The organism is Bartonella clarridgeiae ATCC 51734, assembly GCF_000518185.1.
GTDB lineage: Bacteria > Pseudomonadota > Alphaproteobacteria > Rhizobiales > Rhizobiaceae > Bartonella > Bartonella clarridgeiae.
Window position 1 is genome coordinate 230,687 of record NZ_JADC01000010.1, and the last position, 56,268, is coordinate 286,954.

The 56,268-nt window shown below is 35.9% G+C and carries 44 protein-coding genes, 1 tRNA gene and 1 pseudogene (1 of these 46 running past the window's edge); 13 read left to right on the forward strand and 33 right to left on the reverse strand.

Annotated elements, in window-relative coordinates; translation table 11 throughout:
* Both T420_RS0103335 and T420_RS0103340 read left to right on the forward strand, forming a co-directional pair.
* Positions 1-462: the 3' portion of an NAD kinase gene (locus tag T420_RS0103335; protein WP_013545170.1), read on the forward strand. It extends 312 nt beyond the left edge of the window; the window shows 462 of its 774 coding nt (coding positions 313-774); the start codon falls outside the window, past its left edge; its stop codon occupies positions 460-462.
* 152 nt (positions 463-614) lie between these two features.
* A complete protein-coding gene (locus tag T420_RS0103340) occupies positions 615-1,979 on the forward strand; it encodes a DEAD/DEAH box helicase (protein ID WP_013545171.1) in 1,365 nt (454 codons plus the stop codon).
* Between the two features lie 59 nt (positions 1,980-2,038).
* Here T420_RS0103340 and gltX (T420_RS0103345) read toward each other — a convergent pair whose 3' ends face one another.
* From gltX (T420_RS0103345) to rpiA, 6 genes and pseudogenes are all read right to left on the reverse strand, one after another.
* A complete protein-coding gene (gene gltX, locus T420_RS0103345) occupies positions 2,039-3,427 on the reverse strand; it encodes a glutamate--tRNA ligase (protein WP_013545172.1) in 1,389 nt (462 codons plus the stop codon).
* A gap of 10 nt (positions 3,428-3,437) precedes the next feature.
* A complete protein-coding gene (locus T420_RS0103350) occupies positions 3,438-5,114 on the reverse strand; it encodes an NAD+ synthase (protein ID WP_013545173.1) in 1,677 nt (558 codons plus the stop codon).
* A 137-nt stretch (positions 5,115-5,251) separates the two neighbouring features.
* Positions 5,252-6,599, reverse strand: a pseudogene (locus T420_RS06910) (class II 3-deoxy-7-phosphoheptulonate synthase).
* A gap of 72 nt (positions 6,600-6,671) precedes the next feature.
* A complete protein-coding gene (gor, locus tag T420_RS0103360; RefSeq protein WP_013545174.1) occupies positions 6,672-8,054 on the reverse strand; it encodes a glutathione-disulfide reductase in 1,383 nt (460 codons plus the stop codon).
* A 199-nt stretch (positions 8,055-8,253) separates the two neighbouring features.
* Positions 8,254-8,811: a DUF2059 domain-containing protein gene (locus T420_RS0103365; RefSeq protein WP_013545175.1), complete on the reverse strand. Its 558-nt coding sequence runs from the start codon at positions 8,809-8,811 to the stop codon at positions 8,254-8,256.
* A 67-nt stretch (positions 8,812-8,878) separates the two neighbouring features.
* Positions 8,879-9,583 carry a ribose-5-phosphate isomerase RpiA gene (gene rpiA, locus T420_RS0103370; RefSeq protein WP_026501140.1) on the reverse strand — a complete coding sequence of 235 codons (705 nt, stop codon included), beginning with the start codon at positions 9,581-9,583 and terminating at the stop codon, positions 8,879-8,881.
* A gap of 497 nt (positions 9,584-10,080) precedes the next feature.
* Here rpiA and bfr point away from each other — a divergent pair, with 497 nt between their 5' ends.
* Positions 10,081-10,566, forward strand: a complete 486-nt coding sequence (bfr, locus tag T420_RS0103375) for a bacterioferritin (RefSeq protein ID WP_013545177.1) — start codon at positions 10,081-10,083, stop codon at positions 10,564-10,566.
* Between the two features lie 62 nt (positions 10,567-10,628).
* Here bfr and T420_RS0103380 read toward each other — a convergent pair whose 3' ends face one another.
* Positions 10,629-12,902 carry a ComEC/Rec2 family competence protein gene (locus T420_RS0103380; RefSeq protein WP_013545178.1) on the reverse strand — a complete coding sequence of 758 codons (2,274 nt, stop codon included), beginning with the start codon at positions 12,900-12,902 and terminating at the stop codon, positions 10,629-10,631.
* Positions 12,903-13,015: 113 nt separating this feature from the next.
* Between T420_RS0103380 and gltX (T420_RS0103385) the strand changes: the two genes are divergently transcribed.
* From gltX (T420_RS0103385) to T420_RS0103410, 6 genes are all read left to right on the forward strand, one after another.
* Positions 13,016-14,446 carry a glutamate--tRNA ligase gene (gene gltX / locus T420_RS0103385; protein WP_013545179.1) on the forward strand — a complete coding sequence of 477 codons (1,431 nt, stop codon included), beginning with the start codon at positions 13,016-13,018 and terminating at the stop codon, positions 14,444-14,446.
* 219 nt (positions 14,447-14,665) lie between these two features.
* Positions 14,666-15,970 (forward strand): citrate synthase, encoded by a 1,305-nt coding sequence (gltA, locus tag T420_RS0103390; RefSeq protein ID WP_013545180.1) that lies wholly within the window; start codon positions 14,666-14,668, stop codon positions 15,968-15,970.
* Positions 15,971-16,726: 756 nt separating this feature from the next.
* Positions 16,727-17,479 carry a transporter substrate-binding domain-containing protein gene (locus T420_RS0103395; protein ID WP_013545181.1) on the forward strand — a complete coding sequence of 251 codons (753 nt, stop codon included), beginning with the start codon at positions 16,727-16,729 and terminating at the stop codon, positions 17,477-17,479.
* A gap of 80 nt (positions 17,480-17,559) precedes the next feature.
* Positions 17,560-18,261 (forward strand): ABC transporter permease, encoded by a 702-nt coding sequence (locus tag T420_RS0103400; protein ID WP_013545182.1) that lies wholly within the window; start codon positions 17,560-17,562, stop codon positions 18,259-18,261.
* Positions 18,262-18,277: 16 nt separating this feature from the next.
* Complete coding sequence (locus T420_RS0103405; RefSeq protein WP_013545183.1) at positions 18,278-18,985, forward strand: ABC transporter permease; 708 nt, start codon at positions 18,278-18,280, stop codon at positions 18,983-18,985.
* A 78-nt stretch (positions 18,986-19,063) separates the two neighbouring features.
* On the forward strand, positions 19,064-19,843 hold the full coding sequence (locus tag T420_RS0103410; protein WP_013545184.1) for an amino acid ABC transporter ATP-binding protein: 780 nt from the start codon (positions 19,064-19,066) through the stop codon (positions 19,841-19,843).
* A 9-nt stretch (positions 19,844-19,852) separates the two neighbouring features.
* Here the strand turns inward: T420_RS0103410 and lpxB are convergent, their stop codons facing one another.
* The 13 genes from lpxB to T420_RS0103475 all read right to left on the reverse strand — a co-directional run bounded on the left by lpxB (position 19,853) and on the right by T420_RS0103475 (position 33,647).
* Positions 19,853-21,046 (reverse strand): lipid-A-disaccharide synthase, encoded by a 1,194-nt coding sequence (lpxB, locus tag T420_RS0103415; RefSeq protein WP_013545185.1) that lies wholly within the window; start codon positions 21,044-21,046, stop codon positions 19,853-19,855.
* The gene (locus T420_RS0103420; RefSeq protein ID WP_013545186.1) at positions 21,039-21,896 is read right to left on the reverse strand and encodes an LpxI family protein; all 858 of its coding nucleotides are present in this window, start codon (positions 21,894-21,896) and stop codon (positions 21,039-21,041) included. Before T420_RS0103420 ends, lpxB begins: the two co-directional genes overlap by 8 nt.
* Positions 21,897-21,898: 2 nt before the next feature.
* Positions 21,899-22,723 (reverse strand): acyl-ACP--UDP-N-acetylglucosamine O-acyltransferase, encoded by an 825-nt coding sequence (lpxA, locus tag T420_RS0103425; RefSeq protein WP_013545187.1) that lies wholly within the window; start codon positions 22,721-22,723, stop codon positions 21,899-21,901.
* A 13-nt stretch (positions 22,724-22,736) separates the two neighbouring features.
* Complete coding sequence (gene fabZ / locus T420_RS0103430; RefSeq protein WP_013545188.1) at positions 22,737-23,213, reverse strand: 3-hydroxyacyl-ACP dehydratase FabZ; 477 nt, start codon at positions 23,211-23,213, stop codon at positions 22,737-22,739.
* Between the two features lies 1 nt (position 23,214).
* Positions 23,215-24,261 carry a UDP-3-O-(3-hydroxymyristoyl)glucosamine N-acyltransferase gene (gene lpxD, locus T420_RS0103435; RefSeq protein WP_013545189.1) on the reverse strand — a complete coding sequence of 349 codons (1,047 nt, stop codon included), beginning with the start codon at positions 24,259-24,261 and terminating at the stop codon, positions 23,215-23,217.
* 67 nt (positions 24,262-24,328) lie between these two features.
* Complete coding sequence (bamA, locus tag T420_RS0103440) at positions 24,329-26,725, reverse strand: outer membrane protein assembly factor BamA (protein WP_013545190.1); 2,397 nt, start codon at positions 26,723-26,725, stop codon at positions 24,329-24,331.
* Between the two features lie 191 nt (positions 26,726-26,916).
* Positions 26,917-28,065, reverse strand: a complete 1,149-nt coding sequence (locus tag T420_RS0103445; RefSeq protein ID WP_026501141.1) for a M50 family metallopeptidase — start codon at positions 28,063-28,065, stop codon at positions 26,917-26,919.
* Between the two features lie 11 nt (positions 28,066-28,076).
* Positions 28,077-28,895, reverse strand: a complete 819-nt coding sequence (locus T420_RS0103450; protein WP_013545192.1) for a phosphatidate cytidylyltransferase — start codon at positions 28,893-28,895, stop codon at positions 28,077-28,079.
* 456 nt (positions 28,896-29,351) lie between these two features.
* Positions 29,352-29,912 carry a ribosome recycling factor gene (gene frr, locus T420_RS0103455; protein ID WP_013545193.1) on the reverse strand — a complete coding sequence of 187 codons (561 nt, stop codon included), beginning with the start codon at positions 29,910-29,912 and terminating at the stop codon, positions 29,352-29,354.
* Between the two features lie 40 nt (positions 29,913-29,952).
* Entirely contained in the window at positions 29,953-30,669 is a 717-nt protein-coding gene (gene pyrH, locus T420_RS0103460; protein ID WP_013545194.1) for a UMP kinase, read from the reverse strand.
* A gap of 184 nt (positions 30,670-30,853) precedes the next feature.
* Positions 30,854-31,777: a translation elongation factor Ts gene (gene tsf / locus T420_RS0103465; protein ID WP_013545195.1), complete on the reverse strand. Its 924-nt coding sequence runs from the start codon at positions 31,775-31,777 to the stop codon at positions 30,854-30,856.
* A gap of 107 nt (positions 31,778-31,884) precedes the next feature.
* Complete coding sequence (gene rpsB, locus T420_RS0103470) at positions 31,885-32,661, reverse strand: 30S ribosomal protein S2 (RefSeq protein WP_026501142.1); 777 nt, start codon at positions 32,659-32,661, stop codon at positions 31,885-31,887.
* A gap of 161 nt (positions 32,662-32,822) precedes the next feature.
* Entirely contained in the window at positions 32,823-33,647 is an 825-nt protein-coding gene (locus tag T420_RS0103475; protein ID WP_026501143.1) for an EipB family protein, read from the reverse strand.
* A gap of 131 nt (positions 33,648-33,778) precedes the next feature.
* Between T420_RS0103475 and T420_RS0103480 the strand changes: the two genes are divergently transcribed.
* The 4 genes from T420_RS0103480 (at position 33,779) to T420_RS0103500 (ending at position 37,470) form a co-directional block, all read left to right on the forward strand.
* On the forward strand, positions 33,779-34,240 hold the full coding sequence (locus T420_RS0103480) for a RidA family protein (protein ID WP_013545198.1): 462 nt from the start codon (positions 33,779-33,781) through the stop codon (positions 34,238-34,240).
* Between the two features lie 132 nt (positions 34,241-34,372).
* A complete protein-coding gene (locus T420_RS0103485; protein WP_013545199.1) occupies positions 34,373-34,795 on the forward strand; it encodes an HIT family protein in 423 nt (140 codons plus the stop codon).
* Between the two features lie 1,016 nt (positions 34,796-35,811).
* The gene (locus T420_RS0103495) at positions 35,812-37,161 is read left to right on the forward strand and encodes a D-alanyl-D-alanine carboxypeptidase (RefSeq protein ID WP_013545202.1); all 1,350 of its coding nucleotides are present in this window, start codon (positions 35,812-35,814) and stop codon (positions 37,159-37,161) included.
* A gap of 33 nt (positions 37,162-37,194) precedes the next feature.
* On the forward strand, positions 37,195-37,470 hold the full coding sequence (locus T420_RS0103500) for a hypothetical protein (RefSeq protein WP_013545203.1): 276 nt from the start codon (positions 37,195-37,197) through the stop codon (positions 37,468-37,470).
* A 413-nt stretch (positions 37,471-37,883) separates the two neighbouring features.
* Here the strand turns inward: T420_RS0103500 and T420_RS0103505 are convergent, their stop codons facing one another.
* The 13 genes from T420_RS0103505 to tuf all read right to left on the reverse strand — a co-directional run bounded on the left by T420_RS0103505 (position 37,884) and on the right by tuf (position 56,267).
* The gene (locus T420_RS0103505) at positions 37,884-39,281 is read right to left on the reverse strand and encodes an L-serine ammonia-lyase (RefSeq protein WP_013545204.1); all 1,398 of its coding nucleotides are present in this window, start codon (positions 39,279-39,281) and stop codon (positions 37,884-37,886) included.
* 348 nt (positions 39,282-39,629) lie between these two features.
* Positions 39,630-40,316 carry a nitroreductase gene (locus tag T420_RS0103515; RefSeq protein WP_013545205.1) on the reverse strand — a complete coding sequence of 229 codons (687 nt, stop codon included), beginning with the start codon at positions 40,314-40,316 and terminating at the stop codon, positions 39,630-39,632.
* A gap of 1,263 nt (positions 40,317-41,579) precedes the next feature.
* Positions 41,580-41,966 (reverse strand): MerR family transcriptional regulator, encoded by a 387-nt coding sequence (locus tag T420_RS0103520; RefSeq protein WP_013545207.1) that lies wholly within the window; start codon positions 41,964-41,966, stop codon positions 41,580-41,582.
* Between the two features lie 570 nt (positions 41,967-42,536).
* The gene (gene rpoC, locus T420_RS0103525) at positions 42,537-46,745 is read right to left on the reverse strand and encodes a DNA-directed RNA polymerase subunit beta' (protein ID WP_013545208.1); all 4,209 of its coding nucleotides are present in this window, start codon (positions 46,743-46,745) and stop codon (positions 42,537-42,539) included.
* A gap of 173 nt (positions 46,746-46,918) precedes the next feature.
* Positions 46,919-51,067, reverse strand: coding sequence for a DNA-directed RNA polymerase subunit beta (gene rpoB, locus T420_RS0103530; RefSeq protein WP_013545209.1), 4,149 nt, complete (start codon positions 51,065-51,067; stop codon positions 46,919-46,921).
* 283 nt (positions 51,068-51,350) lie between these two features.
* Positions 51,351-51,719: a 50S ribosomal protein L7/L12 gene (rplL, locus tag T420_RS0103535; protein WP_013545210.1), complete on the reverse strand. Its 369-nt coding sequence runs from the start codon at positions 51,717-51,719 to the stop codon at positions 51,351-51,353.
* Positions 51,720-51,834: 115 nt separating this feature from the next.
* A complete protein-coding gene (gene rplJ / locus T420_RS0103540; protein WP_026501144.1) occupies positions 51,835-52,344 on the reverse strand; it encodes a 50S ribosomal protein L10 in 510 nt (169 codons plus the stop codon).
* Positions 52,345-52,701: 357 nt separating this feature from the next.
* Positions 52,702-53,406: a 50S ribosomal protein L1 gene (gene rplA, locus T420_RS0103545; RefSeq protein WP_013545212.1), complete on the reverse strand. Its 705-nt coding sequence runs from the start codon at positions 53,404-53,406 to the stop codon at positions 52,702-52,704.
* Positions 53,407-53,410: 4 nt separating this feature from the next.
* Complete coding sequence (gene rplK, locus T420_RS0103550) at positions 53,411-53,839, reverse strand: 50S ribosomal protein L11 (RefSeq protein ID WP_013545213.1); 429 nt, start codon at positions 53,837-53,839, stop codon at positions 53,411-53,413.
* A gap of 156 nt (positions 53,840-53,995) precedes the next feature.
* Positions 53,996-54,526, reverse strand: a complete 531-nt coding sequence (nusG, locus tag T420_RS0103555; protein ID WP_026501145.1) for a transcription termination/antitermination protein NusG — start codon at positions 54,524-54,526, stop codon at positions 53,996-53,998.
* 20 nt (positions 54,527-54,546) lie between these two features.
* Positions 54,547-54,759, reverse strand: coding sequence for a preprotein translocase subunit SecE (gene secE / locus T420_RS0103560; protein ID WP_013545215.1), 213 nt, complete (start codon positions 54,757-54,759; stop codon positions 54,547-54,549).
* Between the two features lie 208 nt (positions 54,760-54,967).
* Positions 54,968-55,043, reverse strand: a tRNA-Trp gene (locus tag T420_RS0103565).
* A 48-nt stretch (positions 55,044-55,091) separates the two neighbouring features.
* Entirely contained in the window at positions 55,092-56,267 is a 1,176-nt protein-coding gene (tuf, locus tag T420_RS06915; RefSeq protein ID WP_013545217.1) for an elongation factor Tu, read from the reverse strand.
* Between the last annotated feature and the right edge of the window lies 1 nt (position 56,268).

A 56,268-nucleotide genomic window follows, 5' to 3' on the forward strand; every position in this document is an offset into this window, starting at 1 on the left:
CAACCCCAAAGACACATCGAAGCACTCGCAATTAATGAAGTATCCTTATTTCGTCAATCATATCAGGCCGCTAAAATTCGTATCAGCATTGATAATCAAGTCCGCATGGAAGAATTAATTTGCGACGGTATTCTTGTCGCCACGCCAGCAGGTTCTACCGCATATAACTTATCAGCACAAGGACCTATTCTACCTCTTATGGCACCTCTTATGACTCTTACTCCCGTTAGCCCTTTTCGTCCTCGGGGCTGGCGTGGAGCCTTACTTCCAAATACAGCCACAGTGTGCCTTGATATGCTTGAATATGACAAACGTCCTGTTAATGCAACCGCTGATAACGTTGAAGTGAAATCTGTTTATTCAGTTACTATTTCATCAGCAACAGAAATAACAGCCTCTATCCTTTTTGATCCCGACCATTCGTGGGATGAACGCATCTTATCAGAACAATTTCGTTATTAATTTTTTTATCATTCTTTTTGCAGATATATAGTGGTTACAGTTGACTTTTTTTTAAATGCACCTTAACCCATTTTCAAGAGGATGGAATGTTTACTTGGCCAATATCCTGAATAGTCAGGTTAAAATTGCAGAGTAATCAGCAAAAAGAAAGAATGATACTACCTTTGGACAGTTTCGATAATTTAGGCCTTTCAAAAAAGGTTATTAAAGCTATAAAATCAGTGGGATATACGACCCCAACGCCTATTCAAAGTGCGACAATTCCTCATATTCTTCAAAAAAAAGATGTTTTAGGAATTGCTCAAACAGGTACTGGTAAAACAGCTTCATTCGTCCTCCCCATGCTTACGTTACTTGAAAAAGGTCGTGCAAGAGCAAGAATTCCGCGTACCCTCATATTAGAACCGACTCGAGAACTTGCTGCCCAAGTTAAAGAAAATTATGATAAATATGGTATTCATCATAATTTAAATGTTGCACTGTTAATTGGTGGCGTTTCTTTTGAGCACCAAGATCGCAAACTTGAACGAGGTGCTGATATTTTGATAGCAACACCAGGACGTCTGTTGGATCATTTTGAGCGTGGTAAATTACTCCTGGTAGGTGTTGAAATTCTAGTCATCGATGAAGCTGATCGTATGCTAGATATGGGTTTTATCCCTAACATTGAACGTATTTGCAAATTGACTCCTTTTACACGTCAAACTTTGTTCTTTTCAGCAACAATGGCACCAGAAATTACACAATTAACAAAGAAATTTTTACATTCTCCCATATATGTTGAAATTACAAAAACGTTTTCAACGGCTAAAACAATCACACAACGACTTGTTAAATCTGGAAGTAAACCATGGGATAAAAGAGCTATTTTAAGAGAACTTATTCACAAGGAAGGTGACGAACTTAAAAACGCTATCATTTTTTGTAATCGAAAAAAAGATATTTCTGAACTTTTCCGATCTCTTGTTAAACATAATTTCAGTGTAGGCGCGCTTCATGGTGATATGGACCAACATTCACGTACAAACACATTAGCTAATTTTAAAGACAATAAACTTACACTTCTTGTTGCTTCTGATGTTGCTGCTCGTGGACTTGATATCCCAGCAGTCAGTCATGTTTTCAATTATGATGTGCCTACACATGCAGAAGATTATATTCATCGTATCGGTCGCACAGGGCGCGCAAAACGTAATGGTAAAGCTTTTACAATCGTCACAAAAGCTGACGAAAAATATATCAATGCCATTGAAGAAATAAGCAAAGAAAAAATTGAATGGCTCAATGGTGATCTTTCTACTTTAATAGCTCATGATGAAACAAACGATACTATTTCAAAAGCAAAACCCACAAAATCACGACAGAAAACTGCTCAAAAAGAGCATAAAACTCAAACGAAAAAAATGCTAAAAAAACAAAAATCATCAAACCAACGTCATGAAAAAAATAAAAATTCTATTCCAATCGGATTTGGTAATGATATTCCAGCATTTATGCTTATAAAAAATCAAACTTAAGCTATATAGTTCGGTTACTGAGAAATAACAATAGCTAAGCACTAAGCACTCTAATAGGCTTAGAGTTTTCCATTACCCACAGTGGTCAATCTTTTTATTATCTTTTCGCGCCCTAAAAGTGGCAAAAACTTCCCCATTTCAGGTCCATGCGTTATCCCCGTGAGAGCTTGACGCAACGGCATAAATAAAGCTTTTCCTTTACGACCCGTTTTTTCTTGCAATGCCGTTGTCCAAATTTTCCAGCTTTCATCACTCAATATCCCCTCAGGTAACAAATGAACAGACTGTTGTGCATAAGCATGATCTTCAGGCGAAGTTATATCAAAGTTCTCATCAGTATGAATAATTTTCCACCATAGGACTGCATCACTGACCTTAGTAATATTGTTTTTTACCGTATTCCAAAAATGTTCTGCTTGTTCTCCATAAATAGAAAATCTTTCAAGTCGTGTTTTGATTTCTTCATAAGTCAATTCATGAACAAAATGACTGTTCAGTACAAGAAGATCATTAACATCAAATTTTGCTGCGGATTTTGATGTATCTTGGAGATCAAAATGCTTTAAAAGAGCAGCTTGATTAGGATATGCTTGTACATTTCGCGATGTCCCAATTAACACTGCAAGACACTGGACAGCCATAGATTCAAAGCCATCTTCACGCAAAGAACGAATGGAAAGATCACTATTCCTTTTTGAAAGCCCTTCTCCTGAAGCCGTCGTTAATAAATTAATATGACCAAAAATTGGAGGCACTGCATTGAGAGCCTCGAAAAGAGCAATCTGCGCACCAGTATTGGCAATGTGATCACCTCCACGAATAATATGCGTAATAGCCATATCTATATCATCAACTACAGAAGGCAGAGTATAAAGATAACTCCCATCTTCGCGAATTAAGACAGGATCTGACATAGAAGCTAAATCAATCGTCTGCCTACCTTTTACGATATCATCCCAATGAATTTCGGTTCGTTTAGTTTGAAATGGATTATTTTCAAAATTAGGCAAAAGAAAACGCCAATGAGGCCTACGACCCTGATTCTCAAAGGCTTTTTTATCTTCTAATGTCAATTTTAATGCATCACGATTATAAACAGGAGGTAATTTACGTGAAAGTTGTATTTTGCGACGCCGATCCAATTCTTCCGCTGTTTCATAACAGGGGTAAAGAAGACCAAGTTGTTTTAAAATTCCTGCAACTTCATTATATCGATTAAATCGTTTAGACTGATAATAAACTTCATCCGGTTGAATACTAAGCCATTCGAGATCAACCATAAGAGCGTCAATGTATTTTTGTTTCGAGCGCTCAAAATCTGTATCATCATAACGTAGAATAAATTTACCATTACACGCCTTCGCGTACAACCAATTAAATAATGCAATACGAGTATTGCCTATATGAATATAACCTGTTGGAGATGGGGCAAAACGAACTTTTATCATCAAAAAATGCTCAACTTTTATCGCGAAAATGATTGGTAATAGGATAACGACGGTCGCGTCCGAAATTTTTATAACTAATTTTTACACCAGGTGCAGATTGTCGCCTTTTATACTCAGCCAAATAAAGCAAATGTTCAACTTTCTCAACTGTTTGCCGTGAATGTCCACGTTTAACAATATCAGAAACACTCATGTCATCTTCTATAAGAGATTGCAAGATATCATCTAAAATAGGATAAGGAGGAAGAAAATCCTCATCTTTTTGATTTTCTCGAAGTTCTGCAGAAGGTTCTTTTTCTATAATATTAGATGGAATAATAATTCCTTTTGGTCCCAATAAATTCTGTAAGTGATTTTTATTACGCCACTCAGCTAATTTATAAACTTGCATTTTATAAATATCTTTAATAGGATTAAAACCACCATTCATATCGCCATAAAGCGTCGCATATCCAACTGCCATTTCCGATTTATTGCCTGTTGTTATTACCATCGAACCAAATTTATTTGAAAGAGTCATTAAAACACTCCCGCGTATACGACTTTGAAGATTTTCCTCTGTAACATCAGTTTGCAACCCTGAAAAAATAGGAGCCATTACGCTCAAAAAACTCTCAACAGGTTTTAAAATAGGTATCATCTCATAACGACAACCTAAAAGATGAGCACAATCTTTAGCATCCTTCAATGATTCCTGCGATGTATAATAATAAGGCATCATCACAGCACAAACCCTTTCAGCTCCAAGGGCATCGACCGCAATTGCAGCACAAAGTGCTGAATCAATTCCTCCTGAAAAGCCAAGAATAACATCTTTAAAACGGTTTTTATTGACATAATCCTTTAAACCTAAAACACAGGCATAGTAATCAGCAGCTAACCCATCTAAAAGTTCTTCATTTGGACCAGAAATACATTGCCACCCGATAGATTTTCGTCGCCAATGACTCAAAGCAATATGACTTTCGAAATGCTTCATTTGAAATGCTATTTGACCTTGTTCATCAAGTGCAAAAGAACCTCCATCAAATACTAATTCATCTTGGCCCCCAACTTGATTGGCATAAATAATTGGTACACATGATTGCACAGCTTGTGCACGAACAATGTCTAAACGTTTTTGTGTTTTATTACGGTGATAAGGAGAACCATTAGGAACGAGAATAATTTCAGCTCCTTTATGGCTAAGCTCAGCACAAATAGAAGGATCGTTCCAAATATCTTCACAAATCACAACCCCTAATGTCATGCCACGATAAACTATAGGTTCAGGACGCGGACCAGGTGAAAATACACGTTTTTCATCAAATTCACAATAATTAGGTAAATCACACTTAAAGCGTTCCGCAATCACCTGTCCATCATTGAGAAGCATAATACCATTATAAATGCTGTTATCACGTTTTAACGGAACACCAATAATAATTCCTGGCCCCTCTTTCGTTAGCTGTGCTAATTTTTTAACGGCATCTTCACATGCTTTTGTAAAAGCAGATTTAAGAACAAGATCTTCAGGGGGATAAGCACTTATAAAAAGCTCAGTCAACAAAATAAGATCAGCACCCTGTTCGCAAGCTTTTTGATATGTTATTTCTGCAAGAGTGAAATTTCCCTCTATATCACCAATAATGGGATTCAATTGGGCAATTACAATCCGCAAATCATCTTTTATAAGTTTTTGTGTCATTGTATCAATTTAGCGTGACCACAAATCAGTTTCAATCATCAAAACATTTTTTATCAAAAGTACTTAATTCGATAAAAATTGGAAATAAATAACATGATATGATTGTTATCTAAATCTTCATTCCAACAGTTAACGAATCAGCATTCACGACTCTTTTTCAGGAGTTCAGCCACAAAAAAAGCTAATTCAAGCGATTGATTCGCATTCAACCTTGGATCACAATGAGTCTGATAGCGATCAGAAAGATCTTCTTCTGAAATAGCGTTCGCACCGCCCGTGCATTCAGTTACATTGCATCCTGTCATTTCAATATGAATGCCACCTGGATAAGTGCCTTCTTCCTGATGGACTGAGAAAAAATTCTTGACTTCCTTTAAAACATGATCAAAGGACGTGTTTATAACTATTAGCAGTAATCGTATTGCCATGCATTGGATCACAAGACCAAATAATACTACGATTCTCACGTTTAACCGCACGAATTAATCTAGGAAGATAATCCCAAACTCTATTATAACCAAAACGAACAATGAGGGTAAGTCGACCCGGCTCATTTGTAGGATTGAGAATATCAATCAATTTCAAAAGCTCATCAGGATTAATAGAAGGACCATATTTCAATCCGATAGGATTTTTAATACCACGGCAATATTCTACATGCGCATGATCAAGCTGGCGTGTACGATCACCAATCCATAACATATGGCCAGATGCCGTATACCAATCGCTAGAGGTTGAATCAATTCGTGTCAAAGCCTCTTCATAACCGAGCAAAAGCGCCTGGTGGCTTGTATAAAAAGATATTTTAGATAATAGGGAACTCGTTTTAGCTGTAATTCCTATTAAATACATAAAATCGATTGCTTCAGAAATACGCTTTGCTAATAGCTCATAACACTCACCTTGTGGACTATTAGAAATAAAATCTAACATCGATTTATGGACATTTTCTAAACTAACATACCCGCCCCGTGAAAAAGCACGCAATAAATTAAGTGTCGCCGCCGACTGACGATAAACCATAGACATTCGCTTTGGATCAGGAATACGAGCAGTTTTACTAAATTCAATCCCATTAATGATATCCCCTCTATAAGATGGCAATTCCTCACCATCTTTTCTTTCCATATCAGAAGAGCGTGGTTTTGCAAACTGACTAGCAATATGACTAATTTTAACAACTGGCTTAAAGCTGCCAAAAGTTAAAATGATTGCCATTTGCAAAAATACATGAAAAAAATCGCCGATATGATCAACCTTATGCTCAACAAAACTTTCTGCACAATCCCCCTGCAATAAAAAAGCCTGACCTTCTGCAACTGCTGCTAATTCATTCTTCAAACTGCGCACTTCATCAGCAAAAACCAAAGGAGGATATTGACGCAGTTCTTTTTCAACTTCCGCTAATACAGATTTATCTGGATAAGTTGGAACTTGTTTAATTGGTTTTTTTCTCCAAGATTCAGGTGCCCATTTTTTCGTTATCGCATTCTCTCTAAAACCTAATAATCAGCCTACAACATGCAAAGCTTTGTAATTCTCTATAACACCCACTATTTAACTTTCTAATTTCTTTCCATTTTCATATATATAACTCGGTTTATACATCGTTACCAACTCTTCTGCTGCTGTTGGATGAATTGCCATAGTTTCATCAAATATATCTTTCGTCAGCTTTCCTTTTAGCGCTATTCCAACAAGTTGTGCCATTTCACCAGCCCCCTCTCCCAAAATATGCGCACCAATAACAATACGGCTCTCACCATCAACAATCAGTTTCATAAACATCTTTTCTGAATTACCAGAAAGGGTATTACGCAAAGAACGAAATTGTGTACGATAAATTTCAACACGTTTATAACAACGGATGGCATATTCCTCTGAAAGACCAACAGTTCCAATCTCTGGCTGCGAAAAAACAGCTGTCGCAATTAAATTATAATCCGGTACAGTTGGAGTGTCCTCAAAAGCAGTTTTAATAAAACACATTGCTTCATGGATAGCAACAGGTGTTAACTGAATATGACCTGTTACATCACCAACAGCCCAAATGTGAGGTATATTTGTTGTCATTTTTTCATCAACAATAATAGCACCATCTTCATTAAGTTTAACACCTGCTTTCTGAAGTTCTAAGCCTTTTGTATTTGGCACACGCCCCGTAGCCAACATAACTTGATCAGTGCTAATAATCTGTCCATTTGATAAAATAACGTTATACTGATTATTTTTGGCTTCAACCTGAGCAATTGTAGCACCATAGATAATAGAAATTCCCTTTTCAATCATCGCATCGCTTAATAACCGACGTAAATCATCATCAAAATTACGAAGGACTAAATCACCACGATGAATCAATATTGTTTTCACACCCAATTCGTGAAAAATACCAGCAAATTCAAGACCAATATAACCGCCACCAACAATAACTATTGACTTTGGTAATTTCTCAAGATCAAAAATCTCATTAGAGGTAAGACACAACTCATTGCCTTTTATTGCGGAATTTGGAGCAATCGTTGCCCCTGTTGCAATCAAAATCTTTTCTGCCTTTACACGCTCGCCTGTTGCAGAAAGCTCTAATGTATGATCATCAATAAAAATAGCGCGACTCTTATAAATTTGAACATTGTTATTTTTTAATCCCCGACAATAAAGCTCCTCTAACCTCAATATTTCTTTATTTTTCGCTTCAATCAATTTTTCCCAATTAAAAACTGGATCAACATATTTCCACCCAAAACCAATACTATCCTTAAATTCTTGCGCATATTGCGACGCATAAACAAACAATTTTTTAGGAACACAACCGCGAATAACACAAGTGCCCCCTATACGATGTTCTTCTGCTATAGCTACACGCTTACCAAGCTGCGCAGCAAGACGGGCAGCACGTACTCCACCCGAGCCACCCCCAATAACGAACAAATCAAAAAACATTACAAGCCATCCCTTCCCGTACATCTTTACTGTATAGGTATCGCTCCTTATCATCAAATGAAAGTTTCTTCTTTGTCATAAAAAATATTTTTTGTACAAAGAGAATATTTTCAGAGTGCTTTTTTTCTTTAAAAATAGCAATTTAATTTCTGCTTTTTAAATAAAAACTGCTTATAACTCTTATGAAATCAATGAATTATTATGTTGGAGATTTTGAAGAAGTAGGCACCGTAGGAATAATAGAATTATTTAAATTGAGTGTTTGGGATATCTCTTGTTCTACATTTTTTATAAGATCTTCTACTATGGTAGAACACCATGAATCAAATACAGAATAAGCGTCGCGTGCAATAGTTGGAACTTCTGTCAAAAACTTTTTACCGACATCAGAAATATAAAATGCTGCAATTTTATCAAGTTCTTCCTGACTAAAATGCTTTGCATATAAATAAGCAATTTCTTTTTCTAAATCAGCCCGTCGTTTAGCCAAAGCAAGCGCCTGTTTATCAACAATCTCAGAAATATCTTTTTCTAGGTTCGGGTCATCACCTATTAATTTATCTTTAAGGTCACGTACTGCCATTGGCAAAAAACTATCAAATTGATCAGTTGCATGAATCGCGCTAATCATCTTTTTGGCTGAAATTAAATGTTTATCACTCACATCTTGTGCATAAGTTATTCCAATATTCATAATCAAAATAGCAACTGTACTAAGCGATCTTATAAACTTCTGAAAAAAAAATGTTGTTCTCATTATAATGATGACTCCATAAATATTGTAGTTCAAATTTATTATTTTATTTAAATTTTTTAATAATTCTTCAATTATCATCCGATTCTAGAACCTTTATTGTACCATCTGCCATCGCTATAATTGCACGAGAAGCAACCCCTAAAAAAAGACCATGCTCAACAACCCCAGGAATCCCTAACAACGCATCTGATAATACCTTTGGATCCACAATAGATCCTAAAAAAGCATCAAAAATAAAATGACCCCCGTCAGTTTCAAACGGAATATCTTCATTCATACGCAACTTAATTTTTCCTGAAAGACCTAACTCTTTAACTACCTTTTCAATCGCTTTGCATGTAATGTTCATACCAAATGGATTAACTTCTATCGGCACCCCAGAAGCACCAAGCGTCTTCACCATCTTTGTTTCATCAGCAATAACTAGCATCTCACGAGATGCAGATGCTACAATTTTTTCATGCAACAGTGCTCCACCTCCTCCTTTGATCAAAGTCATCTTAGGACCAATTTCATCAGCTCCATCGATACAAAAGTCAAGTTCAGATACTTTTTCTAAATTAGTGACAGGCACTCCAAATTGACGACATAACCACTCAGAATAATATGAAGTAGCAACACCAGTTATCCTTAAGCCATCTGCAATCTTCTCACCAAGAAGACGAATAAATTCATTTACTGTAGAGCCAGTACCTATACCAAGACGCATATCATCTTGCACAAACTCAAGAGCTTTAGCGGCAGCCATTTTTTTTAATTTTTGGATATCCATGAATCACTTTCCTTGTATATCAATAAGCAATATTCATTATGAATTATAAAAAAACGATTTATTGCTTCAATCAACTATAAATTTATTCGTCACCTTTTAGCTAAAATACTAGTTAATATAAAATAATATTCACATAGAATATAGTAATTAACTATTGCATATTTCTTATATACTCAAATTCGTTTTTAATAAAAAACTTAGTTATGTATAATAATTAAGTGTCTGAAAATAAAAAAAATTTATAAACTTATAAATTAGATATATACCAAAAAAATATCTATTTAAAAAAAAATGATTGTTAACTATTGATTCTTTCTGATTAATTTATAAATTAGTGAGATGACATAGTAAAATGTGGTGGTTATTTTCCTCATGTTATTAAATCCTTTATTTTCAAGGAAAGAAAGGGTATGACCCGCATAAAGGAAATGTGTAAAGTATCATTTCCTATGTTAGTTTTATCTAGTACTAAAAACAAAATAGGACAATAGAATACTATGAAAGGTCATCCGCAAATTATCGAACAGCTCAATAAAGCTCTTTCTCTTGAGCTTAGTGCTGTTAACCAATATTTAGTGCATTCTTCTCTCATAGAAAACTGGGGTTATACTAAATTAGCCAGAATAGAACACAAAGAATCTATAGAAGAAATGGAACATGTAGATAAACTCGTTAAACGTATTACTTTTCTTGAAGGACATCCTAATCTTCAAGCTTATACGCCATTACGTATTGGAAAAAACCTCAAGGATATTTTAGAATGTGATCTTGCTAGTGAATATGAAGCTCGAGAATTTTATTTAAAATCACGTGAAATTTGTGCTAAACTTTCCGATCATATTTCAAAGAAATTATTTGATGAATTGCTTGAAGATGAAGAAAATCATATTGATTTTCTTGAAACCCAGCTTCAACTTTTTAACACAATGGGAGAAGAAAAATATAGTCAGCTTAATGCAAGTTCTGCTGAGTGTGAATGTTAGAAAGCCATTGACTTATCCGTGAAAGAGGTTTTACAAATTTGTATAGAGGCTATAAATTAAAATTAGTTAGCCTTTATAAATTTTCTGTGAATATTCCATGGTCTATAAAAGCCTGCAGAGGACCAAAAAGTATTTTTATTTTTAGTTAGTATAACACTTCCTCGTGACAATAATTGTTGAGGTGTAAATGTTATTGCATTTATTGCATTGCATGTTTGATTACTTGTTGTAAATTTTCTAATTATAATATCTGCTTTTACACAGTGATCTGTTTCTCTATATAAGATAGCAATTTTAAATCCATTTTCTAATAAAGTTGTACAGATATTATCATCACAAATGAATTGTCCATTGAGAGATGGACCAACCTTTGTTGGTTTAATGGTCTTATTTATGCGAAACGATTTTTCCCATATAGATGTTGTAAATTTAGAAGGATGATAACGATCAATATATAATATATCGTTATTGAGAACACCGACAATTTTCATATTATCTGCTATGATTAATTGTACAGGTGACTGCATCATACAAACTAAAATACCTCCCAAAATAAAGAAACTAAAAAAGAATCTGATAGCTGTTTTTAAAAAAGTGAGTCCAACTAAGCCTATACTTAATAAAATCAATGCAGATAACGGGATAAATCCAGGATTTAAAACAGGAGAAATAGCTTTTACAGCATAAGCAATTTTTATCATAAGACTCGTACCAAATCCCATAATCTTTAATGGCAACCATTCAAGTCCGAAAAACATTGCAAATGCTGAAATCAGACCAAATGGAATGATGAAAATTGATACAATAGGCAAAGCTAAAGTATTGCTGATAACGCCCAAAAGAGCCACATTAGAAAAATGATAAGCCGCGTAAATCCCACTTGCAAAACCGGCTATCAATGAAGACATACAGGTTAAAACAATGGATAAAAAGACAAAACGAAATATCTTACCTTTAATATAAGAAGATACTGTGTTTCCTTTATAAGAAAAACGTCCATCACTCCACCAGCAAAAAGAAGCAATTAGAGCTGCGGTTGCAGAAAATGACATTTGAAAGCTAGGCCCTAATATTTCATGCGGACTAACAGCCATGGTTATTAAACCAGCAATAGCAAAATTACGCATTGTCATAGCAGAACGATTACACAATATAGCAATCAACATAACGGCAACCATCAAAAAGCTTCTTTGTGCAGCAATATTTGCACCAGATAATACCAAGTAAAAAGCTGTAACTATTAATGCAGCAATGGCTGCAAATTTCTTAGCTGAGTAATAAGATGAAAAAACTGGAAAAAACGCAAAAAAGCTCCGTACAATAATAAAAACCATACCACTCAGTAAAGCCATATGTAGACCTGATATTGACAAAATATGTGCCAATCCAGCTATACGTAATGCTTCATTAGTATTATTTGAAATACCTCCTCTCTGTCCTGTTATTAAAGCAGCAGAAACTCTCCCCTCTTCTCCATTAACCACTTTAATAATTTTTTGAGTCATTTGCATTCGTAAATTTTCAATTTTCTGTAAAATTCTTCCTAGCATCGTATTAGGTTGAAAAACCAATATCTTTGTCGGTTTCCCTAAATAAAATCCCTGAGCACCAATTCTTTTAAAATAATTATGAAAACTAAAATCATAACTTCCTGGACGTATTGCTCCAGATAAAGCACGAAGCTTTACTTTTCCATATAAGCCATCGCCAGGAGCTAACCCATATGGCAAAGACTTTGCTACTAAATACGCCCGATTTAGTTTATAGTGTAAAGTAGGTTTTTCGGTCCTCAAAACATCTATTTTTAAACGAAATCCCCCTTTTTCTATAGAATTAATAGAAACAATTCGTCCTGTTAATATGGTAACAACATCCCTACTCAACATTGGTGTAGACATATGCCATGTTTCTATTTTTGCTGCCAAAGCGCCCAATACAATACAAAATAAAAATCCAGTTATAATCCATATTTTCCGATAACACGGTAAAACATATAACAAGCCAATGAATATAATGATCAATACAACAAATTGTTTCCAACTTGGTTCTTGCTCTAAACTGAAATAAAAAATAATGCCTGTAGAAAAAAATACCAAAACTAATAAGAATAGCAGTCCAAAAGAAACCTCCTTGTTTATGCAAACAATCAGCCACTTCCAGAAAAAAACTACTTTTTCCTTTAAAAAAGCAAATAAAGAAGCCTCTTTCCCATTATAGGTAGCATTACTTGCAACATCAATAACAGGCCGATCGCCCTTCTGTATTAAAACAAGACTTTTTCTCTGTAATAAAAGACTTCTTGATAGATCATCTTCAACTTTATTTTGATCTAACATCCGCAAATCCCCACTTTACTTGCAACGCGGCTATTGCACACCCTACTACCTATGCTAACATAGTTCTTCAATAAAGTTATCATAAATAATATCTCAATTAGAGGATAATATCTGTGTCTGTTATCACCCGTTTCGCACCATCACCTACAGGCTTCCTTCATATTGGTAGCGCTCGTACCGCACTTTTTAACTGGCTTTATGCTAAACATACCGGAGGCAAGATGCTTTTACGTATTGAAGATACAGACCGAGAACGTTCAACAGAAGCTGCAGTTAAAGCTATCATAGAGGGTTTATACTGGATGGGACTTAACTATGATGGAGATCCTATTTCGCAATTCAAACGAGCAGAGCGTCACCGCCAGATCGCTGAACAACTAGTAAAAAATGGCAAAGCTTATTATTGCTATGCTACACCTGAAGAATTAGCTGAAATGCGCGAAAGTGCCTGTGCAAAGGGTCTTCCACCACGTTATGATGGGCGCTGGCGTGATCGTGACATTTCTGAAGCCCCCAAAGGAATCAAACCTGTCATTCGGATTAAAGCTCCACAAGATGGCGAAACAATTTTGCACGATCGTGTTCAAGGTGATATTCGATTTCCTAATAAAGATTTAGACGACTTTATCATTCTGCGTTCTGATGGTTCTCCAACATACATGCATGCTGTTGTTGTTGATGATCATGATATGGGGATAACACATATCATTCGCGGTAATGATCATCTTACGAATGCAGCTCGCCAAGCTATTATATTCAATGCAATGGGATGGGATATCCCTATTATGGCACATATTCCGCTCATCCATGGTGAAAACGGTGCAAAATTATCAAAGCGGCATGGTGCACTAGGTATTGATGCCTATCGAAAAATGGGATATCTCCCCGCTGCCTTGCTCAATTACCTTGTTCGTCTAGGTTGGAGCCATGGTAATGACGAGATCATTTCAATAGAAGATATGATTGCCTGGTTTGATATTGATGATATCAATAAAAGTGCTGCTCGTTTTGATTTCAAAAAACTAGACGCCATCAACGGACACTATATGCGTTTAAGCAATGATCAAAATCTTTTTGATGCCGCTCTTAGTATTTTACCGGAAAATGCAAATGAATTAAAAATAACTAAACAACTTGATCAAAAACGCCGTGCTCAATTTCTAGCTGCAATACCAAATCTGAAAGAACGTTCAAAAACATTGCTTGAACTTATTAATGATGCGTCATTTATCTTTGCACAACGACCGTTACCTCTCGATGAACAAGCAAAAACACTCTTAGATGAAAATAGTCAAACTATTTTAAAAGGAATTTATCCTACCTTAATATCGTGCCAAAATTGGGATAAAAAAACTTTGGATGAAATCATTCGACATTATGCACAAACACAAAAACTTAAATTTGGAACTGTTGTTCAGCCACTTCGAGCTGCTCTCACAGGACACGTAACATCACCAGGAATTTTTGATATGCTTGTCTTATTAGGAAGAGAAGAATCTCTTAACCGCATCAATGACCAAATTATTCGAACTGCATATCAATGAGATATATAAAGCTATAAAATATTTAAAGTATAATTCTCTTAATGAAATATAAAATTGTTTTTTAACTTAAAAAATTAAAATAAATAATATTTCATATTGTCTAAACAAAATTTTAGAGTCAATTTATTCTCAACATAGGTAGGAAAAGCTTTAACTATAAATTGCCATAGCTAATAAAACAGCATATCAATTTAAAAAAGCACTGAAAGGAAATATTTAATGTCCGAAAATAAAGCATATATGACTGTAAATGATAAAAAAATAGAATTAGCTGTACGTAAAGGCACCATTGGCCCTGATGTCATCGAGATTGCGTCTCTCTATAAACAAACAGATACCTTTACTTATGATCCTGGCTTTACCTCAACTGCTTCTTGTGAATCAAAAATTACTTATATCGACGGTGACAAGGGGATCTTGCTTTATCGTGGTTATTCTATTGACCAGCTCGCTGAAAAAGGAGACTTTCTGGAAAGCTGCTATCTTTTGCTCTATGGTGAACTACCAAACAAACAAGAAAAAATTGATTTTGACCACCGTATTATGCAGCACACGATGGTACATGAACAATTTGCAAGATTTTTCCATGGTTTTCGTCGTGATTCTCATCCTATGGCTGTTATGGTTGCTTGCCTTGGAGCTATGTCTGCATTCTATCACGATTCCATTGACATCACAGATTCCCAACAAAGAATGATTGCTTCCATTCGTCTTATTTCCAAAGTACCAACTCTCGCTGCAATGGCATATAAATATAGCATTGGGCAACCATTTGTTTATCCACGTAATGATCTCAGTTACGCCGCAAATTTCCTTCATATGTGCTTTTCTGTTCCTTGCGAAGAATATAAAATTAACCCAGTGCTTGCTCGAGCTATGGACCGAATTTTTACCCTTCATGCAGACCATGAACAAAATGCATCTACATCAACTGTACGTCTTGCTGGTTCATCAGGAGCTAATCCATTTGCATGTATAGCAGCGGGTGTAGCATGCCTTTGGGGACCAGCGCATGGTGGTGCTAATGAAACATGTCTAAAAATGCTGCAAGAAATAGGCACTGTTCAAAAAATTCCTGAGTTTATTGCACGCGCAAAAGACAAAAATGATCGTTTCCGTCTTATGGGTTTTGGTCATCGTGTCTATAAAAATTATGATCCACGTGCGAAAATTATGCAACAAACTTGCCATGAAGTCTTAAAAGAACTCAATATCCAAGATGATCCACTTCTTGATATCGCTATGGAACTTGAAAAAATTGCTTTGAATGATGAATACTTTATTGAAAAAAAGCTTTATCCTAATGTTGATTTCTATTCTGGTATTACATTAAAAGCCTTAGGCTTCCCGACTGAAATGTTTACTGTTCTCTTTGCATTAGCACGCAGTGTTGGCTGGGTTGCACAATGGAAAGAAATGATTGAAGATCCAGCACAAAAAATTGGCCGTCCACGCCAACTTTATACAGGTCCTGCAGCACGCGAATATATCCCGATAAACAACCGTACAAATTCAAAAAAATAAAAAATTAATAAATAAAGCCTTAATTTATTGAGGCTTTATTTTTTGGTATTTCCTCCAACTTACCACTTTCATTTTTATTAAGATTAGCATATTGATTTTTCTATTTTTAAAAACATAAAATATCATATTAGGACTTAAATAAGCTCTTTATATCCCATCTAACTCTTACTCAGCCACTGCTTAAATTGCGAGCCAATATGCTGGCGGTATTTATAAGACATTTAGTGTCAATAACAAACAAAAAAAGTAATACAAGCCACTTCAAACCATGATAAGTTGTAATAACCTTATTAAAAAATTATCGTTTCGCTCGCAAATTTACTCTATCATCGCTTTTTTTGTCGATATCTCACTACTCACAAAATTATCTACCGTATTTTCTCTGCTTTACATGTTTCTTGCTAAATTCGAGCTGACGATACCAAAAGCATGCTGTCTAGATATAATAGTGCTCAGTCATTCTCAGGATATTAAATTATAGCATAATTAATTTAAACAGATTGAATAATTTAAAATAATTCTTGTATAAAGATGACGAAAATACAATTCATATTTTACTCACTATAAACTTTTTTTCTTGTGTATATGCTATACACTCCTAAAAATCATGATAAAGGCTTCTTATGATTACAACAAAAATAACACCAGTAAATTTTTGTATTTGTCTTAATAATCTTACAGATTATAAAATATGTAATAATTTTTTAAAATATGTAATAACGTAGTATCTTTTTGTGCACCTCATAGGAGAGGATAATGAAATTATTGGCAATAGCCCTCATAATAAGTGCAACATTATTTGCCCAATTAGTTAATGCTAAAACGTTGAAAATTGCAACTGAAGGCTCCTATCCGCCATTCAGTTATATTGACTCAAATAATAAACTCCATGGTTTTGACATTGATATAACTTATGCACTTTGCAAAAAAATGAAAGTTGAATGCGTTATCACCCTTCAAGATTTTGATGGAATTATTCTCGGTCTTCTTGCCCAAAAATATGATGCTATTATCGCATCCCTATCCCCTACGCAAGAACGACTAAAAAAAATTGACTTCACAGATGCTTATTACAACACAGAATTAGCTGCAATTGTTCCTAAAGATTCAAAAATTAAAGAAATCTCAGTGGAAGCATTTAAAGGAAAAAATCTTGGTGTACAATCAAATACGACACAAGCTATATATGCAGAAAATCATTATGCATCTAAAGGAGTTAACATTAAACTTTATCCCACATCAAAAGAAGTAACACGTGATCTATTAAGCAAACGCCTTGATATTGTTATTCTTGATAAATTACAAATATTAGACTGGTTTAAAAATAAAGGAAAGGGCTGTTGCCGTTTTTTAGGAAGCATTGAAGGAACTCAACTTCCTATTGCAATTGCTATACGTAAAAACAATGATATTCTTAAAAACCAGTTCAATGAAGCCATAAAAGCAATCCGTGCTGACGGAACACATGATGAAATTACTAAAAAATATTTTTCAATTGATATTTATTAAATATAAAATTAATTACAAATTGAGCAGATGAGTTATATTTTCAGCAAATAACTACTAAAATCTTTATTAGGAGAATGGAGATGATTGACAATTTATCATTGCTATCATTTAGCAATGGTGGGTGGAGTATGGTAATACTTTCAAGTGCAGGAATGACATTGTCGTTAGCTTTGTGCTGTATAATTGTAGGACTTCCTTTAGGACTTCTGAACGCAATAATGATTCAATCCAATATCAAGATAGTTAAAGCTATAGCAACTTTATTTTCATCAGTATTTCGTGGATTACCAGAACTTTTAACATTGTTTCTTGTCTATTATGGCTTACAAAACTTTATTCAAGCTATATTCGATTTCTTAAATATTGAAATAATATTTAGTATTAATGCCTTTATTGCTGGTGTTCTTGCTTTTAGTATGGTTTTTGCAGCTTTTTCCTGTGAAGTTTGGCTTGGAGCATTTAGGATTTTTGATAAAAGCCAATATGAAGCAGCTCAAGTTCTAGGTCTCTCATGTTCAACAACATTTTTTCGGATTGTTTTTCCTCAACTTATTCGCAATGCCTTACCAGGACTTTCTAACAATTGGCTCACTCTGTTGAAAGATACATCCCTTGTTTCAACTATTTCACTTCTTGATCTCATGCGACAAACTAATTTAGCTGCTGCAGCAACTAATGAACCTATTCTGTTTTATCTTTTAGCATGCTTAATTTATCTATTATTTTCAGCAGTTTCTTCCACAATCTTACGTTATCTAGAAACATGCACAGAAGTAGGATAAAAAAGGTACTGATCTAATGATTCCTGAATGGCTCTATTTTATTTTAAATCCCTTACTTTTAAGCCGTTATAGCCTAAAATTGATTGATGGTTTTATTGTTACTTTGAAACTTGTTTCTATTTCTTGTTCAATGGGCCTTCTCCTTGGTATATTGATTACATTTATACGTTTATCAAATAATAAGATCTTACAATATTTAGCACGTGCTTATATCTACTTTTTTCGCAGTTCCCCCTTATTGGCACAGCTCTTTCTCTTTTACTATGGGCTTGGATCATTGAACAATTTCTGGGAACAAATTGGTTTATGGTGGTTTTTTCAAAATGCATGGTATTGCTGTCTTTTTATTTTTTCGCTTAATTCTGCTGCCTATCAAGCTGAAATCTTTAGAGGAAGCTTGCTAGCAGTAGCAACCGAACAACGAGAAGCATCAAAAGCTTTAGGACTGAGTCGTTCTATAACATTTTTCAAAATTATTCTTCCGCAAGCAATGGTAACAGCATTACGCCCTTTAGGAAACGAATTTATTTTAATGACTAAATCTAGTACTATTGCTTCACTTGTAACTGTATATGATTTAATGGGTACAACTAAACTCATCTACTCACGCACTTTTGATTTCCAAGTTTACATTTGGGTTGCTATTATTTATCTTATTATCGTTGAGCTTATTCATCGTTTTATTATTCTAATTGAACACTATCTAACCCGATATTTACGGTAGATAAAAAATAATTATAAAGCCTTTCACCCAATCAAGATGTTAAATGAATTGATTTATTTATCAATGAGAAAATAAAAAATGAATCTGGAAAATAAAAATAATAACCCTGTTGACAATGCGAAAAGCCTTATTATCTCTATTCGCCATCTAAATAAATGGTATGGAAACTTTCAGGTATTACATAATATCAATTTAGATGTAGAAACTGGCGAACGTATTGTTATTTGTGGCCCTTCAGGATCAGGAAAATCAACTTTAATTCGTTGTGTTAATCAACTAGAGCAAGCACAAGAGGGTTCAATCTGGATCCATAATGTTGATATTAATAACGCTCCCATACAACAACAAAAAGGTATTCTACGCACAATAGGAATGCTTTTTCAGAACTTTAATTTATTTCCTCATATGACCGTCATAGAAAATTGTATTTTAGCACCCATAACAGTCCACAAACTTTCCAAACAACAAGCAACAGAAAAAGCAATCTATTATCTTACACAAGTTGGTGTTGAAAAGCACTGTAATAAGTACCCCTTACAACTATCTGGAGGACAAAAACAACGCGTGGCTATAGCACGCGCTCTTTGTATGGAACCCAAAATAATGCTTTTCGATGAACCAACATCAGCACTTGATCCAGAAAGTGTTGGAGAAGTTTTAGAGGTTATGACTCAACTAGCAAATACTGGAATAACAATGCTTTGCGTTACCCATGAAATGGGTTTTGCTCGCAAAGTTTCAGAAAGAATACTCTTTTTAGAAAATGGAAAAATTATCGAAGACACAACATCAAGCACATTTTTTACTAATCCTAAAAGCCAACGTGCTCGCGATTTCCTGGCCAAAATCAAACATTAACCATAAACATTATGGTATCAACAATTTTAAATTTCCTGATTTTTTCTCAAGAAAGCTTATCACCGTTTGAGCAGCAATGACTCCTGATGATACCCCTGTTTTCATCTTCTTCTCTATTATATCAAAAGAACAAAATTGTGCACGTCGTAATAAATGGTTGTACAAAAGTTGTTCTATCTGCCTTGCTAACATGCCAGGTCGTAAAAACTCATTAAAATATTCTGAAACAACAGGCTTATCGGCAATAATATTCGGAAGAGCAGAACTCCATAGTAATATTTTTGGAAAAAAAAATAATTTAGAAAAATAATCAAGTTTATAACAAAGTACCATTGGAATTCTTGCCAGTGCTAATTCAAGTGAAACTGTTCCTAACGCCGCAAGCGCAACATCAGCCTCTGCAAAAGCAGACCATTTTGCATCTTCACCAACAACAATCTCAACATCATTTTTCCAATCTTTTGTTAAAAGACGAATTTCATTTATTAAATGTGGTAAAGTTGGTAAAATAACACGTAAATGAGGAATGCGTTGTTTAGCAATTTCTATTGCTTTTCCAAAAATAGGCATCAAATTGCGTATCTCTAAATTCCGTGACCCTGGTAAAACAACAACTGTAGGCTGCAATATTTGTTCATTACGTAAACGTTTTTTTTTCGATTGAACAGCTAAAAGCGGGGAGTAGGTTAAAAGACGATGCCCAACATAGGTTGTAGCTGGTCCCCCCAAATCTTTCATAATCTTTTCTTCAAAAGGAAAAATTGCCAATACATGATCAATAAATTTGCACATAATTTTAGCACGTTCCGGCCGCCATGCCCAAACAGTTGGCGCAACATATTGAATAATGGGAATAGAAGGTGCCAAAATACGTACTCTTTTTGCAACACGATGAGTAAAATCAGGACTATCAATAATAATTAAACAATCAGGTTGTTCCCGTGCAATGAACTTAGACAAATTACAAATATGCATCAATAATAATGGCAGTTTCTTTAAAACTGTTCCTAAACCTATTAAAGTAATATCATTAAAATTAAAAAAGCTTTTTAAACCTAATGATTCTAAATGTCTGCCTCCAACACCAATCAAATGAATATTGCACCTTGTCTGTCTGTATAAAGAAGAAATTAAATCTGCTCCAAGTAAATCACCAGATTCTTCACCTGCAATAACAGCAATTTTTAAAGAACCATTATTCATTGTCCGTTGTCCTAAATGTTTCTATAAACAAAGAATGTTTGTTAGCTTCTTCTATCGTTTTTTCTAAAGATAATATCAAACTTTTCTTTGCTTCCACTGCAATGCCAGACAATCCACTTTTGGCAACATTAATTACTGTTGTAGGTCCAATTGACGGCAAATCCACTCGATAATCTTGTTGTGGCTTTGCACATTTCACAAGAACACCACCTTGCGGTAAATGCTGTCTTTCCCGTATTTCTTGGACTCGCTTTAACATATTATCAGTTCCCTTTGAATCCTCTACTGCAACCACTCGGCCATCAATAGCCACAGCTGCTTGTCCAATATCTAATCGACCTAAAAGCCTTGCTGCTTCAATCGCCAAAAGAATATCAGCACTCTGCTTAGGAGTAGCAGATTGCAACGTTAAATTACATTCTATTGGAGCAAGTAAATCTGGCACAACTTCATGAGCACCAACAACACAAAAACCGCGATCTTCAACAACACGTATAAAGGCTTTTAATAACGTATCATCTCCACTTCTCAATGCCTTAAATAACTTTGATAAAGCCGATAAAGTCGTCCAATCGGGCCGCAATTGTAAAAGAGACGGACGTTTTTTCACACCACCTGCCAAAATAACATTGTGAATTTCAGTTGCTTTTAAAACTTTAAATAGTCGTGCCAACTCCACAATTGACAGTTCACAATGTTGATAACTATAAAGTGCTACATCGGCTTCACCACGCAAAAGAACAATAAAAGGATTTTGTCCACGTTTTTCAAGTTCTTGAGCGACTACAATAGGTAAAACACCGTTTCCAGCAATGATGGCAGTTCTACCGGAAAGAAAACTTCTAGGCACTCTTAGTCCTTATTTGAATTTATCATGTCATCTTCAAATTTAGGTGTACAATAAAAACGTTTTCCTTTTTCTTGAATAAAATTAATTACATCGACTACAGATTGCGAAGTAGAATAAGAAGAAAAGACATCATTGACACGTTCTTTAAACGGTTTATTACGATCAAAAAGCATAGAAACTGCATGACGTAAAGCATGAATCTCTTTACGCGCAAGACCAGCGCGCTTCATACCAATAATATTTAAACCAGCAAGCTTTGCTTGTACACCAACAGCCGTTCCATAAGGAATCAAATCTCCAACCAATGCAGATACACCACCAATAAATGCATGATGTCCAATACGAACAAACTGATGAACAGCAGCACCACCACCAATAATAGCATAATCGCCAACTGTAACATGACCGCCAATCATTGCATTATTTGCAAATGTTACGTGATTTCCTACACAACAATCATGTGCGACATGAGCATAAGAAAAGAATTGACAATTATCACCAACAATTGTTGTCATTGAGCTTGAATCCGAGCCTCTATGCATCGTGACACCTTCACGAATCATACAGTTTTTACCAATAGAAAGAGTTGTATGCCCCCCCTTATGTTTATTATTTTGTGGATCTGCACCCAAAACTGCGTGAGGAAATACTTTACTATCCGCACCTAACACTGTTTCACCCATTATTACAACATGACTCATTAGATGACATCCATCACCAATAACAGCTTTTGAACTAATATGACAAAACGGCCCTATTGATACGTCTTTACCAAGTTCTGCACCTTTTTCTACAAAAGCAGTTGGATGGATTTTTGTATCAGACATTCCTAAATTCCTATTATATCATTTGCCTTGATTCAACAATCATTGCAGAAACTTCTGCTTCAGCAACGCGAACATCTTCTACTTTTGCAATACATAAAAAACGTCTAATATTCGACCGCTTCTTTAATAGCTGTACATAGATCTTTAGTTGATCACCAGGTATAACCGGTTTACGAAACTTCGCATTATCAACAGTCATAAGATAAACTAGACCTAATTTCTGATCATTTAAATTTAAAAGTGAAATTGCTCCTGCTGTTTGCGCCATAGCTTCTAAAATCAAAACACCAGGCATAACTGGCTTTTCAGGAAAATGTCCGATAAAATGTGGTTCATTAATTGTTATATTTTTAATACCTATAGCTCTTTGATCACCATCAATTTCAACTATACGATCGATCAATAAAAATGGATAACGATGTGGTAATATCGATAGCAATTTATCAATATCGATAGCCTCTAAACTTTTAGTATCTTTAGTATCGGTCATATCATCGTTTCTCCCTTTTTAATTTCCCGATACTACGCAATGCTGCTACTTCGCGAAACCACTGTTTAAATGGTCGTGCTGGACTACCACCCCACTTTTCCCCATCTGGAATATCATTCATAACACCACTCCCAGCAGCAATCTGAACACCTTCACCTATTGTGATATGATCTGCAATCCCAACACTTCCTCCAAGCTGGGACATATCTCCTACAGATGTGCTTCCAGCAATTCCACATTGAGCAGCAATTAGACAATAACGACCAATCTTCACATTATGAGCGATCTGCACCAAATTATCAATTTTGCTACCCTCACCAATAATTGTATCATCAAATGTACCGCGATCAATCGTTGTGTTTGCACCAATTTCTACACCGTCTTGAATGATCACACGACCAAGATGTGGAATTTTTTCAACGCAAATAGCGCTTCTAACATAACCAAAACCATCTTGCCCAATACAAACACCAGGATAAATATAAACTCTATCGCCTATTAAAGAATACTGAACCGTTACCTTAGGAGCAATATAGCAATCACGTCCAATACGACAATTTTCTCCAATAACAGCTGTTGACGAAATAAGAGTACCTGAACCAATTTCAACATTTCTACCAATAACAGCTCCCGCCTCAACACACACATCATCTTCAAGCTTAGCACTTGAATGAATATGAGCATGCGGTGAAATTTCCCTTTGACCAAACCAAGGTGTTGGCTTAACAGAAGTAGGAAATAAAATACGTCCCACTTGAGCAAAATCACGTTGCGGTGTAGATGTCACCAAAATTGCAATAGATTCAGGCACTTTAAAAACAATGTCACTCGTACAAAAAACAGCAACCGCAGAACTTCCTAATAGAGCATCAGAAAACTTTCGATTCTCTATAAAAACAAGAGAGCCCTCTCCAGCACTCTCAACAGAAGAAAGAGTATTTATAACTGTATTAGAAAATTCTGGATTAAGAAGCTTTGCACCCGTCAACTTTACTACGTCAGCAACCGTCAACCGCCGAGACGGCGTAAAAAAAAATGTATCCGCCATCAAAACACTTTCTCTCCCAGTCTAATGTAATTTCCCTTAAAGTTTACCCTCCTGGAAAAAATCCAAATTAGAATTTGGTAGAAATACCAAAGTTCAGATTTTGCACATTATCCCCTTCTTGCTTAGTTAGTGGCCAAGCATAATCAAAACGAAGCGGACCAAATGGAGATTCCCACATTAAACTAATACCTGCAGATGTACGCCATGAACTATGAGTATTTGTAACCGGCGTTTCATCTTTCAAAACAGGCTTATAATTATTGCCATAAAGTGTTGCAGCATCTAAAAATACAGCACCACGGAATCCTAAACTATCAGGAACAATAGGTATAGGAAACTGCACTTCAGCAGTTCCATTCATATATGTTGTACCACCTAAGAAATACATTTCACCGCGCTGAGAAATTTGACGCGGCCCTATTCCGTTATATTTGAAACCTCGAATCATATCATTGTTGCTTTTAAACATATCAAAAATCCGAAGACCATCGTCGTTTATTCCATATATATAACCAGCGCCGATAGAAAACAAACCCACAATGTCCATTCGATCAGAGAGTGTCTTATACACCATCGCCTTACCGGTTGTCTTAAGGAATTGCGCATTTCCACCAAGCCCTGCATATTCCTGAAGAAGCCGTGCATATATACCATCATGTGGATTCTTCATATCATCGATAGAATTATAAGTTACACCATAACTAATAGATGAACGATGCCAGGGACTATTCTTAGCAGCCTGAACAATCGCACCAGAATATTTTCTGTACAATTCTTGTATGACTTCATCATCGGTCAAGTCATATTTTTCACCAAAATCATATTCTTCCTGCACATAAGAATAAGCTAAATTAGCAGATAATTGATCATTAATTGGCAACCCAAATCGAAGCGAACCACCTGTTTGCCGCACATCATATGCTTTATCAGCACGATAAGTACTGCGGAAAATATCAAGACCAGCAGATGAACGGTAACCTAAGAAATGAGGATCAACAAATGACAAATTATAATTACGGGACTTTTCTTGACCAGCTCCTACCCCCAAACGTACATATTGACCACGTCCCCCAAGGTTACGTTCAGTGACAGATACTTCAAGAGACATACCTGGACTTGTACCACCTGTTGTATATCCTCCAGAGAAAGAAAGATCTCCTGTCGGAATTTCTACTACATCTACAACCAATGTAACCTGGTCAGATTGATCCGTTGGAACCATTGAAATATTAACTGCTTTAAAAAAGCCTAGAGATTCTAATCGACGTTTTGCACGTTGCACCAGTGTTTGATTGTAAGCATCACCTTCATTTAAATCAAGTTCACGCCGAATAACATAATCACGCGTCTTTTCATTACCGCGTATTTCAATTCGTTGAACATATACTCGAGGACCTTGCTCAATGTTGTAAACAATCGAAATTGTGTGATTCTTAAAATTACGGTCTCCTCTCGGATCAACCTTAGCAAAGGCATACCCAGAATCAGCAACCTTGTTGTTAATAAGTGCCACAGATTGCTCAACATATTCCGCATTATAAACATCACCTGTACGGGTTTTAATTACCTGTTTCAGAGACTGACTATCAACCCCATCAATATCGCTTTCAACCCGAATATCACCAATTTTATAGCACGCTCCCTCATCAAGAATGAAATGAATTTTATAAGCATTACTGCTTTCATCATAAACCGCCTTAGATGAAACAACGCGAAAATCAGCATAACCACGATTATAATAAAAACGGCGAAGAGCCTCTTCATCAGCAGCTAGACGATCCTCTGTATAAACATCACCCTTCATCAATAATGAGAATATTCCTGAAGACTTTGTGAAAATCACATCACGCAAACGACGCACCCCAAATGTTTTATTCCCTTGAAAAGTAATGTCGGCAATCTTCGTTCTTGGGCCTTCAACAATATTGAAAACCACATTCACACGTCCTTTGCCTAAATTAATAGTTTTAACCGTTATAGAAACATTATTGCGACCAACACTCTTATAAGCTTCACGAATTACTTTTATGTCAGCTGTAAGTTTATCAGAACTAAAAGTTTCATTTTGCTTCAGAGTAATAAAACGTTTCAGATCAGGATCTTTGAATGTTTTATTCCCTTGAAATAGTACCTGATTAACAACCTCGTATTCTTTAACAGCTACAACAAGCTTATTGCCTACCTGATTTATTTTAACATCATAAAATAAGCCCAGTTCAAAAAGACGTTTTACTTCAGCATCAATATCAACTTCAGAAAAATCTCTTCCGGCTTTAATTTTCATGTTATCTCTAATGGTCTGAGTACCCACATACTTATTACCACGAATTTCAATAGAATGAACAATTGATGCCTGTGTTTCCTCAACAATTGCAATTGACATAACAGCTGCTACTGGAGCAACTGCAACCATAGCTAACACCAATACAGATGCTGCATTTAAAAGTCTTGAATTCGCGGTCATAAGCTTCTTCACCTTAATACTCTGTTATTCCTAAACACATACCTAACAAGCTAAGTTACAATAACTTCTTATTAGGAACCACTTTATGCACTTATTACTATTTATAGCCCATTCTGCTACAATATTCTGTGGATATAGTAAACAACCTCTTAAATTTTACTATTATTTAATTTGTAAAATATTTCCCACAATTAATAGCCAAACCAACAAACATAATCATTAAATAGCGCAAAAATCATAAACATGATGATAATAAAAAATCCTACGCGAAAAAAAAATTCCTGAATTTTAGCTGGAACTGGCTTACCAATCATAGCTTCAGTAATATAAAGCAATAAATGTCCACCATCAAGCGGTGGAAGTGGAAAAAGATTAATAAAACCAATACAAACTGAAAAAAAAGCTGTAAAATACAACATAGAGGTAAAACCTGCTTCACTAATCTTCCAAGCAATCTTAAAAGTTTTAGAAGGACCATTTAATTGGCAATGATCTCCTTGTCCACCTATTAAGCGGCTAAAAAAAGAAATTGTTCGGGTAATAATCCATGTTGCACACTTTAATGACTCTTCTATTGATTCTACCCAATTATAATAAATGTGTTTTTTATAAGCTTGATCTAAACGTTCAGGATTATTTCGTTCAACAGGAGCTCTCACACCAATCATGCCACTCCGGATTTGATTGCCAAATCCATCATCTCGTTTGATTACTTTAGGCGTAATCACTACCTTTAAAACTTGTCCCATACGCTCTATTTTAAATTCTATAGGATCTCCACCATGCAAAGTTACATAAGCTATTAAATCTTCAAAACTTTCAATCCGTTTACCATCCATTTCAACAAAACGATCGCCTGGTATCAAACCTGCTTGAATAGCAGGAGAATCTTTTTCTACATAGCCAACAACGGGTTCAACAACTACACGACCATAAAAAAAGAAAAAAAATGTTAAAACAACAATAGCAAAAAGGCCATTAAATAAAGGACCTGCAAAAACAGTCACCGCTCTTTTCCAAGCATGAGCTCCCATAAATGAACCATGTATCAATGAAGATGATTTTGACGATGGTATTATTCCATCACCATCTTCAACAAATTTTACATATCCCCCTAATAAAAACAGCCCTAAACGCCACTGTGTTCCCCGTTTATCTTTATAATTCAGCAACTTTGGTCCAAATCCAATTGAAAAAACAGATGCTTTAATACCACACCATCGTCCAATAAGATAATGTCCTATCTCATGTACAAAAACGATAACTACAATGGCGAAAAAAACATTTAAGCCTCTTAAAAATAGATCACTTGCATTAAGTATATGATTTAAAAATTCCAAAATATCCTCTCTCAATACAATCGTATAGAAAAGACTAAAGGTGTATTCATATCAAACATAAACGAGCCAATTATATAAAAAAGCAAAGTAGCACAAATTAACCCATCCATACGATCCATAAATCCCCCATGCCCAGGTAATAAAAAACCAGAATCTTTAATAGAAAATCGCCTTTTTAACCATGATTGTCCTAAATCACCTATCTGTGAAATAACGGATAAAATTAAAGCAATTAAGAATACAAAATAATCCAATGCACTGACACCAAAAACATAAACAATGACCACTATCCCACTAGAAAACCCCGCGAGCGTACCAACAATCGCACCCGCCCATGTTTTATTAGGGGAAAATCGTGGCGCTAATTTGGGACCACCAAACGCACGACCACTAAAATATGCAGCAATATCTGTAGTCCACACTATTGCAAATAAAAAAATCACTCCCCAAAAACCTAACAGATCATAGCCTCGTAAAAAAGACAGAGCAACTACTGGAAAAGACGCGTATACAAATCCTCCAGAAATCCAACCAACATTCCTAATAGATGTAAAGGCTAATAAGACTGCTAAAGCCATTACAACACAAAAAATTAATGGAGCAGATGTACTGAAAACCAAAAAAGAACCAAAAACAAAATAAAAAATACCAGCTAATATTTTTTGTAAGACATTCCACTTCTCTTCAGTGATATTAATCCACTCATAAAGGATAAAACCACCAATACCCCACGTAAATAAAAAAAATAAAATTCCGCCACACCATGTTAAATATAAAGCAATAGTACCAAAAACAATAGCTGTCAGAATGCGAGATATAAGATTAGACAAAATAATCTCCAAACAATAATAAAGAAGCATAAGGTTAAGAAACAATACTCCAAATTTGCTATATAATATTTTATATTCGTACTTTTTCTAAGTTTTGTTAGTAATTATAATAAAATTCGGATACAAAAAATGGCACTCACAAAACCAATAATCATTGATATATAACTTCAGAAGTTTACTTATTAAAACCCAATAAAAAAATACAGTTCAAAATATGTTGCCCACCGTAAAAAGAAATTAGAAAACTACTATTCATCACTTATGCAAATAATTGAAACTGAAATTGATATTCTGTTCATATAAAGATGTTTTAACTATCATAATCATAATAACCTGCTCAAAAATGAAGATATTATCAAAAAAAAATTATGCAAAACAAACAATACTCACTCTTCTCATCTATAAAATGACAATATAACTAAGAATATGATATTTTTCTTCAATGATAAAAAAAATCTAAACTTGCATAATTTCAGTTTCTTTTAAAACTAAAATTTTATCAATTTCAGCTACGGTTTCATCCGTAAGCTTCTGGACTTTCTCAGACAAGCTACGCGCTTCATCTTGTCCAATTTCTCCTTCTTTTTCTAACTTCTTTAAATTATCCATACCATCACGACGAACATGGCGAGCAGAAATACGAGCTTGTTCTGCATATTGATGCGCAATTTTTACTAATTCTTTTCGGCGTTCTTCATTTAATTCAGGTAAAGGAATACGCAAATTCATACCCTCAGTAATAGGATTTAAACCAAGACCAGAATCACGAATAGCACGTTCAACGACTCCTATCATCGTTTTATCCCATACAGATACTGAAAGCATCCGTGATTCCGGAACAGAAATATTGGCAACTTGATTTATAGGAACAACAGAACCATAAGCCTCAACCGTCAAGTGTTCCAACAAACTAGCTGATGCTCGCCCAGTCCGCAAACTACCTAACTCGTGTCTAAAAGAAGAGATAGCACCTTCCATGCGACGTTTTAGATCATCCATAATTAGTGTTATATCCATATGTCTGTTTCCCTTCATTGTATCTTGATAATCACCTTTATTATGATACTATTGTAAATCGTCCCTCTCCATTCAATACCTTAGCCAAACCACCTTTTTCATGAATGGAATATACAATAATGGGTACATTATTTTCACGCGCTAAAGTGACAGCTGTTGTATCCATAACAGACAACCCCAACTGCAAAATCTCAACATGCGTTAACTGATCAAAACGCTTAGCCATAGGATCTATTTTAGGATCTGCAGAATAAATGCCATCTACTTGTGTTCCTTTCAATAGTACATCTGCTCCTATTTCTGCTGCACGCAACGTAGCAGCAGAATCAGTGGTAAAAAACGGATTACCTGTACCACCAGCAAAAATAACAACTTTTCCTTGATTCATATAGCTTATTGCTTTGCGCTGGGAAAAACTTTCACAAATTTGTGGCATAGCAACTGCCGATAACACAACCGCTCCAATGTTCAATTTTGTCAATGATGTCCGTAATGCTAAAGAATTAATAGCGGTTGCAAGCATTCCCATATGATCACCAGTCACACGGTCGCCGCCACGTGAAGCAACAGCAACCCCACGAAAAATATTACCCCCACCTATAACAATAGCAACTTCTACACCCATTGCTCGCACTTCAGAGATATCAGTAGCAATACGATCTGCAACTGAAACATCAATGCCGAAACTTTGTCCTCCCATAAGTGCTTCACCAGACACTTTCAATAAAACACGTTTATATCGAAGAGCTAATGTCATTTATAATCTCCCAAAAAGCATTTGTACTTTTTGTCTTCGATACACTAAGGGTATTAACTTGTAACGTGATACCCGGTATGATACTTTTTTAAATAGTTATATTCCATTTATATAAATTTATATCAACGCTATTAAATGTGCTATAACTATAATTGTAAATTTCTATCAAAATTCGTAAAAATAACTAGCTCTTTGCTACAGCCGCAACCTCTGCAGCAAAATCGGACTCTTCTTTCGCTACACCCTCACCCAATGCAAAACGAATAAAACCAGTGATTTCTGCTGGTGCACCAATAGACTTTTCAGCATCTTTCAAAGCAGCTTCAACAGTAATATCAGGATTCATAACAAAAGATTGAGAAAGTAAAACAACTTCTTCATAAAATTTGCGCATGCGCCCTTCTACCATTTTTTCAATAATATTTTCAGGCTTTCCAGATTGACGTGCCTGATCTAAAAAAATCGATTTTTCCCGCTCAACAGCACCAGCATTAACATCTTTTGCCGTTAAAGCTAATGGATTAGTTGCAGCAATATGCATAGCAACTTGACGACCAAAAGCAGCAGCAGCTTCTTTATTTCCGGAAGTCTCAACAGCGACTAAAACACCAAGTTTACCAAGACCATCCGCAACAGCATTATGTATATAAGTGGCAACAACACCATCCTTAACAGATAATTTAGCTGAACGACGAAACGTCATATTCTCGCCGATTGTACCAATTGCATCCTTAATAACTGTCTCTACAGTCTCTTTAGAACCTGGATAAATAGATTCAGAAACAGACTCGACGTCCCCCATTGTATCTAAAGCAGCAGTTGCTACATTCCGCACTATCTCTTGAAATGCACCGTTACGAGCAACAAAATCTGTTTCAGAGTTAACTTCAACCAAAACAGCACTTAAACCTTTTGATATAACACCAATTAATCCCTCAGCTGCTGTACGGCCAGCCTTTTTATCTGCTTTAGCTATTCCTTTTTTACGCAACCAATCAACCGCAGCCTCCATATCACCATTGGTTTCCGCCAAAGCTGCTTTACAATCCATCATACCAGCGCCTGATAATTCTCGAAGTTCTTTCACTTGTGCAGCAGTAATGCTCATATTTTCCTCTTTGTTCTATAATAACGAAAGCGCACATAAAAAAAACTCCTCTGCACGCTCAAAACCTTTCCTACAGAAAAACAAATGCCTTAACAGAAGTTTTCAAATTATTCTTCAGCAACAGCAACTGAGTCTTCCAAAACAGGCTCTACAGGCACATCAACCTGGGCTCCTAGATCAACTCCCATCGTACCTTGCTGACGAGCAATTCCATCAAGAGCCGCACGCGCAATAAGATCACAATAAAAAGAAACTGCACGCGAAGCATCATCATTACCTGGAATTGGATAATCAATATTATCCGGATCGCAGTTAGTATCAATAATAGCAACGACCGGAATACCTAAACGCTTCGCTTCTTGGATAGCAATATTCTCCTTATTTGTATCAATGATAAACATAAGATCTGGGACAGATCCCATATCTTTAATACCACCAAGTGCACGGTTAAGTTTTTCACGATCACGTTCAAGTTTCAAACGTTCCTTTTTAGTAAAGCCCTGCACATCAGAAGCAAGAGTTTTATCCAATTTACGTAAACGATGTATCGAATTAGAAACTGTTTTCCAGTTTGTCAGCATACCACCAAGCCAACGAGCATTAACATAGTATTGTGCAGAACGATTAGCTGCATCAGCGATAATATCAGATGCCTGTCGCTTAGTGCCAACGAATAGAACACGCCCTCCACGCGCAACCGTATCCGAAACAGCCTTAAGCGCCTGATGTAAAAGCGGAACAGTCTGAGAGAGATCAATAATATGAATATTACTACGCTGACCATAAATATAGGAGGCCATTTTTGGATTCCAGCGATGAGTCTGGTGGCCAAAATGCACCCCTGCTTCTAAAAGCTGGCGCATAGTAAAGTCTGGTAATGCCATAATTTTATCCTTTCCGGTTTGACCTCCGCGAAAAAAGTAAGCAAGCCTACTACCGGTGGACATTTGCTAGAATCGTTTTGCAAACACCCAAAAATCCGCGTGTGGAATGAGATGACCATACTAACATTTGATTTTTTTTCAAGTCATTTTCTGCACATCATTTAATGTTTGCAATTATTCAGATTGTTTTTCGTATCGAGAAATTGAAGACTCTTCAATTTTGAACGTATTGAAAAATTTCCATAATCTATAAAAACATTACTCATCACACCATTTTCGTATAGATTAAAACTCGCACGATAAATAGGTAAACCGTCTTTATTTTTCGTATCATCAAAACGAGAAACTATGACGGGCCAATAGCCACTGTTATTTATTTTTTTCAATTCCTCTATCTCGGAATCAGATATCGATGTCTTCTTTTCCCCAATAACAACACTTTCTTTTACTACTCTATCTGCATCATTCTCCCCGTCAAATAGAGTTGCGTGATAAAAATGATGGCCAGCTTTTGCTTGTCGAATAATATTTTTCAGTAGTGTAATTGGAAAATCAGCTTTCGCAAGCTTATACACATTTTCTTTTGGCTTCTTTAATTTAACTAAAATTTCATCTTTAGTACGCTCAGCAATCCCTTCGGTGTTATTTACAATATTTTGCCCAATTGTATTTTTTATATTAAAGTGGAATCTATTTCCATCATCTGTTTCATAAACTTTTATCTCCTGGCTCATTAAACGAACCTGCATATCTTCATTATAAATGCGATTAATAAAACTGACACGTGTTGTATATCCCTGACATGCAGAACCCGTGAGTTCATGAACCATGCGCCCAGAGATTCCAACAATCGTCATTTTAGGAGAAACATTATCCAATTGAAAATCATAAACTCCTCGATGAGGAACCAAAAAAATAGCTCCTTCAGCTCTTACAGAATACAAAAAAATAATATAAAAACCTATTGTAAACAAAAACCTAATCATTCTTAACTTTCAGTTTTATATTGATCAAATAATCAAAGACACGAAAGATTTACACCTTGTAATTAATGAAAGAATTTCCATTAAATTAAAAAATTACGATAATATATCATACATAATTATAGGATTAAAATATGGCCGAATCAATTAAAAATCGTCTCGAAAAATTCGACATTATCATTCCTGAAGCGTCACAACCTATTGCAAATTATATAACAGTATCACAAAATGGTAACCAACTTTTTGTCTCTGGTCAGCTACCACTTTTTAATGGAAAACCAGTAGCAATTGGAAAAGTTGGTACAACTGTTAACATCGAACAAGCTCAAAAATCAGCACAAGTATGTGCTATCAATATTCTTGCACAAATAAAAAAAGTCCTTGGTGATTTAAATAAAATAAAAAAAGTGATTAAAATCACTGTCTTTGTGGCAGCAGATCCTAACTTTACTGATATTTCTCTTGTTGCTAACGGAGCTTCTGATTTATTCGTAAATATTCTTGGTGAAGCTGGAAAACACGCCCGCTCTGCTATTGGGGTTACTGCTCTTCCTATGAATGTTCCAGTAGAAGTTGAAGCTATTATAGAAATCTAGTTTCTTAAATAATGCTAAAATAAAGAAAAATTAATTCATATTCTATAAGTCTTCACATTCTTTTGTTTTAAGATCTAAACATTACAATCAATGTTCTTTCTAGATTAGTTATGCTATAAAAGGAAATGATTCATGCGACAAGTTTATGATAATAATAATATTTTTGCTCAATTAATTCGTAATGAAATTCCATCTGTTCGAGTCTATGAAAATAAAGATGTTATTGCATTTATGGATATCATGCCTCAAGCACAAGGTCATACACTAGTCATTCCTCGAAAAAGTTGTAGAAATTTATTGGATGCAGATCCTGAAATATTATTTCCAGTTATTAAAGCCGTTCAAAAAATTGCCAAGGCAGTAAAAAAAGCTTTTGAAGCAGATGGAGTAACAATTATGCAATTTAACGAAGCAGCCAGTAAACAAACAGTTTACCATCTTCATTTCCATATTATACCCCGTATGGAAGGAGTAGAGCTCAATGCTCATAATGATATAGTAGTATCTACAGAAATACTTGAAGAAAATGCAAAAAAAATTCGAGCAGCTCTTTAAAGTACCTTTAAATTATAGAATTTTTTCTAATACATTTTTTTACAGAAATAGAAGTGTTATGGATTTTCCTTACCTTTCAGGAAATAAATATTACTAGAAAATGAAATTTTAGCTGCAGCTTTCTTTTTTCCATCTAATTTAGATGTAATGATCGGGACTATACTGTCATTTCGCAATTTACCGAATAGAATTTTATCAGCTATGGCAGAATTAGTTATTTTAAAGTTAACTTCCAGATCAATCAATCGTGCCTTAAGCCAAAAATTGACTGATGATTAATTGGAATAAAGTTCAAATAGAATAACAGTGTATCTAACCGATTATGAAATTCCAGTACAGATAACCGATTAATTGCTTCTATATTATCATCATTGCGATATACTTTATAAATCCAATAGCTGATTTTATCACATCTGAGGTATCAACGTTAGCTATCATGATTAAAATACTACAGCAATCAATTTTCTTACCATTATGGTCTGTTAATTTACCATAATCCATCACCTACAATAAAATATTTAAACACCTTTGGATGAAACTTCTCAATCTCACCCAACAATATTATCATCACAACCGCGTAAGAATTCTGAGTAAAAACATCTGTAAAAAGATCACAAGAATATGATATAGTTTAAACCTTTAAGATTTTAATATAACGTCATGTATAATAGCAACATTATGCTTATTTATCCCTAATTTTTGCCTTTTTTATCATGTATATAATATAAGATAGGAGGTTGATATTTTATTTTTTCACCATTATAATTTTGCCTCCCTATCGTAATTGCATGCTCGTTATAAAGTTCGAATTATAACTATTGTAATACGGTTGCACATAGCATAAAAGCTCTCCTTTACGATTAGATTCTTTATACTCAGATTAAATTGGGTGTAAAAACTCATAAAATGATGCTTATAAATAAATTAGTAATATCATTCGTCTAAATTATACAAAACAAACTAAAATAAAAAAGATATTAATGAAAATTTGCTAGTATAAATAGGATATTATATAAGTGTATATTAATTGGCGAAAAATTGCGCGTTGCTATAAAAAAGTAGTAATTCCTCTTATTGTTTTAGTTATTTCTTACTCTTGGGCATTAGCCACTCCTAAAGAGGCTCATCCGGATAAATATGCAGCTATAGTTATAGATGCAAATACAGGAAAGACATTATTTCAAGCTAATGCAACTCTGAAGCGTTATCCTGCTTCTTTAACAAAAATGATGACGCTATACATGATCTTTGAGGCTATGAAAAACCGTCGTATAACACCAAATACGCCCATTCCTATTTCTAATTATGCAGCAACACGACCACCGACAAAAATGGGTATTAAGGCAGGACAAACAATTTCTGTAGAATCTGCTGCAAAAGCCCTTATTACAAAGTCAGCAAATGATGTAGCTACTGCTATTGGTGAATATCTTGGTGGAAGTGAACAAAAATTTGCTCAAATGATGACAGTAAAAGCACGCAAACTTGGTATGAAAAATACTCGTTTCGCTAATGCTTCAGGTCTCCCAGACACACGTAATTATTCTACAGCACAAGACATGGCTACTTTAGCATTAGCCTTACGCAAGCATTTTCCAGAACAATATAAATTATTTAAAATGACACATTTTAGGTTTCGTGGACAGACAATTAATAGCCACAATACATTAATCAAAACAATAAAAGGTATTGATGGAATTAAAACAGGCTATACACAAATGTCGGGTTCTAATTTAGCAACATCAATGCGTATCGATGGACGTTCTATTGTTGCTGTCGTTATGGGAGGAAAATCATCTACCACACGTGACATTCATATGGCTAGCTTATTGAAACAATATTTACCAAAAGCAAGTCGCACAAAAACTGATGAACATTTGGTAGCTACAACCCACTATAAACTACCCACCGGATCTGCAACACCTATACCGATTATAAAAAACAATTTAATCAATTCTGATGACGAAATTTCTACCCTTTTAACAGCACTGGCAGAACAGCCTAACAATTCCAATACAGCTATAGCCGCTGTAAACCAAGTCATTATACCAATTCCTAATCCTCACAAAACTGAAACTATCAAGGTGAATAAAATTATTTCTGCTTCTTTATCTAAAAACAGTGGATGGGCTGTTCAAATTGGCTCTCTTCCTAATGAAGAACAAGCCAAGACTCTGCTTTCAAAAGCAAAGAGCATTGCCCGTTCCACTTTAAAACATACATCTCCCCATATGCAGCTTTTTGAAAAAGATGGGCATCATTATTATCGTGCTCGATTTATTGGATTTCTATCAAAAAAAGCCGCACTTAATACTTGTGTTACTTTGAAGAAAGCAAATTTTAACTGCTATACTGTAGCTTATTAAAAAATTTTTAAATTCTACGTTAAGGATAGTACTATGAAACATAATGCTACTACCCCATCTGAAAAAGAAAAACTATTAAAGCAACCATCTCTTCTTTCATTACGATCTCTTCACGAAGCTGCAACGAAACTTGCTAATTTAAAGCATAACTCAACTACATTAAGCACTCATTCTCTTGTAAGCCTTCTCCTTTGCCAGACGACTCGAAATCGCCGTTTAGCAATGCCTTCTGTACGCATTCACTTACGTGTTGCAAGCCGAACCGGCAATGTACCTGTTAAACTCCGCCTAGGAGCAACAAATAGATAACCTGTAGTTAAATTCCGCAAAAGTTATTTTACAAAATAATATTCATTTATTATCCATGATTTTAAAAATTTAAATAATAAATCCTTGTCTTAAAAGCCGTAAAGATTACGCTATGAGTTCTCATTTATGCAAATGATATTGTTACTGTCAATTTTTAAGCAACATTATTCTTAAAAGAAAAGTTAAAATATTATATCTCATTGGATTTTTAACACCAAACAAATTAAATTAAACTTTTCACTATAAAAAAGAAAATCCCTATTAGAGACTAGCAATAACATTTAATACTGTTAAATTGCTCAATAAAAAACTCTTTTTCAATAATGTATTACTGTTTAGGTAAGCATACGCATATTATTGATATTATTGAACTTCTTTACCAAATTAATGCTATCTTTATACACTAGGTGTGTTTAACAAGATAAAACATTAAGCGCAAGACCACCTTGGCTTGTTTCTTTATAACGTTCACTCATATCATGTCCTGTCTGACGCATTGTTTCAATACAAGTATCGAGAGAAACAAAATGTCTTCCATTGCCATGTAAAGCAAGAGAAGAAGCTGTTACAGCTTTAACAGCACCCATTGCATTACGTTCAATACAAGGAATCTGCACAAGACCAGCAACTGGATCACATGTCATACCTAAATGATGCTCAAGAGCAATTTCAGCTGCATTTTCAATTTGCGCTGGCGTACCACCCAATGCAGCTGTTAATCCCGCTGCAGCCATAGCAGATGCTGTTCCAATTTCACCCTGACAACCGACCTCAGCACCAGAGATAGAGGCATTATGTTTAATGATACCACCTATAGCTGCGGCCGTTAACAAAAAATTATGTATTCCTTCTCTATCTGAACCATCATGAAATTGAGTATAATAGCGTAAAACAGCCGATACAACACCAGCTGCACCATTTGTCGGTGCAGTAACAATACGACCACCAGCCGCATTCTCCTCATTCACTGCCATAGCGTATACAGAAAGCCAATCATTTGCTAAAAGTGGTTGATTGGAATTTTTTTTCTGATCCTCCAACAGCTTATCATGAAGCTTTTTAGCTCGTCTTGAGACACGCAATTGACCTGGTAATTCACCCTCCTGTAAAAGCCCTCTATCAATACAATTTATCATGGCACAAAAAATCTCATCAAGCGCAGTATTAAAGGCAGTATGCTCCATTTTTGTTTCTTCATTTATACGCTTCATTTCAGCAATTGATAAACCTGAAGTTCTTGCCATCGATAACATTTTATCAGCAGAATCAAAAGGATATGGCACCTGTGATGTTTTTAATTTTGTATTATATTCTACACGATTTAGTTCATCCTCAGTCACAACAAAACCACCACCAACAGAATAATAAATCTGCCGTAAAAGAACATTCTTTTCGGCATTAAGTCCTTCAAAGGCAAGACCATTAGCATGCCCAGGTAAAGTCTTTTTTCTTTCAAAAATAAGATCACTTTCTAGATCAAACTGATAAACAGGATGGCCTTCTGGTTGCACTTTTTTTTCACGTCTAACTTGTTCGAAAAGCAATCCTATACGATCAGGATCAACAGTAGAGGCCTTTTCACCTAAAAGCCCTAATACAACAGCCCTATCGGTAGCGTGACCAATTCCTGTAAAAGCTAATGAACCATGAAGATAAACACGAATATGAGAAATCTTAAGATGAGATAGCTGAGAAAAATTCCTTGCAATAATCTCTTGCAAAAACCTATTAGCAGCTAACATTGGACCCATTGTGTGAGAACTAGAGGGACCAATGCCAATTTTAAAAATTTCAAAGACAGATAAAAACACTACTCACCTCAAAATCAAATGCAGATCTTGAGTACATGTTTTTTCATTATTCTTATTCTCATTAAAATTAAATTGTAAAGTAAACTAAAAAAATAACAGCCATAAACATGAACGTAGCACGTCTTGCTACCATCCAACAGCCTTTTTCTATAGCATTTTCCATATCTAATCCTTAAGGAATAAACGATAACCCAAAATAATTATATATTCTTAATATGTGAAATATAGTAAAATAAGTGTTAACACGCAACATTAAAATAAAATGCAAAATTAGAAATCCCATGAAATATTTTGTATCATGCCTTAGGCCTTTCAAATTTTATACTCAAACGAATAAAAAATACCTAATTAGCATGATTGAACAAAACGCACAAAATTTTTGATCGGTTCACGCTCAGTCTCAAAATTATTCTCTGGAGCATTCGCATCACGATAACCAAGGGCCATACCGCAAATAATACGCTGTTCAGGAGACACTGACAAAAGTGCACACAATTGCTTATGGTAATCAGCAAATGCAGCTTGGGGACACGTATCTAACCCAAAGCCACGTGCAACTAGCATAATCGTTTGCATAAACATACCTAAATCAAGCCAACTACCAATCTCCATATCTTGATCCATTGTGAACAAAAGCCCAACAGGTGCACCAAAAAATGAAAAATTCCGCGCTTGTTGACGAATCATCTTTTCTTGCTCACCTTTTTGAATACCAAGACTTTTATAAAGATCCAAACCAACTTTTCTACGTCGAGAAATATAAGGCTCACGCCATTTACGTGGATAATATTGGTATTCACGCTCCCCTTTTATACCCGATAATATAAGTTGTGAAAGTTCTTCTCCTACTTTCTGCAATGCATCGCTTGTTAAAACAATCACTTTCCAAGGTTGAAGATTTGTTCCAGATGGAGCCCGCGCCCCAAATTTTAATATTTCCTCGATTATTTCTTGCTCAACAGGTTGATCAGTAAAGGCTCGAATTGATTTTCGTGACAGAACGGATTGAAAAATATTAACAGTAGAATCCTTCATTGTTCTTACTTTCTCTTATATGAAATACAATTTAAATGTCGCTTTTCTTTTATTTAGTGAAACAAAATGAAAAATTCTTACACTTCCTTAATTCAGTATTTCCAGTCAATTGGATAAGGTAAATTTGTTAGTTACCTGCTCTACCCGCTAACCTTATTTCATATTTTTGTCTAACTTGTTATAACTTTCTTTCACAACACGTTATACAAAAAATATAATAAAATCAATAAATTATATATTTTTAAAATCATTTTCAGAAATCATACTTTAATGCATGTTTCAATTTCATGTCCTTTATAAAAACTCGCCACGTGTTAAAGGAACAAACAATGATGCAGATATCATAATGTACATAAATATTCAATAAAGTATAAAATAGCTTACATTATAACAATAACAGCACATAAATCGCATAACATGCTCTTATGACAACATCATAAAAAAACTCATCAAGATTACAGTAAGTTAAAACTATCAATAAAACCAGTGATATGTAATTTTGGAGATCTTAGCTTATTTAACAACTGGCTTGTTAATTGCAAAAATACGATTTTTTAGAAAAAAATTTATAACAACATAGAAATTGAATAAAGATTCAAGCACACTGCAAAACATATCGTATCAAATTAAAAAGAAATATGACATCTCTTTAGTACTTATTATTTACTTTGTTCTGCATAAAATTGTGCTATAAAGCATGATGACTGAATTTAATAACCAATATAATCTCTATAACTTCTCATAAGTTTTTATCTCCTTATAAAAATGCTATAATACGTAGTATAGATAGTAATTCTAATATATGGTTTCCCTGTTTAAATAACAGATAATTTTGAATACATCTCTACTGTGATTAACAGTTTAATTGCCTCACACTTATTGTAGCAATATATGTTATTTTATTATTGAAAATATGTAAAACTCATCCACGCTAAATTTGATGTTAGTTACCTTAAGATCAAAAGAGAAGATAACTATTTACAGCAGTTCTGATTATTAAAATAAAGTAGCTAAAATCACTCAGCTCAATTTTGAGTTTAGTATTACTCAATCTAAGTTTCGATTTAGTGCTTTTTAGCTTTAAACTTAATTTTCTTTTACATCAATTAAGTATCACTAAAATGAACACTCTAAATTTGAAAACACTAAGCTACTCAGGAATTATTTTTACATTCACCAATTGTAGCGAGCATTAAAACGTTAAAATGTAATCTTTTTAAATAGGATTCTATTAAAATTTTAGTCAAACTTATAAAACTTAGATTAATGATTAACTCCTAACTCAGCCAAACTCTCAAAAAAAATCTCTTCGATACGTTCTAAATCATGCAATAAATCATCAATATCGCGCCGCATCTGTTGCAAATCAGCGCGTTTTTTATTAACATCCGCAATTAATTCTTTAAGTCTTTTTTCATTATTAGGCGGTTTCCTATCCATTGCTAATATATTAGATATCTCAGATAAAGAAAAATTAACCCTTCTAGCCTGTAATATTTGCTTTAATTTATAACGATCCGTTTGTGTATACAATCGCTTATACCCACGCCGAAAAGGTATAAGTAATCCTTTTTCTTCATAATAACGCAAAGTCCGAGCAGTTATTGAAAATTCTCGCATTAAATCATTAATTGAATAATATCCCTGCATTCTAATATTCTGCTTAATAAATAAACTATATTGTTACCCAATACGTTTTATACCAAATTTTGTTAGTATTTTTCTTATTGCTTTATTTTTAAAGATGAAAAATATGATTTTTTTCAACAAGATAAGTACTATATATAAAATTAATTACCTGTTGAATTATTTTAGAAGAACTGCTTACTATTTTTTTGTATTAACTTTGTAATTTTTAAAGAAAATATAAATTGAAACAAACTTTGCTAAAAAATCATATCTTCTTATCAGATAATCTAACTTCTTCATCTTATTTCTTGGAGGATAATAATCGACTCCATCTATTTTATAGATCTTTCAATTTTAAATACACCAAAATAAATTTTCTCTCCATTATATAAAGATTGAAAGCTTATAATAAAGTGCTGATATTATAATAAAAAATCTTATTTACATAAAAATTTCTTAAATCTACAATCATTTTATAAAATTTATAAAAATACACTTATCAGAAAAATACGCTATTTCTGAGTTTTAAAGTTCAATAAAAACGCCTAATTTTATTCAAACGTCTCATATCATTTTTTAACATATATTAAATCATTCAGCAGCACTAGTTGTCATATTTGTTAACATAGCTTTCGCGGTTTCGCCATCACTGGATTTGCGGCGCTCATTCACAATCAGATCATCACGAACGGTAGCAATACGACGAATTTGGGCAATCGTACTACCTGTACCTGCAGGTATAAGCCGACCAACAATAACATTTTCCTTAAGCCCTTGCAGAGTATCAATTTTTCCAGAAACTGCTGCTTCAGTGAGCACACGCGTTGTTTCCTGAAATGACGCTGCTGAAATAAAAGAGGGTGTCTGAAGAGATGCTTTTGTAATTCCAAGAAGTATAGGATTACCTACTGCAGGTCTTTTACCTTCGGCAATCAGATTATCATTGATTTCATCTAATTCAATGCGATCAACATGATCACCTGAAATATAACCAGAATCACCAGATTCCGTAATTTCAACCTTTTGCAACATCTGTCGAACAATCACTTCAATATGCTTATCATTGATCAAAACACCCTGCAAACGATAAACTTCCTGAATCTCATTAACAAGATAAGATGCTAAAGCTTCAACACCTTTAATAGCTAAAATATCATGAGGTGCTGGATTACCATCAAGGATATAATCACCTTTTTCAATCTGATCACCTTCTTGCAAATGAAATAATTTACCTTTCGGAATTAAATATTCTACTGGTTCAAAGGATTCATCATGTGGTTCAATGATAATACGGCGCTTATTTTTGTAACCACGACCAAACCGAACTGTACCACTAATTTCAGCAATAATAGCATGATCTTTTGGACGACGTGCTTCAAAGAGCTCAGCGACACGTGGCAAACCACCCGTAATATCTTTAGTTTTAGCACTTTCCATTGGCAAGCGTGCAATAACATCACCTGCCTTAACATAGGAACCAGGTTCAACAGAGAGAATCGTCTCTATCGACATCATATAACGAGCCTCACCCCCTTTATACAATTTGGCAATAGTTTCACCCTTCTCATCTGTATGAATGATAATTGCTGGTTTTAGTTCAGCACCACGTGGATTAGCACGCCAATCAATAACCAAACGCTTAGTAATACCTGTAGATTCATCAGCTGTTTCAGTAACTGACAAGCCATCAACCATATCTTCGAAACCTATATAACCATCAACTTCAGTCAAAATTGGCCGTGTATAAGGATCCCACTCTGCTATACGCTGTCCACATTTTACAACATCACCATCATCAACGAAGATGCGTGCACCATAACTAATGCGATGCACAACACGCTCTTTACCAGACTCATCCTTAATCAGAATAGCCATATTGCGCCCCATAACCACCAAATGGCCCTCAGAATTTCGAACTACATTGCGGTTACGAATTTCTATCGTACCCTCATAAGACGCTTCGAAATAAGATGAGTCAACGACCTGTGCTGTTCCACCTAAGTGGAAAGTACGCATCGTAAGCTGAGTTCCTGGTTCACCAATTGATTGAGCTGCAATAACACCAACTGCTTCCCCTTGATTAACTAATGTTCCACGTGCTAAATCACGACCATAGCACTTAGCGCAAACACCAAGACGCGTCTCACAGGTCAAAGCAGAACGTATTTGAACAGACTGAATTCCTGCTTCTTCAATCTTAGCAACATCAGATTCTTCGATCATTGCATCACCCTCAAGGATAACCTCACCAGAAATCGGATGCAAAATATCAATAAGCGCTGTACGACCAAGAATTCTCTGACCAAGAGAAGCAACAATTTGTCCTGAATCAACAATCGGCTGCATAGTAAGACCTTTTACAGTACCACAATCAACCGCTGAAATAATAGCATCTTGTGCAACATCAACAAGACGCCGCGTCAGATAACCAGAGTTAGCAGTCTTTAATGCAGTATCAGCAAGTCCTTTACGTGCACCATGAGTTGAATTGAAGTACTCATTAACAGTTAAACCTTCTTTAAAATTAGAAATAATAGGTGTTTCAATAATTTCACCTGACGGTTTTGCCATCAACCCACGCATTCCAGCCAATTGTCTCATCTGACTAGCAGAACCACGCGCACCAGAATGCGACATCATATAAATTGAATTCATCTGCCGTTTACGACCTGTTTTAGAATCAAATTCAACTGCCTGAATACGCTTCATCATCTCATCGGCAACACGATCGGTACATTTACCCCAAGCATCAACAACTTTGTTATATTTCTCACTTTGGGTAATTAAACCATCACTATATTGTTGCTCATACTCCTTAGCAAGAGCTTCCGTTTCTGCTACTAGACGAGACTTACTATCAGGAATAACCATATCGTCTTTACCAAATGAAATTCCAGCACGACAAGCATGCGAAAAACCAAGCTGCATGATACGATCACAGAAAATCACCGTTTCTTTCTGCCCACAGTGTCTATAAACTTGGTCAATCATTTTAGAAATGTTCTTTTTAGTCATTTCCTGATTAACAATATCAAACGAAATATTCGGATTTTTTGGTAAAAGCTCACCAATAATTAAACGACCAGGCGTTGTATTGTAGAGTTTGGAAACAACCTCACCATCCTTATTGATACCTTTAAAACGGCCTTTAATTTTTGTATGCAAAGTTACAACTTTGTTTTCCAAAGCGTGATGCAACTCACCCATATCTGCAAAAGCCATCCCTTCACCCGGCTCTTTTTCAGAAACAATGGAAAGGTAGTAAAGACCAAGAACCATATCCTGTGATGGAACAATAATCGGCGCACCATTAGCTGGGTGAAGAATATTATTGGTTGACATCATCAAAACACGAGCTTCAAGCTGTGCTTCAAGAGAAAGAGGAACGTGAACAGCCATCTGATCACCGTCAAAATCCGCATTAAAAGCTGTACACACTAACGGATGAAGTTGTATGGCTTTCCCTTCAATCAAGATAGGTTCAAAAGCCTGAATTCCTAAACGGTGAAGCGTTGGTGCACGATTCAGCAAAACAGGATGTTCACGAATAACCTCATCTAAGATGTCCCAAACTTCGGGATGTTCCTTTTCAACAAGCCTCTTGGCCTGTTTGACAGTAGATGAATAACCCTTTGCATCAAGTCGTGCATAAATAAAAGGCTTAAATAATTCGAGAGCCATTTTTTTCGGAAGACCACATTGATGTAATTTCAATTCAGGACCTGTCACGATAACAGAGCGACCTGAATAATCAACACGCTTCCCAAGTAGATTCTGACGGAAACGTCCTTGCTTACCTTTTAGCATATCTGAAAGCGATTTTAATGGACGCTTATTTGCCCCAGTAATCACACGTCCACGACGACCATTATCAAATAATGCATCAACAGCTTCTTGTACCATACGTTTTTCATTGCGGACAATAATTCCAGGAGCACGCAGCTCAATTAATCGTTTTAAACGGTTGTTACGGTTGATAACACGTCGATAGAGATCATTCAAATCTGATGTTGCAAAACGACCACCATCTAATGGAACCAATGGACGTAAATCAGGTGGAATGACTGGAATAGTTTTCATAATCATCCACTCTGGTTTATTGCCAGATTCAAGGAAATTTTCAACGATCTTAAGTCGTTTAATCAGTTTTTTCTGTTTTAATTCTGAAGTTGTTTCAGCTAATTCAGCACGCAAATCATTTGCAATTTTATCTAACTCCATCCCAGCAAGAAGCTCATAAATAGCCTCTGCACCAATCATAGCTGAAAATTGGTCTTCCCCAAATTCATCAACAGCAAGCATATATTCTTCTTCAGAAAGAAGCTGATGTAACTTAAGAGATGTCAATCCTGGTTCTGTGACAATATAATTCTCAAAATAAAGAACTCTTTCGATATCTTTTAAAGTCAAATCTAAAAGAGTAGAAATACGACCAGGTAATGACTTAAGGAACCAAATATGAACTACTGGAGCCGCAAGCTCAATATGCCCCATACGTTCACGACGTACCCGTGAAAGAGTGACTTCTACGCCACATTTCTCACAGATAATACCTTTATATTTCATACGTTTATATTTTCCACATAAACATTCATAATCTTTAATAGGGCCAAATATACGTGCACAAAAAAGACCATCACGCTCTGGCTTAAATGTCCGGTAGTTGATGGTCTCTGGCTTTTTAATTTCACCGTATGACCAAGACAGAATCTTCTCAGGACTCGCAATTGAAATACGAATAGAGTCGAATGTCTGCACTAGTGCTTGAGGATTGAAAAGATTCATGACCTCGTGGTTCATGCTGTTCTCCTTCAAAGATTCTTAAAACCAGCCAAAACAGCTTTTTTTGTTAAAGCTTTATTTAAGGCCTGTTTTCATTTTTAAAATATTTTTCTATCTAATAGAAATTTCTCTGTTATGTCATAACTTTATAAAAAATCAGAGCGCACCATTTTAATATGCTCGCTCAAAAATTAATCTTCTGAATCAGACAGTGTTTGTTGCCCAATAAGTTCACATGCATCATCAAGCTCTACATTAAGACCAAGAGAGCGCATTTCTTTAACCAATACATTAAAGCTCTCAGGGATACCTGCCTCAAATGTGTCGTCACCACGAACAACTGCTTCATAAACTTTTGTTCGACCCGCCACATCATCTGATTTAACCGTCAACATCTCTTGCAAAGTATATGCAGCACCATATGCTTCAAGTGCCCAAACTTCCATTTCACCAAAACGCTGACCACCAAATTGAGCTTTACCCCCTAACGGCTGCTGCGTAACAAGTGAATAAGGCCCAATTGAACGCGCGTGTATCTTATCATCCACAAGATGGTGCAATTTAAGCATATAGATATATCCTACAGTCACTGGACGATCAAAGGGCTCTCCAGTGCGGCCATCATAAAGCGTAACTTGCCCTGAACTATCTAAGCCTGCATCTTCCAACATCATATTGATATCAGCTTCATGGGCTCCATCAAAAACAGGTGTCGCAATCGAAACACCTTTTTTCATCTGAAGCGCTAACTTAAAAATACTTTCATTATCATAGTGGCGAACTGGTTCATTGCGTTCATCATCAGGAATAAGATTTTCAATACGCTGACGCAAAGGCAATATATCTCCGCTCTCCTGATAAAGTTCTATTAAATCACCAATTTTCTTACCCATGCCTGCGCACGCCCAACCAAGGTGTGTTTCAAGAATTTGACCAACATTCATACGACTAGGCACACCCAAAGGATTCAAAACAATATCTGCATGCGTTCCATCTTCAAGAAATGGCATATCTTCTACTGGAAGAATACGTGACACAACACCTTTATTACCGTGACGTCCTGCCATTTTATCCCCTGGTTGGATTTTGCGCTTCACTGCAACAAAAACCTTCACAATTTTCATAACACCAGGAGGCATTTCATCGCCTCTTTGAACTTTCTCAACCTTATCCATAAAGCGACATTGCAATGCTTTTTTTGACTCATCATACTGCTTATGCAAAGCTTCAATTTCACTCTGAATCTTCTCATCCTCAATAACGAATTGCCACCACTGATACCGAGGATACTGCTCCATTATTGTACTATCAAGGGTCTTCCCTTTGGAAAATCCTTTTGGACCTTCTATCGCAATTTTACCTGTTAATATATCCGCAAGACGTGCATAAACACTCCGATCGAGAATTGATTGCTCATCATCACGATCTTTAGCCAAACGTTCAATTTCTTCACGTTCAATTGCCATTGCACGTTCATCTTTTTCTACACCATGACGGTTAAAAACACGAACTTCTACAACAGTACCAAAAGTTCCAGGAGGCATTCGCATAGAAGTATCACGAACATCTGAAGCTTTTTCACCAAAAATCGCGCGTAAAAGTTTTTCTTCCGGCGTCATTGGACTTTCACCTTTTGGCGTAATCTTACCAACTAAAATATCACCAGGATGGACTTCAGCACCAATATACACAATACCAGCTTCATCAAGATTCCTTAATGCCTCTTCTGCAACATTAGGAATATCTCGGGTAATTTCTTCTGGCCCAAGCTTTGTATCACGTGCAGCAACCTCAAACTCTTCAATATGAATCGAAGTAAATACATCATCAGCAACAATACGCTCAGAAAGTAAAATAGAATCCTCATAATTGTAACCATTCCAGGGCATAAATGCTACAAGAACATTCCTTCCAAGAGCTAAATCACCAAGGTCTGTAGATGAACCGTCAGCAATAATATCACCTTTTTCTATCCGATCTCCTACGTGTACGAGAGGACGCTGATTAATACAGGTAGATTGATTGGAACGCTGAAATTTCTGTAAACGGTAGATATCAACACCAGATTTTGAAGGATCTAAATCCTCTGTTGCACGAATAACAATACGCATTGCATCAACTTGATCAACAATACCACCACGTTTCGCACCAATAGCGGCACCTGAATCACAAGCAACTATTGCTTCCATACCTGTACCAACAAGTGGCGCTTCTGCGCGTAAAAGCGGAACTGCTTGACGCTGCATATTGGATCCCATCAGAGCACGGTTTGCATCATCATTTTCCAAAAATGGAATAAGTGCAGCAGCTACAGAAACCAACTGTTTTGGTGAAACGTCCATCAAATCTATATGATCACGTGGTGCCATTAAAACTTCACCAGCATGACGACAGACAACAAATTCTTCTGTAAAACGTCCTTCTACATCTAATGAAGAGTTAGCCTGAGCTACATAATGTTTTGATTCCTCCATAGCAGAAAGATAAATAACTTCTTTTGTCACTCTACCATCAACAATTTTGCGATATGGACTTTCAATAAAACCATACTTATTAACCCGAGCAAATGTCGCTAAGGAATTAATCAAACCAATATTTGGCCCTTCCGGCGTTTCAATCGGACAAATACGACCATAATGTGTAGGATGCACATCACGCACTTCAAAACCTGCACGCTCACGGGTTAAACCACCTGGACCAAGAGCAGAAAGACGACGTTTATGAGTGATCTCTGACAATGGATTGGTTTGATCCATAAATTGCGACAATTGTGAAGATCCAAAAAACTCACGAACTGCAGCTGCAGCTGGCTTTGCATTAATCAAATCTTGTGGCATAATTGTATCAATTTCAACTAACGACATACGTTCTTTTATTGCACGCTCCATACGAAGCAAACCAATCCGGTATTGATTTTCCATCAATTCCCCAACTGACCGCACACGACGATTGCCAAGATTATCAATATCATCAATTTCACCACGACCATCACGCAATTCAACTAACATCTTAACAACAGCAATAATATCTTCTTGACGCAAAATGCGAACCGTATCCGGACAATCAAGCCCCATACGCAAATTCATCTTGACACGCCCAACAGCTGAGAGATCATAACGCTCTGGATCAAAAAATAATGAATGGAACATAGCCTCCGCTGTATTAATTGTCGGCGGCTCACCTGGACGCATTACTCGATAAATATCAAATAAAGCATCCTGTCGACTTTCATTTTTATCCATCTTTAAAGTATTACGAATGTATGCACCAACATTCATATGATCAATATCAAGAATATTAATTTGATCAGCACCAACATCAGACAAAATTTTTAATGCTTTTTCGTCAATTTCATCACCAGCTTCAAGATAAATTTCACCTGTTTGATAATTCACGATATCTTCTGCAAGATAGGATCCCAACAAATCATCTTCACTAATTTCAATCGCTTTCAGACCTTTTTCTTCCAAAAGCCTTGCAGTACGAACCGTGAGCTTTTTACCAGCCTCTGCGACAACTTCACCGCTATCCGCATCAACAAGATCAGAAATCAGTTTCATTCCCTTAAAACGATCAACTGAATAGGGAATACGCCAACCATTCTTAGCGCATTCATAAGTAACTTTATTATAAAATGTCGATAAAATATCTGATGCATCCATACCCAACGCCATTAAAAGACTGGTCACTGGAATCTTGCGTCGCCGATCAATACGAGCATAGACAATATCTTTAGCATCAAACTCAATATCAAGCCAAGAACCACGATAAGGTATCACACGAGCTGCAAAAAGAAACTTACCTGATGAATGAGTTTTTCCTTTATCATGATCAAAAAAGACACCCGGAGAGCGATGCATCTGCGAAACAATAACACGCTCTGTACCATTAATGACAAACGTACCATTGTGTGTCATTAAAGGCATATCGCCCATATAAACACCTTGCTCTTTAATGTCTTTAATATCTTTCGAACCAGTATCTTCATCAACATCAAAGACAATTAAACGCAGTATCACCTTTAATGGTGCTGCATATGTCAAATCACGCTGACGACATTCTTCCACATCAAATTTAGGTGAATCAAACTCGTAACGAACAAATTCAAGCATAGCTGTACCGGAAAAATCCGAAATAGGAAATACCGACTTAAAAACAGCCTGCAAACCTTCATCTAAACGCCCGCCCTCAGGTTCCTCAATCATAAGAAATTGATCATATGAAGCTTTCTGAACTTCAATAAGATTTGGCATTTCTGCTACTTCAGGAATCTTACCAAAAAACTTGCGCACACGCCTACGACCATTAAATTGAGACATCATCGCTAAAGTCTGAGCCATTGTCGATCCTCGATCTTTACTACTCAAGGTAGACTAAACCTTGATAGCTTCATGTCATCAGCCTGCATATACAGACCAGTTCACTTAATACCCTTAAAATGAGTATCACTTAAATTTCATATGCCTAACCAACCAGTCTATCTATTTATTAGGCATTAGGCCCTTTACAAACACCTCACACTTCCTTACAGTTAACTGATCTGTAAGGAAAAGGATTTCCTTAATCAAGCTCTTTTTCTAGGGCAAGAGACTGGCATACATAAAAGTTTACCAATAAAATAAATTATTTAAGCTCAACCTTAGCACCAGCAGCTTCAAGTTGGGTTTTAATTTTTTCTGCTTCGTCTTTAGAAATACCTTCCTTAATAGGTTTAGGCGCTCCTTCAACTAAATCCTTTGCTTCTTTAAGTCCAAGCCCTGTAAGAGCACGAACTTCTTTAATAACATTAATTTTTTGAGCACCACCATCAGTAAGAATAACATCAAATTCTGTCTTCTCTTCGGCAGCTGGAGCAGCAGCACTAACAGCAGCAACAGCTACAGGAGCAGCAGCAGAAACACCCCATTTTTCTTCAAGTAATTTCGAAAGTTCTGCAGCTTCCAAAACAGTAAGGTTAGAAAGATCTTCTACGATCTTAGCCAGATCAGCCATTTTAAAATTCCTTCACTTAAAAGATTTGAATTATTGTTTAGAATTTATCCAAAAAAACAGAAAAACATCAAGAACCTCTATAAATTTGGATCACAAAAAACAGCCTTAAGCTGCTCTATCCTCCTCGGGCATATGCACCAACAACACGCGCAACCTGACCAGCAGGTGCATTAACAATCTGAGCAATACGGGTCGCAGGAGTAGAAACCATACCCAAAATTTTTGCCCGTAATTCGTTCAATGAAGGCAATGAAGCCAAAGACTTCATAGCATCAACACTTAAACTTGTTGCACCCATTGAACCACCAAGGATAACAAATTTATCATTGGTTTTTGCAAAATCAACAGCAACTCTCGATGCCGTAATTGGATCTTCTGAATAAACAATAAGTGTTTGTCCAGTGAACAAATCCATCATTGCTTCAGATTCTGTACCCTGAAGAGCGATTTTAGCAAGACGGTTTTTGGCGACTTTAATAGCACCACCTGCTTCATTCATTTTCGAACGAAGATCGTTCATTTGTGAAACAGTCAAACCGGAATAATGCGCAACAACAACAGAACCGGACTCTTGAAAAGTCTTGTTAAGCCATGCAACAAATTTGCTTTTTTCCGCTTTATTCACTGTCTTTCTCCATTTAACAGGCTTATAAAAACAAACCTGTTGGTTACCTTTGATAGCATGAAATTCTTCTATGCTAACGACGAGGATCCTGCCCCCTTCTTCACGCATAAACGATCAAAGGCAATCTTGGCTCAAACCTTCTAAGTTTATAACTTCAAAGTTCTCACCCCAGTCTCATGTAGGTTTTGTTCAATTAAGACACCCCAAAAGGCATCACCTACAATCTCGGACAGGACATTCCGAAATTTCTCCCGGTATGACCCGAGCTCAATAAAGCTCAGATAACTGGATGCCGACTAAAATCGACAACCAAAAATATAATCTCAGCCATCAGAATACAACAAAATCACAATCTGTTCATACTGACTCTGAACGAATTGTTGCAGGATCAACTTTTATTCCAATACCCATTGTTGAAGAAACTGCAACCCGCTTAATATATTCACCCTTTGCACCTTGTGGCTTAGCTTTAACAACTGCACTTGCAAAAGCTTTAACATTTTCTACTATTTTCTCAACCCCCAAAGAAGCTTTACCAATACCGGCATGCACAATACCAGATTTTTCAACACGAAATTCAACAGCACCACCTTTAGAAGCCTTAATAGCACTAATAACATCAAGCGTTACAGTACCAACTTTTGGGTTTGGCATCAAACTTCGCGGACCAAGAATTTTACCAAGACGACCAACAAGAGGCATCATATCTGGCGTTGCAATACACCTATCAAAATTAATCGTCCCTCTATTAATAGTTTCAAATAAATCCTCAGCACCCACAATATCCGCACCCGCTGCTTTAGCCTCTTCAGCCTTAGCACCACGTGCAAAAACAGCAACACGAACATTCCGCCCTGTTTCATTAGGCAAATGAGCAACACCACGAACCATCTGATCAGCATGACGAGGATCAACACCCAAGTTCATTGAGATCTCAATTGTTTCATCAAATTTAGCAACCGCGCGCTCTTTGACCATTGAAACAGCATCCGTTAAAGCGTAAAGCTTATTAAAATCAATGCCTTCGCGAATTTTCTGTATTCTCTTTGCTACCTTTACCATAATATTAGCCTAACACCTCTAAGCCCATAGAGCGAGCAGAACCTTCAACCATACGCATTGCTGCCTCAATATCATTTGCGTTAAGATCTTTCATTTTTGCCTCTGCAATCGAACGAATCTTATCACGAGGAATAGTCCCCACAGATACCTTACCAGGTTCTTTCGAACCACTTTTCAAATTTGCTGCCTTTTTCAAAAAAAAGGACACTGGAGGCGTCTTCAATGAAAACGTAAAAGATTTATCCTGATAATAAGTAACAATAACTGGAATCGGTGCACCTTTTTCCATTTCCTGCGTAGCTGCATTAAACGCTTTACAAAATTCCATAATGTTAATACCACGCTGTCCGAGAGCAGGACCAATCGGAGGTGATGGAGTAGCCGCTCCCGCAGGAATCTGTAATTTCAACTGACCTACACTTTTTTTTGCCATAATAATCTGCCTCTAATTTAGACTGGTAAATTGGCCATTTATTAAACCAAAAACCTACTGCAGTTTGATGGTTCGGATCATAAAGCCGGCAAAAGCTATAAATTGCCTTCCATCTTAACATATTTTAAAAGTGACTAAAAATCACTTTCAGCTTAATCAAAGCTTTTCAACCTGATCAAACTCTAAATCAACAGGCGTAGGACGCCCAAAAATTAACACTTCAACCTTAAGACGAGAGCGCTCCTCTTCCACCTCTTGAACAATACCATTAAAAGAAACAAAAGGCCCATCTGCTACTCGAACTTGCTCGCCAACTTCAAATGACATAGAAGACTTTGGAGCTTCAACCCCCTCCTTAACTTGTTTCAGAATTTGCTCAACTTCGCAATCAGAAATAGGAACAGGACGTGCATCTGAACCTAAAAAACCTGTCACTTTAGGAGTATTCTTAATGAGATGATAGACTTCATCTGTCAACTCAGCACAAACAAGAACATAACCGGGAAAGAATTTGCGTTCAGAATCAACCTTACGACCACGACGAATTTCAACAACACGTTCAATCGGAACAAAAATCTTTTTAAATAAATGATCAAGTCCTTTCTGCTTCGCTTCTTTATCAATAGCCTCCGCCACCTTCTTTTCAAAGTTCGAATATGCTTGAACAATATACCAACGAGCAGCCACAGTCACACTTCCTTGCATTATCAACTAAAAAGATACTTTAGGAGATCAATACCTTGCCATACGCCAAAATTCACAGCCTGATCCACAACAAAAAAGAAAACCGAAGCTAACGCCGTCAACACTAATACTATAATAGTAGAAACTACTGTCTCACGACGCGTAGGCCACTTCACTTTAGCTGTTTCTGCACGAACTTGCTTCAAAAAGGTAATAAGATTGATTCTAGATGCCATTAGTCACACTATATTCTTTCTAATCTTATTGCAAACCACACAATAAAAAAATATCATAAAAATGCAAAATCACCGCCATCCTTACGCAACCCCATCATTTTCCATTCAATACAGTTTCATGTACAAAAAAACAAGCCCTATACAAAAAAAAGAAAATAAATGTAACTAATCTATCCTCTCACTAATTATGACTCAAACTACAATCACATGGCAGGGGCAGCAGGACTTGAACCCGCGACCTGCGGTTTTGGAGACCGCCGCTCTACCAACTGAGCTATACCCCTAACCTTTGAGGAAAATACCTCAAATACACCCTAAGCAATTTATTTCATTTATTCAATGATTTTAGATACGATACCAGCCCCAACGGTACGGCCACCTTCTCGAATTGCAAAACGGAGCTTCTCCTCCATTGCAATCGGCACAATCAAAGAAACATCCATAGCGACATTATCACCTGGCATAACCATTTCTGTGCCCTCAGGCAACGTAACTATACCGGTGACATCTGTCGTACGAAAATAAAATTGCGGACGATAATTCGTGAAAAACGGTGTGTGACGACCACCTTCATCTTTCGTTAAAATATAGGCCTCAGCTTTAAACTTAGTATGCGGCGTAACAGAACCAGGCTTTGCCAACACCTGACCACGCTCAATCCCTTCACGATCAACACCACGAAGCAAAGCTCCAATATTATCACCAGCCTGACCTTGATCCAAAAGCTTACGAAACATTTCAACCCCGGTGACTGTCGTCTTAGACGTAGGACGAATACCGATAATCTCTATTTCTTCACCAACTTTAATAACACCACGCTCAACACGACCTGTAACAACCGTACCACGACCAGATATGGAAAATACATCTTCAATAGGCATCAAAAACGGTTGATCAACTGGACGTTCAGGTGTCGGTATATACTTATCAACTTCACTCATCAAAAGACGAACGGAATCTTCCCCTATACTCTTATTAGAATCCTCAAGGGCTGCTAAAGCTGACCCTTTAACTATGGGAATATCATCCCCAGGAAAATCATATTTCGATAAAAGTTCTCGAACCTCAAGTTCAACAAGCTCTAAAAGCTCTGCATCATCAACCTGATCAACTTTATTTAGAAAAACAACAATCGCTGGAACACCAACCTGACGTGCCAACAAAATATGCTCCCGAGTCTGAGGCATAGGACCATCCGCTGCAGAAACAACCAATATAGCTCCATCCATTTGCGCAGCCCCTGTAATCATGTTCTTAACATAATCCGCATGACCAGGACAATCAACATGGGCATAGTGACGACTCTCCGTTTCATACTCAACATGCGCAGTAGATATCGTTATACCACGAGCACGCTCCTCAGGGGCTGCATCAATTTGATCATATGCTTTAAATTCACCAAAATACTTCGTAATCGCTGCTGTCAATGAAGTCTTCCCATGATCAACGTGACCAATCGTACCTATATTAACATGCGGCTTCGTACGTTCAAATTTGCTCTTTGCCATT

Excerpts from the sequence above, each read along its gene's own strand:
- gor (WP_013545174.1), bottom strand. The coding sequence starts at position 8,054 with ATGTTTTTTGATTTGTTCGTTATTGGGGGTGGCTCGGGTGGAGTACGT.
- T420_RS0103340 (WP_013545171.1), top strand. The coding sequence starts at position 615 with ATGATACTACCTTTGGACAGTTTCGATAATTTAGGCCTTTCAAAAAAG.
- rpoC (WP_013545208.1), bottom strand. The coding sequence starts at position 46,745 with ATGAACCACGAGGTCATGAATCTTTTCAATCCTCAAGCACTAGTGCAG.
- frr (WP_013545193.1), bottom strand. The coding sequence starts at position 29,912 with ATGGATATAACACTAATTATGGATGATCTAAAACGTCGCATGGAAGGT.
- secE (WP_013545215.1), bottom strand. The coding sequence starts at position 54,759 with ATGGCATCTAGAATCAATCTTATTACCTTTTTGAAGCAAGTTCGTGCA.
- lpxD (WP_013545189.1), bottom strand. The coding sequence starts at position 24,261 with ATGGCGGATACATTTTTTTTTACGCCGTCTCGGCGGTTGACGGTTGCT.
- tuf (WP_013545217.1), bottom strand. The coding sequence starts at position 56,267 with ATGGCAAAGAGCAAATTTGAACGTACGAAGCCGCATGTTAATATAGGT.
- pyrH (WP_013545194.1), bottom strand. The coding sequence starts at position 30,669 with ATGACATTAGCTCTTCGATATAAACGTGTTTTATTGAAAGTGTCTGGT.
- T420_RS0103520 (WP_013545207.1), bottom strand. The coding sequence starts at position 41,966 with ATGCAGGGATATTATTCAATTAATGATTTAATGCGAGAATTTTCAATA.
- lpxB (WP_013545185.1), bottom strand. The coding sequence starts at position 21,046 with ATGAATAATGGTTCTTTAAAAATTGCTGTTATTGCAGGTGAAGAATCT.
- bamA (WP_013545190.1), bottom strand. The coding sequence starts at position 26,725 with ATGACCGCGAATTCAAGACTTTTAAATGCAGCATCTGTATTGGTGTTA.
- rplA (WP_013545212.1), bottom strand. The coding sequence starts at position 53,406 with ATGGTAAAGGTAGCAAAGAGAATACAGAAAATTCGCGAAGGCATTGAT.
- fabZ (WP_013545188.1), bottom strand. The coding sequence starts at position 23,213 with ATGACCGATACTAAAGATACTAAAAGTTTAGAGGCTATCGATATTGAT.
- T420_RS0103365 (WP_013545175.1), bottom strand. The coding sequence starts at position 8,811 with ATGAGAACAACATTTTTTTTTCAGAAGTTTATAAGATCGCTTAGTACA.
- T420_RS0103350 (WP_013545173.1), bottom strand. The coding sequence starts at position 5,114 with ATGACACAAAAACTTATAAAAGATGATTTGCGGATTGTAATTGCCCAA.
- T420_RS0103400 (WP_013545182.1), top strand. The coding sequence starts at position 17,560 with ATGATTGACAATTTATCATTGCTATCATTTAGCAATGGTGGGTGGAGT.
- T420_RS0103485 (WP_013545199.1), top strand. The coding sequence starts at position 34,373 with ATGCGACAAGTTTATGATAATAATAATATTTTTGCTCAATTAATTCGT.
- gltX (WP_013545172.1), bottom strand. The coding sequence starts at position 3,427 with ATGATAAAAGTTCGTTTTGCCCCATCTCCAACAGGTTATATTCATATA.
- T420_RS0103405 (WP_013545183.1), top strand. The coding sequence starts at position 18,278 with ATGATTCCTGAATGGCTCTATTTTATTTTAAATCCCTTACTTTTAAGC.
- rplL (WP_013545210.1), bottom strand. The coding sequence starts at position 51,719 with ATGGCTGATCTGGCTAAGATCGTAGAAGATCTTTCTAACCTTACTGTT.
- tsf (WP_013545195.1), bottom strand. The coding sequence starts at position 31,777 with ATGAGCATTACTGCTGCACAAGTGAAAGAACTTCGAGAATTATCAGGC.
- bfr (WP_013545177.1), top strand. The coding sequence starts at position 10,081 with ATGAAAGGTCATCCGCAAATTATCGAACAGCTCAATAAAGCTCTTTCT.
- gltA (WP_013545180.1), top strand. The coding sequence starts at position 14,666 with ATGTCCGAAAATAAAGCATATATGACTGTAAATGATAAAAAAATAGAA.
- T420_RS0103515 (WP_013545205.1), bottom strand. The coding sequence starts at position 40,316 with ATGAAGGATTCTACTGTTAATATTTTTCAATCCGTTCTGTCACGAAAA.
- T420_RS0103395 (WP_013545181.1), top strand. The coding sequence starts at position 16,727 with ATGAAATTATTGGCAATAGCCCTCATAATAAGTGCAACATTATTTGCC.
- rplK (WP_013545213.1), bottom strand. The coding sequence starts at position 53,839 with ATGGCAAAAAAAAGTGTAGGTCAGTTGAAATTACAGATTCCTGCGGGA.
- lpxA (WP_013545187.1), bottom strand. The coding sequence starts at position 22,723 with ATGTCTGATACAAAAATCCATCCAACTGCTTTTGTAGAAAAAGGTGCA.
- rpoB (WP_013545209.1), bottom strand. The coding sequence starts at position 51,067 with ATGGCTCAGACTTTAGCGATGATGTCTCAATTTAATGGTCGTAGGCGT.
- T420_RS0103380 (WP_013545178.1), bottom strand. The coding sequence starts at position 12,902 with ATGTTAGATCAAAATAAAGTTGAAGATGATCTATCAAGAAGTCTTTTA.
- T420_RS0103475 (WP_026501143.1), bottom strand. The coding sequence starts at position 33,647 with ATGATTAGGTTTTTGTTTACAATAGGTTTTTATATTATTTTTTTGTAT.
- rpsB (WP_026501142.1), bottom strand. The coding sequence starts at position 32,661 with ATGGCATTACCAGACTTTACTATGCGCCAGCTTTTAGAAGCAGGGGTG.
- T420_RS0103480 (WP_013545198.1), top strand. The coding sequence starts at position 33,779 with ATGGCCGAATCAATTAAAAATCGTCTCGAAAAATTCGACATTATCATT.
- rpiA (WP_026501140.1), bottom strand. The coding sequence starts at position 9,583 with ATGGATATCCAAAAATTAAAAAAAATGGCTGCCGCTAAAGCTCTTGAG.
- T420_RS0103410 (WP_013545184.1), top strand. The coding sequence starts at position 19,064 with ATGAATCTGGAAAATAAAAATAATAACCCTGTTGACAATGCGAAAAGC.
- T420_RS0103500 (WP_013545203.1), top strand. The coding sequence starts at position 37,195 with ATGAAACATAATGCTACTACCCCATCTGAAAAAGAAAAACTATTAAAG.